Genomic DNA, 56,038 nt, shown 5'->3' on the forward strand with positions numbered 1-56,038 from the left:
TCGCTCGCGCAGCAGGCGGCCGGCGATCGGGCCATCGACCTGGATGTGGCGTTGGCCTGCGACGCTCGTCGCGGCGACCTTCCAGCCGAAGAGGGGGCCCGACGAGCGCGCTTCGATGGCCGACTGCACCCGGTAGCCCCGGCACGCGTCAGGGGACGGCATTCCTGCGGCAGGGATTCGATCACCGCCCGCTGCTGCCATGTGCCCCAAAGGATCTCCGCGGCCTGGGCCAGCGCCTGCGGGCGATCCATCACAGTTCCAGCACCAGCTTGCCGAAGTGCTCACTGCGCCGCAACGTCTCCAGGGCCCGCACGGCGTCGTCGAAAGCGAACCGGCCGGCAATCGGCACGCGAGGACCGCCCTCGGTCAGCATCTGGCGAAGGTCTGCGAACATCAGCGAATTGAGGGTCCGCACCTGTTCCACGCTGCGCGTGCGAAACGTCACCCCGATGTACTCGAGCCGGCGAAGTGCGTGCAAGTTGAAGTCGAATGCCGCTGTCGCGCCGCCGAGGCGGCCGACGTTGACAAGACGCCCCTCGAGCGCGGCCGCGGCCATGCACTGGTTGAACGCGGCGCCCGAGACATTGTCGATGACGATGTCCGCGCCGTTGCCGTTCGTGGCATCCAGTACTTTTCGCGACCAGTCGTCCTGGCTGCTGTCGATGGAGACGTCGCAGCCGAAGTCCCTGAGCTTGCTGCGTCGTTCCGCATGTCCGGACGTCCCGAGAACGAGGCCTGCGCCGAGCGCCTTGGCGATCTGCATGCCGATCAGCCCCATCACCGAAGCAGCACCCTGCATGAGGACGGCTTGGCCAGGACGCAGCCTCCCGCGCGTGACCAGGGCGTCGTGCATCGTCTGCAGCCCGAGCATGGACGACGCCGCTGCTGCCCAATCGATGTCGGCCTTGGGGATCGGCGCGGCCCGGCCGTAGTCCGTGACCACGTACTCGGCGTACGCAGCAGGCCCGGTGCCCATCACGCGGTCGCCGACGCTGAACCCCCGGCACTCCGCCCCCACTTCCACCACTTCGCCGGACCATTCCATTCCGATGATCTGGTCCGCCGGGGCGGTGAGTGAGTGCAAGTCGATGCGATTGACACCGATGGCACGCGTTCGCACGAGGATTTCATTCGGATTTGGAGCGGGACGGGGTCTGTCCACGAGCCGGAGCCCGTCAGAGGTTGCAATGAAGGCCTTCATGAATGTCTGAGGTTCGTTTGGGAGTCGGGGTGATTCGATGCGGCGAGTTGCCGTTGCAACTCAATCGAGCCGGATGTTCAATTCCTTGATCAGCGGATGCCAGCGCGCGATCTCCTGCTTGAGGAAGGTGTCGAACTGCTCCGGCGTCGTCGCGAACGGCTCCATGCCCAGGCCTGTGAATTTCTTGGAGATCTCGGGGCTCATGAGCACTTCGCGCAGGTCGGAGTTCAGGCGGGCGATAACGTTGGCGGGCGTTCCCCGCGGAGCCGAAAGGCCAATCCAGGGATAGACCTCCACCCCTTCGACCCCCGCCTCCGCGGCCGTGGGCACATTGGGCAGTTGCGCAATGCGGCTCGGTGCGAGCACCGCCAGCGCCTTCAGCTTGCCGGTGGTCACGTGCGGCAGCGCGACGATCGTATCGATCGGCCCGACCGGCACCTGTCCGCTGAGGATGTCCTGTATGGCGGCGCCGGCACCCTTGTACTGGATGGGCGTAACCGGAAACCCCGCTCGCTTCCTGAGCAGTTCCATCCCCAACTGGTGGACAGTGCCGTTGCCCGGCGACGCGTACGACACGCCGCCGGGCTGGCGCTTGGCGTAGTCAATGAGTCCGCGCAAGTCGGAAAAGGGGGCTTGCGGATGCGCGACGATCAGGAGGGGCGCGCGGATGATCAGCGAGATGGGAGCAAAGTCCGCGACCGGGTCATAGGGCAGCTTGGAGAACAGAGCTCCGTTCAATGCGAGTGTTGCGCCATCGCCGGGTAACAGCGTATGACCGTCCGCCGGGGCCTTGGCGACGTAGCTCGCCGCAAGCATGCCGCTGGCACCGGGGCGATTCTCGATGACCACAGGCTGGCCGAGGCGCTGCGACAGGCCCGGGGCCAGGTTGCGCATCACCACGTCGATGCCACCGCCAGCCGCAAAGCCGACGACGATGGTAATGGGCTTCGAAGGAAAGGTCTGGGCCCAGGCTGGCGCGATGGCCGCTGCTGCGGCGCCAATGCTGAACTGCCGGCGTGTGATCTGCATGATGTCTCCTCGGTTTGGATGGAAGGTGTAAGCGGGCTGTTGGGTTTACCAGGTCACCATCAGCCGGCGCAGGGCGCGGAACGATGTGTTGGGCGTGTACGGAAAGGACTGGTCTGGCACGATTGCCAGGTTCGGCATGCGCGCGGCAACGCGTTTCAGCATGACCTCCAGCTCGATGCGTGCGAGCGGCGCACCCAGGCAGAAGTGCGTCCCTGCGCCGAACGCCACCTGCTGCAGCACGTTGCGGCGCCCGGGAGTGAAGGCGTCGGGCTCCGGGAACTGCTGGGGGTCGTGGTTGGCCGCGGCGAACTCCAGCAGGATGCGGCCCCCCGCCGGGATCGTGACGCCATCGAGTACGACATCTTCCTTGGCTTGCCGGCGCCAGGCTTGGACGGGGGGATCGATACGGAGCGATTCCTCGATCACGGGGGCGAGAGCCTGCTCGCCCGCGCAGATCGCCTGCCACAGCTTGCGGTCTGCCAGCACGGCCTTGAACATGTTGGCTGCGGCGCTGGAAGTCGTCTCGTGTCCGGCGAACAGCAGGTTGAAAGCGGTGGCGCCGATCTCGTGCATCGTCATCTTGCTGTCGTCGCCATTGCGCGCACGCAGCAGGTCGCTGATGTAGTCGTCTTGAAGGGACTCGGCCTTCTTGCGCACGAGGTCGAGCGCGTAGTGGTAGTAGACGACAGCCCCGGTGGAGAGCTCCACCTGTTCGGCTTCGGTGGGACGGCCCCAGGTCAGCACCACGCGGCTTGAAGCCCATTCTTTGACGCGCGCGACATCCTCGGCGGGCACACCCAGCAACTGGAACAGGACCAGCGCGGGCACATCCCAGGTGAGGCCGGCCACCAGATCGGCGGGTTGCGAGCCAGCCAGCATGCGGTCGATGTAGGTGTCGACGGTGCTTTCCGTGAACGGCTTCAGCGCCTGCAGCCGCTCACGCGTCAGCGGGGCGCCGAAGAACGCGCGGTATTTCGTGTGCGACGGCGGGTCGTTGTTGACCAGCATCGGCGGCACGTCGAACCCGGACTCGGCGATGATGTTCCGAGCGTGCGGACACAGGGGCTTCAGCGGATCGGAGGCGATCATGGCCGAAAACCGTTGCGTGTCGCGCAGCACCGCCTTCACGGTTTCGAAGCGCGTGACCACCCAGGAACCGATCTCGGGCGAGAAGAACACGGGTTCGCTCTCCCGCAGTGCGTTCAGCGTCGGATAAGGATCGCGGACGAAGGCGGGATCGAACGGGTCGAATCGCTCGCTGGCGGGTGTGATCGGACCTTGTGCCTGCGAGGATGCTTCGGTGGAAAGTGGCCGCATCGGGACTCCTTGCCCGGCTTGCGAGCCGGGGACAGGGACAGACTAGGCCGCATCGCCCGGCCGGTCAGTCCCCCTCTGGCGGGACGGCGGGCCGCCCACCAAGGATGCGACGCAGCAGCGCGCGGTGCCCTGCGGCCGTCTGCGCGGCCTGCGCCCTGCGCTGGTCAGTCAATGCCGCGTACAGGTCGTGCCAGTCCGCTTCGGACAGGTAGTCCTGCGCGACGGGCAGCACGTAGTTTTCCTCGACTTCCATGTGCCCGAGATAGCCTTCCACGAAGGCGCGCAGGGGCAGCTCGAATGCCTCGCGCCGCTCGTCGCCCATGAGCTCCCAGGCCGTCAACGCGTGTTCGAGGTCCTGCACGGTGGTTTCGCCACGCCCATGTTCCGCCTCCAGTCGGTCGAGCACTGGCCGCAGCGCCGGACAACGCTCGCGGATCTTGGGAAAAAGCGCCTGCTCTTCTGCCGCGTGGTGCAGTCGCGCGGGGATCTCGTCCATGTAGAACAGCATGGCGCGCAGGTGCTCGAAGTCAGGCCGGACATCGGGCTTGCGCGAGTTCGCCACTGTCTCGCGCAGTGCGTGGAGCACGCAGGCGAGGGCCCGGTGTTCATCGAGAATCAGCTTCAGCGCGGCGTGCTGCATGACGGCCTTGGGAGCATGATTCCATTGTCGCTCGCCCACGCGCCTTTGGCAGTCCCCTTGGAGGGGAATCAGTGCACCGCGCGGGACGAGGCGAGTTCGAAACGGTGCCCGCGCCAGCGGCTCCAGCGCGCGAGGTACCAGATGAGCAACTCGCGCTCGCTGCCGATCGCCAGGCGCTGGTAAGCGCGCTTGCGATAGGTTTTCACGGTTTCTTCGCTGACCGACAGATCCAGCGCAATGCCCACCGACAACAAGCCGTAGAGGATGCGCGCCGTGACCTCGGCCTCGCGTCGGGGCAGGGCGCTGGTGGCCACGATGCAGGTCTCGATTTCCTCGAGAGTGGTGATTGCCTGCGCGACATTCGGGCGCGTCTGGCGCAGGTCGGCATGCTTGCCCAGCATCGCCATCAACAACTGCGCCGATTGGGCGACCTTCTCGATCGCCTCACCCGCGAAGGGTGCATGGGGATCGGATCGCACGATGCTCAAGCCGAAGTCTGCGTTCGGCCCGTGCCCGCAAACCAGCAGGCGGTCGCGCACGTCCCGGTAGATATTCGAGCGCATGGCCGCATAGCCGCCGTCGCTGAAGTCCACGCGGATGATGCTCGGCTGCACGCCGCCGAGGCAGCGCTGGGCCTCGGTCATCGCGGGATCCCGCTTCCACCAGCCCTGACTCACGTAGGTTTCGACCCGGTCGCGAGCGGTGCGCTCGGGTTCCACGCAGCAGGCCGCCACTTCGCGCAGTTCATCCTTGGCAAGACGGAAAGCCGCGAAGTGGTCGGCCCCGCAGAGCTCATTCAGGAAGCGGGCGAGCGCGGGACCGAACCGGTCCTCACCGATAGCATCCACCAGCGTGGCGAGTGCCGCGTCCTGCGGCGTGGTTCGCGCGGCATTCTCGCGGACCGTCATGATGCTCATAGCTTGTCTCCTGGGAGCCAGGGCCCGGCGCACCAAGGGCCGTTGCCGATGATTCCATTTGCCGTAATTATATTACGCATCTCGTAATCTTCCAAGCCCGTCAGGAACGAGCTCAGCCGCTAGCCAGGATCACTTCACGGCGCCCCCATTCGCTGCGAGACCTGCCGAGCCTTCGCTCGCAACGCGCCCGCGATAGGACCGTCGAGTTCCACATCGATCACGCCGGCCGGCCGCATCACGCTGATCACGCCCGCGATCGCACCCGCATGGTCGAACACCGGGGCGGACAGACAGGCCATGCAGCCCCGGGTTCAGGTCTCCGCGCACCTGTGCGAGGCCATGCTCGCGTACACGCTCGAAGAGCGCCTCCATCTCTTCTTTCGTGATCCGCGGCAAGCTGGAAGGGCTGGCGCCGGGATGCCGCTTTCCTGCGAGTTCCTTTCGAAGGAAGGGATCGGTGATGCTGCGCGGCATGTAAGCCCCGAACACGCGGCCGGTGGACGACGAGAGGAGCGGCATGACCGAGCCAGGGCGGCCGCTGACGATCAACGCATCGTTGGTTTCCTCGAAGCGCACGAAGGTCGGTCCCGCTGCGACCCAGATCGCAAGGCCGGCTGTGTAACCCACCTCGTAGCGCAACTCGGCGAGCGCCTGCGCGCCCACGTTGACCACGTGCAGATGGCGCAGCGCCGCGAGTCCCAGCCGCACGGCCAGCGGGCCCAGCCGGTATCCGCCGGAGGAGGGATCGCGCTCGGCGAGTCCGCCTCGGCAGAAACTCACCAGGTAGCGATGGGCCTTGGGCGGCGGCATCTCGGCGCGCTCGGCGACGGTCTTCAACATGAGCGGGGGGCCCATCTCGACGAGTGCGGAGAGAACCCGCAACGCCGTATCGACGGACTGGACGCCCCCACCGTTTTTCTCGTCGATGCCTTCTCCGGCCGTCTTCTTCTCACCCATGGGGGACTCCGCCACTGCTGCAATCCAGGATGGAGGGGAGACTAGCATGCGGCCTGCTGCAGCGTGAAGCCCGGGCGCGTCAGGGGTTCGCAAGCGTCTTCAGGAAAAAAGCGGGGTGAAGGGCCTGGTCCGGCGTAAGCGGGGTGCGCTTGCCCAACAGCTTGCGGGCGATCATGTGATCGGCGGGGCGGTTGACGGACTCAACGGCACACAGCTCCCCGTCGGCAACGCACAGCACGGAAAAGCTCCGGGCGTCGCCGATCAGAACATGCTCGGCGTGCTCGGGGCGCAGCCCGGCGATCTGCAGCTTGAACGCCCCCTGGTCACTCCAGAACCACGGTACCGCCGCGTAGGGCGGGACAACCCGACCCGCGAGCCGGGATGCGACCGCGCGCGCCTGGTCGGTCGCGTTCTGCACCGATTCGAGCCGGATCGGCTTGCCCGTGCGCGCGTGCGGGAACTGCGCAATGTCGCCGATGGCCGAGATGCACGGGTCCGAGGTCACGTGCGATGCATCGACGACGACACCGTTGTCGACTGCCAGGCCGCACTGCCGCGCCAACTCGCAATTCGGCACCGCACCCACGCCTACCACGATGAGATCGGCGGGAAGCCGGCGGCCATCCGCGGTCAGCACCGCCGTGGCCCTGCCTTCGGTTCTCTCGAAGGCTTCCACCTGGGTCTGCATGAGCAACTGCGTGCCCTCGCTTCGGTGATAGTCAGCGAAAAGCTCCGATGCCTGTCGAGACAGCACGCGCGCCATCGGACGGTCCGCGACATCCACGACGCTGACCTCGCTGCCGAAGCTGCGGGCCGACGATGCGAACTCCAGCCCGATGAACCCAGCGCCTATGACGACAGTGTGGGTGGACGTCCTGAGCGCGTCGCGGAGCCTGTCGGCGTCGTCGAGGGTCTGTAGCGCGATCACATGATCGAGCTCTGCCCCGGGCAGCGCCAGGCTGCGCGGACGCGAGCCCGTGGCCAGCACGAGATGGTCATAGCCAACCGTTTCGCCGGAGGGCAGGTGCACGCGTTGCGCCGTACGGTCGATGCCCTCGACACTGCCGGTAAGCCGGCGTATGCGATGCGTGTCGAAGAAGTCCGCGGCACGGAATGCCAGGTCGTCCTTTCGCACATTGCCCAGCAGGTACCCTTTCGAAAGCGGCGGCCGCTGGTAGGGCAGGTGGCCTTCGTCCCCGATCAGGGTCACATCACCTTCGAACGCCTGCTGGCGCAGGGCGGCCGCGCACTGGAACCCAGCGTGACCGGCGCCGATGATGACCACGGAGCTCATTGCGGCCTCATTTCCTCGCTGTCGTGTTCGTAGCGCTTTCGCACTTGCACGCAAAGCTCGGTGAGCGCTTCCACGACGTTGCGACCCTCCTTTATCGCCTTGTTCTTGGTCTCGACCCACAACTCGAGGTCGGCCTTCGCCTTGGCGTCGTGGCGGTTCCAGTTCTTGTCAAGCGGCGTCGTGATCTCCATGCGAAGGCCCGCCGGGTCGGTGAAGTAGATGCTGAGGATCAGGCCCTTGTGGTCCGTGGGTCCCTGGACGTCCAGGCCGTTGGACTTCAGCCATTCGTACCACCTCATGACTTCATCGCGATCCGCGGCCTGCAACGCGACGTGGGTGAAAACGTCGTAGGCGATGTGCGAGGACTTCGCGGGCGGCGGCACGCCCGGGGCTTCGAAGAATGCCAGCGTCGAACCGTCCGCCATCCGGAAGAACAGGTGGAAGTAGGGAATCTTCAGGCCCGTGGACGGACTCGTGTCCTCGATCACCGTGCTGACCAGGTCCATCCCCATGATCCGCGTGTAGAACTCCGCCGTCGCCGCGGCGTCCGGGGTCACCCACGCAGCGTGATTGAGCATCATCGGTGTGAGGCCGGGGTTCGGGCGTCCGGGCTGGCTCAGGGACAGGGTGGGTCGCTTTGGCAGTGCGTCGGTCATGTCGGTCATGTCAGCTCCGGGGACAAGCCTTCACTTCGTGGGGCGGTGGTTTGCATGGAATGCTTCTCCGGTTGAAGGGTGCCGCGAGGGCATGGCTTCAATGTCCTGCACGTGCGCGATGGTGTCAGTCCCCTCGCTGGGGACGTTGGCGGCGTAGGCGCTGCAGTGCGGAACGCACGCATGATCACCACCCCAGTTCCGTCTAAAAGGGATCGGGGGCCTTTCATCGCCAAGTCGTCGATGTGGGTAGACGGAGTGAGTGCACCACCAGATCAATGCCTCGTCCGACAATCCCCGGGAATCAAGCGGCGCACAAGTCCGAACACCTCGTGCGAGGCCTCAAATGGCGCAGCCAGGGCTGGCGGCGGCCTGCTCTTGAACTTCTTGGTACGCCTTGCCTGCCGCCACTGCGGTCGGCGCTGGCAGCGCGACGCCATTCTTGGCGGCCACGATTTCGGCCATGATCGACAGCGCGATCTCTGCTGGCGTCTTGCTGCCGATGTACAGGCCCGCAGGCCCGTGCAAGCCATCCAGGGTCTCGTCGGCGAGGTCGAAATGCGTGCGCAGCCGCGTGCGCCGCTGCTCGCTGTTGCGACGCGAGCCGATGGCGCCGACGTAGAAGGCCTTCGAGTGCAGCGCGTCGATCAGCGCCAGGTCGTCGAGCTTGGGGTCGTGCGTCAGCGCCACCACGGCGGTTCGCGCATCCGGCCGCAGCAACAATATGAGGTCGTCCGGCATCTCGCGGCTGACCGCCACGCCGGCAAGGTTCCACGTCGCGCGGTGCTCCTCCCGCGGGTCGCACACGATCACCTCGAATCCCAGGCTCAGCGCCATCTCGCAGAGATAGCGAGACAGGTCGCCGGCTCCGATCACGATCAGGCGTATTTGCGGGCCGAAGTAGGTCGTAAGGTGGGTGCCGTCGAGGCGTGGCACGCCGTCGCGTCGGCCCTCGTTCAGCGCCACGGCTCCAGTGTGCATATCCAGCACCCGTTCGGTACTGCGCCGCAGCTGGCACGCGGCCAACAGTTCGGGCAACCGGCTCTCTGTTGACACCGGCTCGAGCACGAGTTCGACGGTCCCCCCGCATGGCAGGCCGAACCGATGAGCTTGGTCGGCCGTGATGCCGTAGCGCTGAACCGTCGGCCTGGATGCACTGCAGGCCGCCTGCACTCCACCATCACGGATGCGCCGGATGAGGTCGTCCTCGATGCAGCCGCCGGATACCGAGCCAACCGTCTCGCCTCGTTCGTTAATCGCCATCAGCGAGCCCGGCGGCCGGGGCGACGAGCCCCAAGTCCGCGCCACGGTGACCAGCACGACCGGCAGGCCACAGCTGTGCCAAGTGTGTGCCTGCTCCAGCACAAGGGTGTCGAGATCCTTCATCGGGTCGGCGTGGTAGGTGTTTGGACTGATACAGGCTCACCTTGTGATCCTGCGCTCGCCGATCAAGCCTTCGCCGCCTTGTTCAGGCGGATCGGCAGCGAGCGGATGCGTTCACCAGTCAGCGCGAAGAGCGCATTCGCGACCGCCGGCGCCGTCGGCGGCACGCCGGGCTCGCCGACGCCGGACGGATTTTCGCGAGAAGCGACGATGTGCACGTCGATCTTTGGCATCTCATTGATGCGCAGTATCGGGTAGTCGTGGAAATTGCCTTGCTCGACGCGGCCGTCCTTCAGCGTGATCTCTTCGTGCAGCGCGGCCGACAGCGCGAAGCCGATGCCGCCTTGCATCTGCGCGCGAATCACGTCGGGGTTGACCGCCACGCCGCAATCGACGGCGCACACCACACGCTCGACGCGGAAGCCACCGTCCGGCCGCATCGCGACCTCAGCGACTTGAGCGACGTAGGTATGAGTGTACTCGTGCACCGCGATGCCGCGCGCCATGCCTTTGGGCAGCGGCTTGCCCCAGCCCGACTTTTCAGCGGCGAGGTTGAGCACGCCGAGGTACCGCGGATGTTTCGCCAGCATCTCGCGCCGAAACTCGACCGGGTCTTTGCCGGCTGCGGCCGCCAGCTCGTCAATGAACGTCTCGGTCGAGAACGCGGTATGCGTCGAGCCGACCGCACGCCACCATTGCACCGGCACGCCGATCTTCGGCGAGGCCAGTTCGACCTGCATGTTGACGATGTCGTAGGGCAGGCTGGAGGCGCCTTCGACCGACGACGCGTCGATGCCGTTCTTGATGGCAAAGGCGCCGAATACCGTGCCATCGAAGATCGACTGCCCGACGATGCGGTGCTGCCACGCCACCAGCTTGCCGCCCGCATCGAGCCCGGCGCGCATCACGTGGTGGTACATCGGGCGGAAGTAGTCGGCGCGCATGTCGTCTTCGCGCGTCCATATCAGCTTGACGGGCGCGCGGCCGTTGATCGCCTTTGCGATGAGCGCGGCTTCGACCAGATAGTCCGAATGCGGGGCCGCGCGCCGGCCGAAGCTGCCGCCGGCAAACAGCATGTGGAGCTTCACCTGCTCGGGCTTCAGGCCGAGCGCTTTGGCGACATTGATTTGATCGTTCGACTGGAACTGAGCGCCATTCCATATTTCGCAACCGTCCGCGTCGAGCTTCACCACGCCGTTCATCGGCTCCATCGCTGCGTGCGCGAGAAACGGAAAGTCGAAGCTCGCCTCGAGTTTTTTCGCCGACGAGGCGAAGGCACCTTCGGCGTCACCGACCTTGTGCGCCGGCAGGCCCGGCTTTGTCGCGAGCTCCTTGTACTGCGCAAGGATTTCGGCGCTGCCCGTCTTCATCGCGCCGCTGTCGTCCCATTGCACCGACAGCGCATCGCGCCCGCGCTTCGCCGTCCAGAAATCCTTCGCGAGCACCGCCACGCCTTGCGGAATTTGCACGACGTCGGTCACGCCCTTGATCGCTTTCGCCTTGGCCGCGTCGAACGACCTCACTTTCGCGCCGTACTGCGGCGGATGCGCGACCACGGCCGTCAGCATGCCGGGCAGCTTCACGTCGATCGTGAAGACCGCGCTGCCGTTCGTCTTGGCCTTCGAGTCCTTGCGCGGAACGTCCTTGCCGATCAGCTTGAAGTCCTTCGGGTCCTTCAATTTCACGTCGGCCGGCACCGGCATCGCGGCCGCCTTCTGCGCGAGCTGCCCGAAGCTCACCTTGCGATCGCCGTGCGCGACGACGCCGCGCTCGACCGTGATCGCATCCACCGGCACCTTCCATTCCTGTGCCGCGGCCGCCACCAGCATAGAGCGCGCTGCCGCGCCCGCCTTGCGCAGCTGCTCATAAGAATTGTAGATCGACGAACTGCCGCCCGTGCCCTGCAATTCGCCAATATGAAAGTTGTTGTAGAGCTTCGCGTTCGCAGGCGCGCCCTGCACGACGACGCGCGACCAATCGGCATCGAGTTCCTCGGCGAGAATCGTCGCGAGGCCGGTAAACGCGCCTTGACCCATCTCGAGGTGCTTGGAGATTACGGTCACGGTGCCGTCGGTGCCGATGCGAACGAAGGCATTCGGCGCGAACGTCGCGCCCGAAACATTGCTCACTGCCTTGGCTGGCCCGCCTGTCCGGGCGAAGACGCCGGGCAGATGGAAGCCGAGCGTCAATCCCGCGCTCGCTGCAGCGCCGGCCTTGATGAATTCACGTCGATCGAGTCGGGTGTTCGTGGTGCTGATCGTGCTCATGATGGCTCCTGCGCAATCAAGCAAGGTTCTTCGCCGCTTCGTGGATCGCGGCGCGGATGCGCGCATACGTCGCGCAGCGGCAGACATTGCCGGCCATCGCCGCGTCGATGTCGGCATCGGTGGGCGCCGGCTTGTCGCGCAGCAGCGCGACGGCCGACATGATCTGGCCCGACTGGCAGTAGCCGCACTGCACCACGTCGAGCCTTTCCCACGCCGCCTGCACCGCGCGGCCGTTGCGCGTGGTGCCGACGTTCTCGATCGTCGTGATGCGTTTTCCTGCCGCCGCCGACAGCGGCACGCTGCACGAGCGCACCGCGTTGCCGTCGATGTGCACGGTGCACGCACCGCACTGCGCGATGCCGCAGCCGTATTTCGTGCCGGTCAGCCCGATGCCGTCGCGGATCGCCCAGAGCAGCGGCGTGTCGGGCGGCATGTCGACGTTGTGGGTCTTGCCATTCACGTTCAGTGTTTTTGCCATTGCGGTTCCTTCTGCTTGATCATTGCGGGCATCGCGCGCGGAGCGTCGCCCGCGCGTTGACGATGCGCGGCATGGCCTCAATGTCCTCATGGTGTTCGGTCGTGTCAGTCCCCTTGGAGGGGACGTCGGCGGCGCAGGCGCTGCAGTGCGGAACGCACGAGGCAGGCGAAGCCCTGCGGCATCAGGAACATGCCGGCCAGCCGCCACAGTTTCTGGTAGGCGGGAAAGCCCATGCCGAGCCCCGGATGGCGCGACAGCGCACCCCAGCCATTGCGGTGCGCATGGATCGTCAGCTCGCTGGACTCGCGCAGGTGCTGCACGGCCGGGAAGCCCACCCAGTTGATGCTCACCATCACGCAGGTGCCGCCGGCGCCTGCGGGTCGATGCGGGTCACGCGGGCGCGGGCGCGCTGCTTGAGCTCGCTGGTCTCGCCCGGCAGCTCCAGAAAGGTGCCGGACGACTGCTCGCCGGCGATGATATCCGGCACCTTCGGCAGCGGGTCCGGGCTCTCCACGAAATAGCGTGCCGTGAATTCCGCGCGCTGGCCGCCGTTGTTGCCTGGCATCACGACAGTCATCCCGATCAGGCAGCCTGGCAGACCACAGGGCAGTCGGTTGGCGTGGATGCATCACCCAATCTAGGTGCGCACCGCGGCAGCGTCTGTCCCCCTCGCGGGGGCGCTGTCACTCTGCATGGGGACAGACACCGCGCGCGGGCCTGGTTGTACTTGCACAACGTACCCCGCATCCCATCCAGGAGACATCATGCGCGCATCCCTCGTTACCCTCATGGCCGCCACGGCCCTCGCGGTGGTTGTGCCGGCTCAGGCCCAGAAGAATTACGGTCCCGGCGTGAGCGACACCGAGATCAAGCTCGGCCAGACCGTCGCCTACAGCGGTCCCGGCTCCGCCTACTCGATGGTGGGGCGCATGTCGGTCGCCTATTTCAGGATGTTGAACGAGACGAAGGGCGGTATCAACGGTCGCAAGATCAACTTGCTGTCGGTCGACGATGCCTACAGCCCGCCCAAGACGGTCGAGGTGACCCGCAAGCTGGTGGAGTCCGACCAGGTGCTGGCGATGGTCAACTCCATGGGAACGCCGTCCCAAAGCGCCGTGCAGAAATACCTGAATGCGAAGCAGGTCCCGCAATTGCTGTTCTACGCTTCCAGCCCCACGCTGCACGACTCCAAGTCCACGCCTTGGACCGTGCCGTTCGCTTTTGCTTACGAGATCGACGGTTCGATCTACGGCAAGTACCTGGCCCAAGCCAGGCCGAACGCCAGGATCGGCCTGCTGTACCAGAACGACGACGTCGGCAAGTCCTACGTCCGCGGCTTCCGCGCCGCGCTCGGCGCCAAGACCGCCAACATCGTCAAGGAAGTCAGCCAGGAAATGTCGGACCCGACCGTGGATACGCAGATCCTGCAACTGCAGGCTGCGGGTGCCGACACGCTGGTGGCGTTTGTTTCGAACAAGGCACAGGCGCAGGCCATCAAGAAGGTGGCGGCGATCGGCTGGAAGCCGTTCTACATCGTGCCGTACATCTCCAGCTCGATCACCAGCGTGCTGGAGCCTGCCGGCTTGGCCAACTCGGTGGGCCTGGTGTCCAGCTACTGGTTCAAGGCGCCGTCGGATCCCACCTGGGCCAACGACAAGGCGATGCAGGATTACCTGGCCTTCTTCAGGAAGTACCTGCCGAACGACCAACCCGGCGACACGACCTCGGTCTACACGTTCATGGGCGCGCAGCTCGTGGCCCTGGCGCTGGAGCGTTGCGGCGACAACCTGACGCGCGAGAACCTGCTGAAGCAGGTGCAGGGCTTCAAGGACGTGGAACTCGGCATGTTGCTGCCGGGCATGACAATCAACTTCCGGCAGGACGACTACTACCCGATCCGGCAGGCCCGCCTCGCCTCCTTCGACGGAAAAGCGTGGAAGCCCATGACGGACCTGATCACGATCGAACGCTGAGCATGCCCCGGGTATTGAGCGGCATGAACGCGAATACTTCTGCCATGCCCGCATCGCCAGACGTCCTGCTTCGAGTGGAGGAGGTCTCCGTGCGATTCGGCGGCATCGTTGCGCTGGACCGCATCTCCTTCGACGTGCATCGCGGACAGATCTGCGGCGTCATCGGCCCGAATGGTGCGGGCAAGACCACCCTCTTCAACTGCCTGAGCCGGCTGTACACGCCGCATGCCGGCTCGATCAGCTTCGACGGCGCCGACCTGCTGGCGCGGCCGCAGCACGCGATCGCCCAAGCCGGGATCGGCCGCACGTTCCAGAACGTGGCGCTGTTCCCCGACATGACCGTGCGGGAGAACGTGAAGGTGGGGCGCCATTGCCGCACCGGCACCGGTTACATCGCCAACGCGCTGCGGCTACCCGCGGTCCGCCGCGAGGAGCGCGAAGTGACCGAGCACACCGAACGCTTGCTGGCGCTGCTGGATCTGGGCGCGGTCTCCGAGGTTCCGGTGAAGCACCTGTCTTTCGGCACGCGCAAGCGCGTCGAGATGGCCCGGGCGCTGGTTGCCAACCCGAAACTGCTGCTGCTCGACGAGCCGGCGGCGGGCCTGAATCATGAAGAGGTGGACGGCCTGCGCGAGCTGATCCTGGACGTGCGCCGCCGCTTCCAAGTCACCGTGTTGCTGGTGGAGCATCACCTGAACCTCGTGATGCGCGTGTCCGACCAAGTGGTGGCGATGAACTTCGGCCGCAAGATCGCCGACGGGCCGCCCGCGCAGGTGCAGGCGGATCCCGACGTGGTGAGCGCCTACCTCGGCACGGAGACCGTGTGATGGCAGCCCTGCTCGAAGCAAAGAAGATCGAGGCGTTCTACGGCGGCACGCGCGTGCTCAAGGGGATCGACTTCGAGGTCGCCGAGGGCGGCATCACGACCATCCTAGGCGCCAACGGCGCGGGAAAGACCACCACCTTGCGGGCGCTGAGCGGCATGGTGCGCACCAAGGGCGAGATCCACTTCGCCGGCAAGCGGATCGACGGCCTCGCCACCGAGAAGATCGCCGCCCTGGGCATCGCCCACGTCCCGGACGGCCGTGGCACGCTCGTGAACATGAGCGTGGAAGAGAACCTGCGCGTGGGCGCCTACCTGCGCCGCAATGCGAAGGAAGTGGAAGCCGACATGCAGCGCATGTTCGGCTACTTCCCGCGGCTGCGCGAGCGGCGCGCGCAGCAGGCCGGCACACTCTCCGGCGGCGAGCAGCAGATGCTGGCGATCAGCCGCGCCCTGATGCAGCGGCCCAGGCTGCTCCTGATGGATGAGCCTTCATTTGGCCTGGCGCCCCTCGTGATCCGGGAGATCTTCGAGATCATGCGAGTGATCAACCGGCAGGAGGGCGTGAGCCTCCTGCTCGTTGAACAGAACGTGGCGCGCGCGCTGGACCTTGCCGACCACGCCTGGCTGCTGGAAACCGGCAGCACCGTGATGTCGGGCACGGCCCAGGAACTTCGCGACGACGAGCAGATTCGCCGCTCCTATCTCGGTTTCTAAAGGACCACCCATGTTCAGCCTGCTGCAACAGATCGCCTCCGGCGTCGCCATGGGGGGCATCTATGCCTGCCTGGCGCTGGCGCTGGTGATGATCTACCAGTCCACCCATCACATCAATTTTGCGCAGGGCGAAATGGCGATGTTCTCCACCTTCATCGCGTTCCTGCTGCTCAAGGCGGGACTCCCGTATTGGCTCGCGGCTCTCGCAACGCTTGCCTTTGGTTTCGTTGCCGGCATGCTCATCGAGCGGCTGATTTTGAGGCCCCTGGGCGAGGTACCCGAGTTGTCGGTGATCGTCGTCTTCATCGGGCTCTTCATCGGCGTCAACTCGCTGGCCGGCTGGATCTTCAACCACCAAATCGAGCCGTTCCCCAGCCCGTTCCCTGCGAAAGTGTTCGGCACGACGCTGCTCTCCGGTCATGAGCTGGGCACCATCGCCGTGGTCCTCTTGGTCATGGGGATCCTCTACTGCTTCCTGCGCTTCACCAAGGTCGGCCTGGCGATGCGCGCTTCGGCGGAGAACCCGGTGTCCTCGCGCCTCGCGGGCATTCCGGTTTCCATGATGCTGGCGCTGGGTTGGGGCCTCTCCTCGCTGATCGGCGCCGTCGCCGGGCTGATGGTGGCGCCGGTGGTGTTCCTGGAGCCGAACATGATGGGGGGCGTCCTGATCTACGCATTTGCAGCGGCGCTGCTGGGCGGTATCGACAATCCCTGGGGGGCGGTCGCGGGCGGCCTGATCGTCGGCATCGTCGAAAACCTGGCCGGCACTTACCTCGTCGGCACGGAACTCAAGCTGAGCGTGGCCCTGGTGGTCATCGTGGGCGTGCTGCTGGTGCGTCCCTCCGGCATCTTCGGGCGCAAGCTGGTGGTGCGGGTATGAGCGATTCGTCGACCTTGTCCATCTCCGCCGACGACGCAGCGCTCGCCCCGGCCGTGCCCACGCTGCGCGCGCGCACGCCCTGGCGCGTGGTCGCCATCGCCATCCTGGCCGCCGCAGCCATTGCCGTGCCGTTCGTGATGAGCGACTACAGGATCTTCCTCGTCACCAGCACGCTGATCACCGCCATCGCGGTGCTCGGTCTCAACATGCTCGTCGGATACAACGGCCAGCTCTCGCTGGGCCATGGGGCGCTCTATGCGATGGGCGCGTACGTCACCGCCATTCTGATGGAGCACGCGCAATTCGCGTGGTGGGCGACTTTGCCGATCTCCGCCCTGATCTGCTTCGTGTTCGGCTTCCTGTTCGGCTGGCCTGCCCTGCGCCTGAAGGGCCACTACCTTGCCCTGGCCACTTTCGCGCTGGCGCTGGCCACGCCGCAGCTTCTGAAGCACAAGGCGCTCGAGCCGTGGACGGGGGGCGTGCAGGGCATCACGCTTTTGAAACCGGAAGCGCCCTTCGGCTGGAAGATTTCCACGGACCAGTGGCTGTACCTGGTGGTGCTTGCGATCACGGCCGTCCTGTTCGCGGCGGCGTGGAACATCCTGCGTGGCCGGCTCGGGCGGGCCACGGTCGCCATCCGCGAGCAACCGATCGCGGCCTCGGCCATGGGCATCAACGTGCCCTATGTGAAGGCCATGACCTTCGGCATCAGCGCCCTCTACACGGGCGTCGCCGGCTCGTTGGGCTCCGTCGCCACGGCGTTCGTCGCGCCCGACAGCTTCAACACGTTCGTCTCGGTCTTCTTCCTGGTCGGCGCCGTGGTCGGCGGGCTGGGGACGATCTCGGGTGCGCTCGTCGGTGCGGCCTTCATCCAGTTCGTTCCGAACCTGGCCGACCAGATTTCGAAGGCCGCGCCTTCCGCGATCTTCGCGGGCTTCCTGATCCTGTGCATGTTCCTGATGCCGCAGGGTTTCGTCGGCCTCGTGCGTTCCGCACTGCAGCGCCTGCGCCGCCAACGTCCCCGCCGAGGGGACTGACACCGCCGCACCCCTGAACGACATTGAAGCCATGCCCCGCGTCATCTACATCCATTCCAGCGGCGAGCGCAATGAGGTCGAAGTGCCCATTGGGCAGAACCTCATGATGGCCGCAACCGGCCACGGCATCGAAGGCATCGCCGGCGACTGCGGCGGTGCGATGAGCTGCGCCACCTGCCACGTCGTGGTGGAGGAGTCGTTCGCCGCGCTGCTGCCTGCGCCGGACGACTCCGAAAACCAGATGTTGGACTACACGGCCGCGCCGCGCCAGGCGAACAGCCGCCTGTGCTGCCAGATCGTGATGAGCGACGCGATCGACGGGATCGCGGTGCGCATCGCCGACCCGCAAGTCTGAACCGCCTTCAACCGGAGAACGATCCCATGCAAACCACCGCCCCCGAAGTCACTGCCGCAAAGCCAGAGGCGGCTTTGACGCCCAACCCCGGCCTGACGCCGATGATGCTGAACCACGCCGCATGGGTCACGCCCGATGCCGCCGCGACGACCGATTTCTACACGCGCATCATGGGGATGGAGCTGGCGAGCACGGTGCTGGACGACAGCATCCCGTCCACCGGCGACGACATTCCGTACTTCCATATCTTCTTCCGCATGCAAGACGGCTCAACGCTGGCATTCTTCGAAGCGCCCGGGGTGCCGCCCCCGGCCAAGGCCAGCCATCCCGCTTACGACCTCTTCAACCACATCGCGCTGGAAGCCAAGGACCGCGCCGAGGTGCTGCGCTGGTATGAGTGGTTGAAATCGCAGGGGGTGGACGTGATCGGCCCGACCGACCATAAGGGTCTGATCCTGTCGATCTACTTCCACGACCCGGCTGGCGTCCGACTGGAGATCACGACCCCGCTCGACACGCAGTGGAATCGCCACACCGAGAAGGGCTACGCCGACCTCAAGCTGTGGGAAGACTGCAAGGCCAAGGCCAAGGCCGAGGGACGCGACGTGCCCCAGGCGCTGATCGAGATGATCAGGGACGTCCGCAAGCGCTACGAGAAGAAGGCATGACGCCAATCGAGCTGCGACCGCTGTTCACGATCAAGGCCGATGTCGACGCGCCCCCGCAGCAGGTAGGCGCCGTCCCGCACGGCTACACGCGGCGCGTGATGTGCGTGAATGGCGGCCGCTTCGATGGCGAGCGCCTGCGCGGGCGAGTGTTGCCGGGCGGCGCTGACGTGGTGCTGGAGCGCCCCGATGGCGGGTTGCACCTCGACGTGCGCCTGATGCTCGAAACCAATGCCGGCGAGCTGATCTACATGACCTACAGCGGCCGCCGCAACGGACCGACGCCGGACATCATGAGAAAGATCATCAATCGCGAGCCCATCCCGCGTGGCGCCGACTACTTCCGCATCGCCGTTCAGTTCGAGACCGCGTCGAAGAAGCTCGCCTGGCTGAACGACAAGATCGCCATCGGCACCGGCACCCGAGAACCGAACGGGCCGATCTACGACATCTGGGAAGTGGCATGAACCGCTTCGCCGGCGGTTCGACACTGCTTCAGCTCATTCTTGACCGAGGACAAATTCGCGTTCCGGAGTCAAGTACCTGGAGCCGAGTGGGATGACGTACGGGATGAGCTTCGATCGCAACAACGATCTGCTCATGGTCCATGCTGAACATGGCGGCACAAGGAAGATTACGCGGACCAACTTGATTTCCGGAGTTCAGACGGTTGTGGCAGACAACTATCTCGGCAATCCGTTCGTGTCGCCGAATGAGCTCACGGTTGACGCTGCCGGACGCATCTACTTTACTGATGCTCGCTATATCGGCGCGGGCCCGCTGCAACTTCCAAATGAGGTGTATCGCGTTGACGTGGACGGCAGCGGTCACGCGAATAGTGCCTGACATCTACCCTCCCAACGGCATAGAAGTGTCACCTGACGCGAGGAAGTTGTACGTTGCCGCGTACAACTTCTCTATCCAGGCTGCAGGCCGGATCCCTCGAAAATATAGAGGTGCGACCGCGCCGAGTCGAACCGATAGCCAATGATGGCCTGGTAGTCTTCCGAGTGGTAGAACTCCTCGGCGCGCTGCAAAGAATCGAATTCCAGCAGCACGACGCGCTTCACGTCCCTGCCACCTTCCTTGACGACCGGAGCGTCGCTCCCAGCCAGGAAGATGGCACCATATTGTTCAAGGACGGGGTATACGCGCGGCATGTATTCATTGTAGAAATGCGCGGCGTCGACCACGTCGAGTTCTGCGAACAGGTAACCCTTTTTTGCCGTCATCAAACGCTCCTTCTGTTCCAAAAAACTATTCGCCGAAGCTCACCGACACCGCGCCGAGCTCGCCGAAATCGGCGAGCACCTGGTCTCCTGCTTCCACTTCAAGGGGAACAGTGCAGGCGCCCGTGGTCACCACTTGATCGCGACGCAGCGTGATTCCCAGTGAGGACAGCTCGTTGACCAACCAGGCGAGCGCGGTGAGCGGGTTGCCGAGCACGGCAGCGCCGCTGCCATCACGGGCATAGCTGCGTGTCAGGCCGGAAACCTGGCCATGAACCCGGTGCGCCGAAAGGTCGGTGGTGCGCCAATTCTGCGGCGCGGCATCGCCAAGAACGAACTCATGCGCGCAGGCGTTGTCGGCGATGATCTGCGCCTCGCCGGCCAACGTGAAATCGGCAAAGCGCGAGTCGGGGACTTCGATGGCAGGATGCAGGCTGGCTGTCGCCGCCACCACCTCGGCCACCGAATAAGCCTGCCGCCTCGGAAGGATGTCGCGACCCATGCGGAAGGCGAACTCAGGCTCGGCCACGGCCATGCGGTTTCGGGCGAGCGACAGCTGTGATCCTGAAGGGTGCGCACGCTCGCGCAGAAGCCGGCCTGCGATCGGACCATCCACCTTGATGTGGCGTTGACCTGCGAGACTCGTCGCAGCGATCTTCCAGCCAAAGAGCGGGCCTCGCGAACGCGCCTCGATGGCCGACTGCACTTGATACCCTTCGGCACGCGTAAGAGGGCGGCATTCCTGGGGCAAGGATTCGATCACCGTTCCTTGCTGCCATGCGCCCCACAGGATCTCTCCCGCCCGGGCAAGCGCCTGCGAGCGACCCATCAAAGCTCCAGCACCAGCTTGCCAAAGTGCTCGCTGCGTCGGAGCGTATCCAAAGCCTGCGCAGCGTCGTCGAAAGCAAAGCGGCCCGCGATCGGGACTTTAGGACCACCGTCGGAAAGCATCTGGCCAAGGTCTGCCAGCATCCGGGAGTTGATGGACCGCACCTGTTCCACGCTGCGCGTGCGAAACGTCACCCCGATGAACTCGAGCCGGCGAAGCGCGTGCAGGTTGAAGTCGAATGCCGCGGTGGCACCGCCCAGTCGGCCGACGTTGACAAGGCGCCCTTCGAGCGCGGCTGCGGCCATGCACTGATTGAAGGCGGCTCCGCAAACGTTGTCGATGACGATTTCCGCGCCATTGCCGTTCGTGGCGTCCAATACCTGGCGGGACCAGTCATCCTGGCTGCTGTCGATGGCGACGTCGCAACCGAAGTCCTTGAGTTTGCTGCGGCGTTCCGCATTTCCGGATGTTCCGAGAACGAGGCCTGCGCCCAGCATCTTGGCGATCTGCATCCCGATCAGGCCCATCACCGAGGCGGCCCCCTGCATCAGGACGGCGTCACCAGGGCGGAGTCTGCCGCGCGTGACGAGAGCATCGTGCATGGTCTGCAGCCCGAGCGTGGCCGACGCTGCTGCGGCCCAATCCACTTCACGCTTGAGGATGGGTACGGCACGGCCATAGTCCGTCACCACATACTCTGCGTAGGCGGCTGGGCCGGTGCCCATTACGCGATCGCCAACACTGAGCCCATGGCACTGTGCGCCCACTTCGACCACCTCGCCGGACCATTCCATCCCGATGATCTGGTCAGCCGGAGCGGCGAGCGCGTGGAGATCGATGCGATTGACACCGATGGCGCGCGTGCGGACGAGAATTTCGCTTGGCTTTGGATCGGGTCGGGGTCTGTCCACGATCCGAAGCCCGTCTGTGGTGGCAATGATGGCTTTCATGGGTGTCTTGAGATTCGTTGGTGGTCGGCGGGAGCTCAATCGAGTTGGATGTTCAGTTCCTTGATCAGCGGATGCCAGCGCGCGATCTCCTGCTTGATGAAAGCGCCGAATTGCTCCGGCGTGGTCGCGAACGGCTCCATGCCAAGGCCAGTGAACTTCTTCGAGACCTCCGGGCTCATGACGACTTCGCGGACGTCGGAACTCAGACGCGAGACGATGTTGGCCGGCGTTGCCCGCGGAGCGGCGACGCCCACCCAAGGGAAGACCTCCACCCCTTCGACACCCGATTCCGCCGCAGTGGGGACATTGGGCAGTTGCGCAATCCGTTTCGGAGCCAGCACGGCCAGCGCTTTCAACTTGCCCGCGGCCACTTGCGGCAGCGCGACGATCGAATCGAGCGGCGCGACCGGCACCTGACCGGCCATCACATCCTGTGCGGCAGGCCCCGCCCCCCTGTAATGGATGGCCCTGGCCTCAAACCGGGCCCGCCGCCTGAGCAGTTCCATGGACAGCTGGTGGTAGGTACCGGCACCCGCCGAGGCGTACGCGATACCGCCCTGTTCGCGCTTGGCATGCTCGATCAGTCCGCGCAGGTCGGAAAAGGGAGCTTGCGGATGCGCGACGATCAGGATTGGCGCGCGGATGACCAGCGAGACGGGAGAGAAATCCGCGACAGGGTCATAAGGGAGCTTCGAGAACAGGGCCCCGTTGAGGGCGAGCGCCGCGCCGTCGGTGCCGAACAAGGTGTAGCCGTCCGCAGTGGCTTTGGCGACATAGCTGGCGGCAAGCATGCCGCTTGCGCCGGGGCGGTTGTCGACGATGACCGGCTGGCCCAGGCGTTGCGTCAGGCCCGGGGCCATGTTTCGCATCACCGCGTCGACGCCGCCGCCAGCCGCATAGCCAAGGACGAGCGTGACCGGCTTGGAAGGATAGGTCTGAGCCCAAGCGGGCGCGAGGGCCGCTCCCGCGGCGCCAATGGCGAACTGCCGGCGTGTGATTTGCATATTGTCTCCTTTGGATGGATGGGGCTGCGAGCGCCCGGCGAGCAGGCCGCGCGAGCTACTTTCCGCCTGTCTGCGACGCGCTGGTGGGGAACCGATGCACGATGGCCAGGCTCTTCTGGATTGCAATGCTCAGGTCGCAATCCGGGCATATCTACGGTTGCGTGGGCATCAGGAGCACGGAACCGACGTTGCGCCCGCGCTCCGCCTCTTCGTGGGCCAGAGCCGCGTCTTTCAGGGGCCACCTGCTGCCGATTTCCACACGCAGTGCGCCCTGGCGCACCAGTTCGAACAGCTCGTCGCAGGCAGCCTGCCGCGCTGGTCCGGTGTTCGCGTAGAAACCAAAGCCGGGCCTGTGCAGGGCGATGCACCCCTTTTGCGCCAGCAGCATGAGATTGAAAGGCGGCACGTTGCCGGAAGCGTTGCCGTAGTTGACCGCCGCGCCGAAGGGGCGCAGCAGGTCGAACGATGGGATGAAAGTGTCTTTGCCAACGCCGTCGAGCACCGCGGCGACACCCTCCGGCGCCAGCTTCTTCACGGCGGCGACGAAGTCTTCCTCCCGGTACAGGATCGTATGGCTGCAGCCGTGCTCGCGGGCGAATGCCGCCTTCGCCCGCGACCCGACCGTCCCGATGACCGTCGCGCCGAGATGCGCACACCATTGCGCCAACAGGCTTCCCACCCCGCTCGCCGCCGCATGAATGAGGATCTTGTCGCCCGGCTTCGGCGTGTAGCAATGGTGGATGACGACCGCGGCCGTCAAACCCTTGAGCAACAGGGCGGCAGCCGTTTCTTCGCTGATGTCATCCGGTAGTTTCACCAAGCAGTCCGCGGGCATGTTGCGCTGCTCGGCATAGGCGCCGGTGTTCACAAAGAACAGCCCTCCGCTGCCCGCGTAGGCGACCCGGTCTCCCGGGGCGAAATCCCTGACACCGACGCCCACTGCTTCCACCACACCTGCGGCCTCGTTGCCGAGGATGACCGGAAAGTTGGGCCCGTCCCCGAGATAAAAGCCGCCGTTGCGGACGTTGATGTCCGAGTAGTTGAGGCCTATGGCAGTGTGCCGGACCCGGACCTCGCGTTCGGCTGGAGGCGGCAGTTCCACGTCGATGGCCTCCAGAACTTCGGGCCCCCCGTGGCGGCGAATGGCAATGGCTTTCATGGCTTGCAGGAACGTTTTGCGCGAGGCAGTAGAGTTGTTGCCAAGTATCCGGCTTACCGTTTGCGCTCGCCGTCCCCTCCCAAGGGGACCGCTCGAGCATCGGCACCACTGGGAAGCGCGGCGGGTCCAGCCGCAGCGATTCTTCGATCACCGGGCCGAGCGGCTGTTCGCCCTGGCAGATCGCTTGCCATAGCTTGTGGCCTGCCAGTACCGCCTTGAACATGTTGGCGGCGGCGCTGGAGGTCGCTTCATGGCCCGCGAACAGCGGGTTGAAGGCAGTTGCGCCGATCTCGTGCATCGTCGCCTGGCTGTCGTCGCCATTTCGCGCACGCAGCAAGTCGCTGAGGTAGTCGTCCCGGGCTGCCTCGGCCTTCTTGCGCAGCACCACGCGGCTCGAGGCCCAATCCTTGACCCGGGCGATGTCTTCGGCAGGGACGACCAGCAACTGGAACAGCACGAGCGCGGGCACGTCCCAGGTGAGGCCGGCCACCAGGTCGGCGGGTTGCGCGCCGGCCAAGGCGCGTCAAAGAGGAAGTCACCCTCGATGGGGTCACGATCCCGGCCGGAAGCCGCCTGCTGATGATGTTCGCGTCCGGCAATCACGATCCGCAGCAGTTCCAGAATCCGGATGGTTTCTGCCCGTCCAGGCGCAATGTCCTGCAGCATGTGGCGTTCGGCGCGGTCTCGCCGGGCAGGATCAACTGGAGTCCCGCGTAGAGGGTGTCGATGATCTGTGATTTGCTCGGCAACCCGGGGTTCTCCAGGACCAGCACCCTGCGTTCGGCCTCCTCGGCAGAGATTAGCCCGCCGGCCCGCAGCAGTTGGGGATACATGTCGTCCCAGGCCCACTTGCATGGCTTGGCCGCGGGCACGGGCTGGGCGGGGATGAGGCCTTTCAGCATGCTCCACAGCGGCGCGAGGTTCAGCGGGCGAATCTCGTCGTAGTACAGCTCGCGCGCAGCGCTGTCGGCTTGCGCCATTCCGATGTCATTCGTCTGCATTCCCCCAGTCGACGCGCCGCTTCATGCGGCCTCCCGCCACGCTTCGTACCCCGCCACGAACCGCGGCGACATGGCGCGCAGGCGCTCGGTGTCGACCCGACCCGAGCGGCCGATGTAGTGCATGGCGAACTCCCAGGCAGGCAGCTTCAGGTGTTCCGCGAAGTTGTCGTACCAGGTCGCGCTGCGCGTGGCCGCCCCCGCGAGCTTGTCGACGACGGGGCGTCGCTGCGCCTCGAACTGTGCGAGTGCATCCTGGACGCTGCGCGGATGGTTGGCCAGCGCGTGCGCCAGCGCCTGCACGTCTTCGAGCGCGAGTCGCGTTCCCGAGCCGATCGAAAAGTGTGCGGTGCGCAGCGCATCGCCGACCAGCACCCGATTGCGCACGGACCACCGCCTGTTGCGGATCACCGGGAACCGGCGCCACAGCGACTTGTTGGTCACCAGCCTGGCGCCTTCGAGCTCCTCCGCAAAGACGTCCTCACAGTACGCCCGGGACTGGTCTTCCGTCATCCGCTCGAAGCCCACTCGCTCGAAGGTGCGGGCATCCACCTCCACCAGGAAGGTGCTCATCGTGGGCGTATAGCGGTAGTGGTGCGCATTGAAGCTCCCCTGTGCGAGCTGCTTGAACGTCTGCGTCAGGTAATCGAAGGGGCGCGTTGCGCCGAACCACGCGAACCGGTTGTTCAGGAGCGTGATTTCCGTGCCGAACTCCGCTTCGTGGGTCTTGCGCACCAGGGAGTTCACCCCGTCGGCGCCGATCACCAGGTCGGCGTCGTCCAGTTCCGCGAGGTCGCGCACCACGTGGCTGTCGATCAGCTTCGCCCCTGCGGACAACGCGCGCTGGCGCAGGATCTCGAGCAGGCGCAAGCGGGCGATGGCGGTGAACCCGACCCCATCGATCCGGATGCGTTGCCCCTGCAGGCGCAGCTCGATGTCGCTCCACCGCTCGAGGCCCGCGGTGATGAGCGGCAGGGTTTCCGAATCTCCCGCTCCGAGGAACTCGAGCGCCTGGTCGGAAAACACCACGCCGAAGCCGAACGTCGTGTGCGCGTCGTTCTGCTCGTAGACCGTCACGTCGGCATCGGGCAGTTGGCGCCTGATGCAGTAGGCGGCGTAGAGGCCGGCCGGGCCTCCACCCAGGATCTTGATCATCATCTCTGGTTTCCCTTCATCATTCGGTTTGTTCCTTGTGCCGAGGCTCTCAGGCGGCATCCTCGAGAAGCGCTCGAACGTTGTCGGGAACTTGCCGGGTGCGCAGCGCGCGCGGGTTGTCGAGAGGATGCTCGGCCCACACACGCGTCTCTTCGGCCTCCATCAGCAACTGGTCGCCGCGGAGGAATCGATGCCGGAACGTCATCGACTTCCCGCCCACCTTGATCACGGTGATCTGGTGCGTGACGGTGTCATGCAACACGGGTGCGCTGACGAACTTCATCGACAGGCCGAGCACGGGGAGGCCGCCCAAGGCGTTGTCGCCCCTCGGCCCGGTCGGGTCGACGCCGAAGCCGAGGAACATCTCGTTCAAGCCGTCGACCATCCAGCGGGCGTAGTGCGGAAAGAAGATGATGCCGCCCGGGTCGCATTCGCTCCAGTTCAAGCGGCGGTCATAGGTGTAGTGACGCATGAACGGCTCAGCTCCTCTGCATCTCGGCCGCGAGCTTCTCGGCAATCGCCTGGCGCATCTGCTGCCTGTCTAGCTTGCCCACACGCGTTACGGGGAAGACATACGCGGTTCTCTGCGGACGCTCGCGAGCCACTTGCCGCAGCGCGTTCCCGATCGTGGTGGGCCGCCAGGCGCCTTCCCGAAGGTATCGCTCGGCCTGTGTGCGAGGGGCGTTGACGACGCCGGGGAGAGGCAGTCGCGGGCTGGTTTCGATTCCGCTCATTTCATGATTCCCGGCAGCCAGGTGGCTAGCGGTGGGAAGAAGAACATGGCGGCGAGCAGCAGCACGCTCATCGCCACATAGGGCACGACCGCGCGGAAGATGTGCGCCATGCTCACGCTCGGCGGAGACACGCCCTTCATCGTCATCAATAGCAAGCCGTGCGGCGGCAGAAGCAGGCCCATCTGCATGCACATGAGGAACATGATTCCGAACCAGACCGGGTCGACTCCGAGCTTCTGGACGATCGGCATGAAGATGGGAATGGTGATGAGCATCATGCTCACCTGGTCGACGAAGATGCCGAGGAAGATCAGGATCAGCATCATTCCCGCGACGATCGCCATGGGCCCGAGGCCCGTGTCGGTGATCGCCTCGACGATGCCACTGGAGGCGCCTGAGAAGGTGAGGATCTGCGCGAATGTGGTTGCGCCCATGATGATCAGCAGGATCATCCCCGAGATGCCAATGGTTCCCTTCAGCGACTTCATCAACGCGGCGAGCGACAGTGCTCGATAAGCGAGAGCAATCACCAGCGTGGCCACCACACCCAGCGCTGCGCTCTCGGTCGGCGTGGCCCAACCCGCCACCATGGCGCCGACGACGACGCCGAAAATCGAGAGCAGCGGCAGCACGTACTGAAGGAACGGCCTGAACCTTTCCCACCCGTGGAAATGCTCGAATTCGCTCGCCGGTGCCAGCGACGGGTTCATTGCGGAGCGCAGCACGATCCAGGCGACGAATCCGATCGAAAGCAGGACACCCGGGACGATCCCGCCGATCAGCAAGCCTGAAATCGAGATGTTGGCCAGGCTGCCCAGCAGCACCGACAACGCGCTGGGGGGGATCAGCATGTCCACCGCCCCGATCGCCATGATCGGCCCCGTGGCCATGGTCGGGTGGTATCCCCGCTGCAACATGACGGGCACCATGAGGGAGCCGAGCATCGCTGTCGTCGCAATGGTCGACCCGGAGATCGCGGAGAACACGGTTCCGGCGACGACAGCGACAACGGCCAGCCGGCCAGGCACTCTCGTGATCAGCCGCTCGACACCTTCGATGACCTTCACGGCCAGTCCGGTGTGAAACAGGATCTCGCCCATGAGAATGAACAGCGGGATCGGAGTCAATGAGAAGCTGGTCACCGCAACGACGCTGTTGCGCACGAGCTGTCCCAGTCCCGCCTCTCCGCCCAGATAGATCCAGGCGCCGACGAGGTTGGTCACCAGGAAGGCGAACGCCACTGGAAGGCCGACGAAGAGAAGCAGCGTGGACCCGCCGAGGAGCAGCCACGCAGGGAGGATCCATGCGCTCATGCTGCAGACACCGCGTCGGAACGCGGTTCCTTCGGACCATGTGCAAGCCGCCACATGCGGAATGCAAACTCGATGGCGAGCAGCGCAAACGCGATGGGCAGCGGCGCCATCAACCACCACTCCGGAATGACGATGCTCTTGATCTGGATCGCGCCGCTGGCGTAGCTCTTGAAGGTCATGACGATCCCCATCCATGCGAGCGCCACGCACCCTGCGAAGGCCATCACGTCCGACAGCCACTCACAACCGTAGGCAAGCCTGGCTGGAATGGCGCGCAGCACGATGTCCACGCGGATGTGCTGGCCGGCCCGCAGCAGCCAGGGCGCGCCCAGCAAGGTGCAGAGGTACAAGGCGTACTCGGAGATGTCGTTGGAAGCGGGAAAGCCGCGCGGAAAGCCGGGGATCTCCACATTCCGCAACAGGACATCGAGGGTGATCGAGCCGACCATCACGAGCAGCAGCAGGCAGGCCAGCACCATCATGAGGTCGTAGAGGCGCCCGAAGGCCGCCTGCGCGGTTTCCATGCGGCGGCCTGCAGCGGGCGCGACGAAGGCCTGTGGGTGTGCCGCGCTGCTCATGACTTCCTCGACAGCAATGCGCGCAGCTTCGGCCCATGGACCGGGCTGGTCTTGATGAGGTCGGCCCAGCCCGCGTCGTACACGGCATCCAGGTATTTCGCGGTCTCCGCCGGGCCGAAGGTCAGCGGCTGGATGCCCGATGCATTCTGCTTCTTCTTCTCGTCCTCGCCTTCCTTGCGCCAGTACGCAGAATTGGCCTCCACTTCCATGGCCATCCTCTGGATGAAATCGCGCTGCTGCGGCGTCATGGCCTTCCACTTGTCCAGGTTCATGATCAACGACACGTCAGCGTCATAGAAGCCGGGGTCGATACGGAATTTCGTATGGCTCGCGAGGTTCAGATCGAAGATGCCGCCGATCGACCAGCCGTAGCCGTCGATCACATTGCGTTCGAGCGCGGTGTAGATCTCGCCCGGCGGGATGTTGATCACGTTTCCGTTCAGCGTCTGCACCGCCGGCCGAATGGCGGGCGATACGCGGATCTTCTTGGCGGTGAGATCCAGCTTGTCGACCTTCTTTGACAAGAAGATGTGGAACGGGTAACCCTCGACCATCCGGGCGAGATACTGCATGTTGCCCTTCTCGTTCCAGACCCTGTTGATGTACTCGACGGCGCCGTTCTTGCGCTGCTCGGCCACCGGGATCTGCGCCATCTTGAGCATGTCGGCCTCGGGAAACACGTTCGTGTAGAAGGCGCCGGGGCTGAGGGCCATGTCGATGACGCCGCTCTTGACCGCATTGCCGATCTCGAAGGTCGGCACCGCGCGCGGGCCGCCGATGAAGTTGATCTTGACCAGGCCCTTGCCCTGCGCGTTCACCCGCTCGCTCCACTTCACCAGCTCCTGCGACCACGCCATGTTTTCAGGGAATGCCGTGACCAGCCGGATCTGCATTTCCTGTGCAGCCGCCGAGAATGCCAAGACGCCGAGGGCGGCCGTGACCGCCAGGCGCTTGAAGGTGTTGACCATGATGTGTCTCCTTTTGTGGTTGATCGAACAAGGAACTTGGCCTCAGGCTGCAAGTGCGACCGGCTTAATCTCGATCGTGCGAGGCCGCTTCAACTCAGACAGCAGGCGCTGCGCCTGTGCCTTTGCTTGCGTCGCGGCCGCAGACTTCACTGACTCGTAGCCGCGGATGGTTTGGGGCAGCCGCATGAGCTCGGCGACTTGGGCGGCGTTGCACGCGTCGAGCAGCCCAAGGCCTTGTGCCAACACAGCCTCGTACCAGGCGAGCAGCGCCCGCTCCTCCCGTCGGGACGCCAGAGCGCCGAACGGATCCAGGGCCGTCCCACGCAGGAACTTCAGCGCAGCGAGGGCTTTCAGCGCCGGATGCATCCAACGGCCGACGCGCATCTTTCCCTTCAGGCCCAGCGTGCGTGCGAGAGGCGGCTGCAGGTTGTATTTCAGGCGGACGCTCCCGGAGAACATGTCGGCCACCCGTTTCTCGAAGCCGGATTGGGTGAGCAGGCGTGCCACCTCGTACTCGTCCTTGTATGCCATCATCTTGTGCAGGCCGTCGGCGACCGCCGCGGTCACCTCATAGGCGTGCTGCTCTCCGCGGGCAGCTACCTCGATCTGCAGTGAGGACGTCACCCGCTCCAGATAGCGGACCGCATACGCCATGTTCTGGTAGTCCGCCAGATCCACGGAACGCAGCAGCACACGGTCACGAAGCTGCGCAGGCAGCTTTGCCAGCTGCGGCTCGAAGGCGGCCAGTTCGCCGAATTTGCCCTCGCTGCGCAGGGCGCGCAGCCGCTGCGTACGATCCGCAAGCGGTTGGAGCTTGAGCGTGCCCAGCGCCTGGATCTGCTCCGGCGCGTGCACCCACAGCCGCCCGGCACGGAAGGCCATCGTGTTCGCCTCCACCTGGGTGCCGTTCAAAGCGATCGCGGCCTCGATCCACTCCGCGCGGATCGGCAGCCAACCCGCCTGGTAGGCAGCACCGATGGCCACCATGTTCGTCATCATGAAGTCACCGAACAGCGCCTCGGCGATGCGCTGCGCATCCAGCGTCAAGGCGCTGCCTTCCCGCACCGCGGCGGCGACGGTGCCGCACAACTCCTGCGTCGGAAGCGTCTTGCGGGAGTCACGGATGACCTCTCCGTTCGGGAACACGCCGGCGTTGATGACAGCCCGTGTGCGTTCGGCATCGCAGCACTTCAGGTTGCTCGCGTCCACCGCCGCCAGGAGATCGAGCGCGAGGTAGAGATCCGCTTTGCCGATGCCGACCTTGTTCGTGTGCGGCGGCCGCTCCGCGGGAGCCAGAATGAGGCTGGAGAGCACGGCGCCCCACTTTTGCGACGCTCCGGTCTGGTCGTAGGTCTTGACCTGCAGACCCTGCATGGCGGCCGCCTGTGCGAGGATGGCGCTGGCCGTGAGGACGCCGGATCCCCCGAGGCCCGGCATGTACACGTGGTAGGGCACCTGCAAGGCCTCCGGCTCGATCTCCGGGATGCCGGCTGCGTCGATGGAGGGCAGGCCCGGCCTGCGAAGCCCCTTGCCAGGCTCCACTTCCACCGTGACGAAGGAAGGGCATTCCCCCTGGATGCAGGCCTGGTCCTGGTTGCAGGTCGACTGGTGGATCTGTGTCTTGGCACCGAACTCGGTCGGCACCTTCTGCAGCGACATGCAATTCGCCTTGGCGCCGCAGTCGCCGCAGTTCTCGCACACCTCTTCGTTCACGAACGTGAACACGGCGGGCGCGGGCAGCAGCCCCCGCTTCTGGCGACGGCGCCGCTCGTTCGCGCACGCCCCGTCGTAGATCAGGATGGTGACGCCCTTGATCTCCGAGAGCTCCTTCATCGTTTGTTCGAGCTCGTCCGGTGAGCGGCGCACCAGGCCGGCGGGAAGCTGCACCCTTGCATACAGGCCGGCCTCTTTCGTCACGAGGACCACACGGGATGCGCCGTCCTGCAACAGGCGGGCGGACAGATCCGCGATCGCGCTGGCGCCCACCGCTTCCTGCCCGCCGGTGTTCGCGAGAACACCGTTGATCAGGAGCTTGAACGTCATGTTCGCGCCCGTCGTGATCGCAAACCGGATGTTCTGGTAGCTCGAGTGGAACAAGGCGCCGTCGCCGACGTTCTGAACAATGTGGGGGCGGCTCGTGTACGGGGCGAGACCCAGCCAGGGCAGCCCCTCGCCACCCAATTGCGTCGTGGCTTCGACGCGCTTCTGCGGGTTGTCCATGAGGGAGGCGAACAGGTGACAGCCTGGCGCACCCCATGCCATCTGGCCGGGCGCAAGCAGGGTCGAGACGTTGTGGGGGCAGCCCGAGCAGTAGTTCGGTGCACGCCCGGGCAGCGCGGGGCTGCGCTGCACGGTCTTCTGCTGCAGGTATCGCACGCGCTCGCGGCCGCGCTCTGGCAAGGTGATGCTGCGCGCCAGCACGCGCGCCAGGCGTTCGGCCACCATGTCGCTGGTCATGCCGCCTTCGACGGGGAACAGGCGGGCTCCGTCCGCGTCTTGTTTGCCCAGGAGTTCACGCACGCTCGTGCCGACGATTCCCGCAGCGACCTGCCTTTCCAGGAAGTCGCGCTTTTCTTCGACGACGATCACGCGTTCGAGACCCTCGGCGAATTCGCGGAAGAACGCGCTGTCGGATGGGCACAGCAGGCCGACCTTGGCCAGCCGGATGCCGTTGGCGTCGAGAGCTCGCGCGTCGAGCCCGAGATCCTCGAGGGCCTGTAGGGTGTCGGCCCAACTCTTTCCCGCGCTGATGATGCCGATCCGGTCCCCTGACGAGGATCGCATGACCCGGTTGAGCCCGTTCGCACGTGAGTAGGCCAGGACGGCTGCGTGGCGCTCGTCGTAGAGGCGCCGTTCCGTCTCCACGTTGGTGACCGGGAAGAAGCGGTGGTTGGCGAGCTTGGCGAAAGGCTTGCCCGCGATCTGCAGGTCCGGGGTTCGGGTCGTGATCCCCGCGGGGTGCAGCTGCACCACCTCTCCGCCGTCGCACAGCGTGCCGACGAGCTTGAGCGCCACCCAGCAGCCGGAAAAACGCGACAGCGCCGCGGCATGCAGGCCGTAGTCCAGGATCTCCTGCACGCACGAGGGATACAGCACCGGCATGCCGTGGTGCTCGAACGAGAAATCCTGCTGGTACGGCACCGTGGAGCTCTTGGCCTCATGGTCCTCACCGCTGAGGATGACGACGGCCCCATGGCGGCTCGTTCCCGCAAAGTTCGCATGCTTGAGAGCGTCGCCCGAACGGTCCAGCCCGGGTCCCTTGCCGTACCAGTAGCCCACCACGCCGTCCACTTCCGGGTGTGGGTGCTCGTCAAGCATCTGGGTGCCGCTCAGCATCGAGACGGCGAACTCCTCGTTCTGCGCGGGCTGGTGCGTGATGCCATGCGCGTCGAGCGTTCGCCGCGCCTGGCGCAATGCGATGTCGATGCTTCCCAAGGGGGAGCCGGGATAGCCCGTGACGAAGGCCTTGGTGCGCAAGCCGGCTGCAGCGTCGGAGCGCATCTGCTCCACCAGCATCCGGATCAGCGCGTGGTTCCCGTTCAGGAATGCGCTCGGCGTATCGGGTTCGAAGCGAGCATCCAGACGCCGGGTCATCGGCTCACCCTGTCGCTGAGGTCTGCGTGCGAGTCGGCGACGCCGCCGGCAATCTCCAGAATCTTCATGTGTTGTCTCCGCTGGCGGGCGGGTGATGCCCGCGCTAGCACTGTTAAGGACCGCAATGATTGACCAGGGTCAAAATTTAGGCAATAAACGAAGACTTAAATCAATTATTTAATCCGCAAATGTCAGAGCGCTTCGATCTCAACCTGTTGCGCGTCCTGGTTGCGCTTCATCACTGGCGGAGCGTCTCAAAAGCTTCGGCGGAACTGGGGCTCAGCCAGCCGGCGACGAGCCTTGCGCTCGGCCGGCTTCGCAAGAGCCTGGGAGACCCTCTGTTCGTGCGATCCCCTTCGGGGATGCTGCCTACGCCCAGGTGCACGGAGGTCGTTGAATGTGCGGTCGAGGCGCTTTCGGACATCGACGAAACAGTTCTTCACCGCAAGGCGTTTGACCCAGCCAGTTCCAGGCGCGACTTCGTCGTCACCATGGCGGACGTGGGCGAGCAGTACTTTGCGCCGCCCCTCATGGCCCACCTCGAGCGCGAGGCACCTCTTTGCAACCTGAGATGCGAAACCTTCGCGAGGCAGGACATCGAAGCGGCTCTGGAGGAAGGACGCTGCGACCTTGCCCTCGGTTTTTTTCCGAATCTCGAACGGCCGGCGCTCCATGTGCAAACGGTGTTCATGCACACGCTGGTTTGTCTGGTGCGCGCCAACCATCCCGTCGTGAAGTCGTCACGCGTCAGCATGAGTCAGTTCCTGCAGATGTCGCACGCCGTTGTGTTGCCCATGGGGCGCGGCGGCGAATTATTCGAAAGCATGCTCAAGGAGAGAGGACTCCAGCGTCGCGTGCAATTCACGACCGTGCACTTCCTCACGGTGCCTGCGATCATTGCGGCGACTGACATGATCGTCACGGTACCTCGATCGATCGCGGACTACTACGCTCGCGTGGAGAATCTCCGGATCGTTGAACCGCCCATCAACATCAAACCGTACGCGCTCAAGCAGTTCTGGCATCCCAGATTCAATACGGATCCCGCCATCCGATGGCTGCGTGAATCCGTCATCCGTCTTTTCGGAACCCAAAGCGACGCCGTCCGGGCCGCGAAGTAGGCTACGTCATCCGCCGGCGGCGGAGCCTTCAAGCAAGGCGGAGCGAGGACGTCGTGTGCGAGGCGATAGGCTGCGCTGCTCCGGCTCAAATGGTTGGTGACACATCCACTTTGGCAAGTTGGTATACGGAAAGATTCCTGGCAGCTTCCGATAGCGGAAGAATTCGAAGTCCTTTGTTCAAGTGCATCTAGTGTCATGAGTTGAAGGGGGAGCGCTGGATGCGGTCGCGGAAGGCTGCGCGCTCCACTCTCGCGTTGTATGTGTCAGGCTCCACGGCATGAACCGTGCGCGCGGCCGTGCGTCGGGCGTGTCTAGTGCAGCGCGCCGGAAGAGGCGGCTTCGAAACGATGCCCGCGCCAGCAGCTCCAGCGCGCCAGGTACCAGGTGAGCAATTCGCGCTCGCTGCCGATGGCGAGGCGCTGGTACGCGCGCTTGCGATAGGTCTTCACAGTCTCTTCGCTGACCGACAGGTCGAGCGCGATGCCTACGGACGACAAGCCGTACAGGATGCGCGCGCTGACCTCGGCTTCGCGCCGGGGCAGGGCACTGGTGGCGACGATGCAATTCTCGATTTCTTCGAGCGCCGTGAGCGCTTGCGCGACATTCGGGCGCGTCTGGCGGATGTCGGCATGCTTGCCCAGCACGGCCATCAGCAGCTCGGCCGAGTGGGCGACCTTCTCGATCGCCTCGCCCGCGAAGGGCGCATGCGGGTCCGCGCGCACGATGCTGAGGCCGAAGTCGGCATTGGGGCCGTGGCCGCACAGCAGCAGACGGTCGCGCACGTGCGGATAGATGGTGGGGCGCATCGCGGTATAGCCGTCGTCGCTGAAATCGACGTGGATGATGCTGGGCCGCACGGCGCCCAGGCAGCGCTGCGCCTCGGTCATCGCGGGGTCGCGCTTCCACCAGCCTTGATTGACATAGCTTGCAACGCGGTCGTGCGCCGTGCGCTCGGGTTCGACGCAGCAGGCCGCGACTTCGCGCAGTTCGTCCTTGCCAAAACGGAATGCCGCGAAGTGATCGGCGCCACAGAGTTCATTGAGGAAGCGGGCCAGGGCGGGACCGAAGCGGTCTTCGCCGACGGCATCCACAAGCATGGCGAGTGCGGCGTCCCGCGGGGTGGTGCGAGCGGCGTTCTCGCGAACGGTCATGATCGTCATGGCTTGTCTCCTGGGATGGATCTCAGGGCTCGGAGCACCCTCTGAGGGGCGCTGTCGATTCTCTATCACGTAATCATGTTACGCTTCCCGTAATTTGCCGACGCTAGGGAAAACCCTTGAAAACGAGTTCGGCCGTTAACTGTTACCCTGCGGCCGAGCTTCTTTCAGGGCGCGCCCATTCGCTGCGAAACCTGCCGTGCCCTCGTCCGCAAAGCCTTCGCGATGGGTCCGTCAAGTTCGACATCGATCACGCCCGCCGGCCCCATCACCGTGATCACGCCCGCGATGGCACCCGCATGGTCGAACACCGGCGCGGACAGGCCATGCAGGCCAGGGTTGAGGTCTCCTCGCACCTGTGCCAGGCCATGCTCGCGCACATACTGGAAGAGAGCTTCCATCTGCTCCTTCGTGATCCGCGGTGTGCTGGACGGGCTGGCGCCCGGATGGGGCTTTCCTGCCAGTTCCTTGCGAAGGAACGGATCGGTGATGCTGCGCGGCATGTACGCACCGAACACCCTGCCGGTCGACGATGACAGGATTGGCATGACCGAGCCCGGGCGGCCGCTGATGATCAACGCATCGTTGGTTTCCTCGAAGCGGACGAAGGTCGGCCCGGCGGCGCCCCACACCGCGAGGCCGACGGTGTAGCCGACCTCGTCGCGCAGCTCGCCGAGCGTTTGTGCGCCCACGTTGACCACATGCAAGTGGCGCAGCGCTGCCAGGCCCAGCCGCACGGCCAGCGGTCCGAGCCGGTATCCACCGGAGGCCGGATCGCGCTCGGCCAAGCCGCCCCGGCAGAAACTCACGAGGTAGCGATGCGCTTTGGGTGGCGGCATCTCGGCGCGCTCGGCCACCGTCTTGAGCATGAGCGGTTGGCCCATCTCCACCAGTGCGGAGAGGACGCGCAGCGCAGTGTCGACGGACTGGACGCCGCGGCCACTTTCCTCGTCAGCGCCATCTTCGACCACCTTCTCGTCCATTGGGGACTCCGTCGCTGCTGCAGTTCTGGGGACGCGAGCCTACCATGCCGCATTCTCTCCAATGCGGACCCGGTAGCGGGCAAAGAGCGCGAACGGTTCAGACCTTCCCTAGCGGCGTGCCGCCGCAAGCAGACCCGCGAACTTGGCCACCCGCGCGCCCTGGTACCGCGCGGCAGCGAGTTTCTCAGGCGGCATGGGCTGCCCTCGCGGGTCGCTGTAGCTCACCCCATAGGGATTGCCACCCGCCGTGTACAACAGTTTGTCCGTGTAGCCCATCGGCACGATGATCGAGCCCCAGTGGTAGAACGCGTTGTGCAGCGCGAGCAGGGTGGCTTCCTGCCCGCCATGCATATTGCCGGCGCCGGTGAACGCGGCTGCGGCCTTATCCTGCAGCTTGCCTTGGGCCCACAGCGGGCCCAGCGTGTCCATGAACTGCTTCAACTGGGCCGACGGAAGCCCGAAGCGCGTCGGTGTTCCGAATACGAACCCATCGGCCCAGTCGAGGTCATCCAGCGTCGCTTCCGGTATGTCCTTCACCGCTTCGAGGTGCGCGCCCCAGGCCGGCTTGGCTGCAACGGCCTCGGGGCCGGCGAGCTCACGTACCTTGCGCAAACGTGTCTTCGCGCCCGCCTCGCGCGCGCCTTGCTCCACCGCATTGGCGATGGCCCAGGTGTTGCCGGTGCTGCTATAGCAGACGATCGTGATGTTCGGCATCCGTGATTTTCCTTTCCTGCTGTTTGGTTGTGCTCACGCGGCCAACAGACTTTCTCCTCGACCTGGAGCCAGGAAGGCGTGGAAGTCATGTGATGGGTCCTCGGCTTACTGACTGTCCCGCGAGGACCGCGGCGTGTCTGTCCCCTCCGGGGGGACTGCCGAGACCAGCGCTCACTCGTAGAGTGGGCACATGACCCAAGCATTCGACATCGAAACCGAGTGGTTGCACCTCCAGTACGAGGAACGCGCCACCTTCACCGAGACCTATGGATTCTCCGGCAGCCAGGGGGCAGTGAACCTGGAGGGCATCCGTTTCCGGCCGCAAGGCCACGCCTCGGACACGCTGATGGTGTTCATGCACCCGGCATCCACGCTGCAGCTGTTGCCCGTGCCGCGTGCGATGGCCGCAACGGGCGCGCACGTGCTGTGCGCGGGCAGTCGCTACCAGCGCAACGACACCGCCCTCATCATGGAAAAGGTGTTCCTGGATCTGGGCGCTTACATCCGGCATGCCAAGGAGGTGTGGGGCTACAAGTACGTGGTGCTGGTCGGCTGGAGCGGCGGCGGTTCGCTGGCCGTGAGTTACCAGGCCGAAGCCGAAAACCCCAGCATCACGCACACGCCCGCGGGCGATCCCGTGAACTTGAAGGGCGCCGGCCTCATCCCGGCGGACGCCGTCATCTACCAGGCAGCGCATCTGTCACGGGCGCATCTGCTGGCGGAGGCGATCGATCCGTCCGTACGCGACGAGGCGAACCCGGATGACCGCGAGGTCGAACTCGACATCTACGACCCGCGCAATCCCAACCAGCCGCCGTACTCGCAGGAGTACATAGCCCGCTACCGCGCGGCCCAGCTCGCCCGCATGCGCCGCATCACATCCTGGGCCAAGGCCAAGTTGCAGGAACTGAAGGCACGCGGCACGGGCGAGATGGAGCGGCCGTTCATCGTCCACCGCACGCTGGCTGACCCGCGCTTCCTCGATCCCTCGCTCGATCCCAACGACCGCAAGCCGCGGTGGTGCTACATGGGCAATCCGGAGACGGTGAATACCGGTCCGGTGGGGCTGGCGCGCTTCACCACCTTGCGTTCCTGGCTGTCGCAATGGTCGCTCGACGACTCCTGCGGCAACGGACTCGAGAACGCGAGGCGCATGCGCGCGCCGCTGTTGGTGATCGAGAACAGCGCCGATGACGCCGTACCGCAGACGCATCCGAAGATGCTGTTCCAGGCCGCCGCGTCGCCCGACAAGACGTACCGGATCATCAAGGGCGCGACACACTACTACGCGGGTCAGCCCGAGCTGATGAAGGAGGCGACGGCTTTGATCCGCGGCTGGCTGGTCGAGCGCGAGTTGCTGGAGGCCTGAAGCCCGCTGGCACCCTGATTTCGTTTACCTTCTTTGCAGAGGATAGCCATGAGCAGCTCATACATCATTGGTTGGGGCCATACGCCCTTCGGCAAACTCGACAAGCTGGACCTGGAGCAGATGATCCGGGACGCGGTGCAGCCCGCACTGGATAGCGCCGGCCTCGAGCCCAAGGACATCGACGGCATCTTTGTTGGTCACTTCAATGCCGGCTTTGTCGGCCAGGACTTCACTGCATCGCTGCCGGCGGTCGCGATGCCCGAGTTCCGGCACACGCCTGCCGTGCGCACCGAGAATGCCTGCGCCACGGGGTCCGCGGCCATCTGGGCAGCCCTGGATGCCATGGCGGCGGGGCGCATGAAGCGCACCCTGGTGATCGGCATGGAGAAGATGAACGAGCTCACCACCCCGCAGGTGGCGGCCACGCTGATCAAGTGCTCCTACGTCAAGGAGGAGGGCACGGACCCGGCCGGCTTCGCAGGCATCTTCGGCGGCATCGCGACCAGGTACTTCGAGCGCTTCGGCGACCAGTCCGACGCGCTGGCCGCGATCTCGGCCAAGAACCACAGCAACGGCATGCACAACCCTTATGCCCACATGCGGCGCGACTTCGGCTTCGATTTCTGCCGCACGGCCTCGGACAAGAACCCCTTCGTGTCCGGCCCGTTGAAGCGCTCCGACTGTTCGCTCGTTTCCGATGGGGCAGCGGCTTTGGTGCTTTCGACGGAGCCTTTGCGCGGCGCGAAGGTTGCGCCGGTCCGCTGGCGCTCGCGCACGCAGGTCAATGATTTCCTGCCGATGTCGCGGCGCGACCCCACGCGTTTCGAAGGCGCAGCGCTCGCGTGGCAGAAGGGACTGGCATCCGCCGAAGCGAGGCTCGAAGACCTGTCGTTCGTGGAGACGCATGACTGCTTCACGATCGCGGAGATGCTCGAGTACGAGGCGATGGGGCTTGCGCCTCACGGGCAAGGCGCGCGCGTCATCCTCGATGGCGTGACGCGAATGGACGGCAAGCTGCCGGTCAACCCGTCCGGCGGCCTCAAGTCCAAGGGGCATCCCATTGGCGCCACCGGCGTCTCGCAGCACGTCATGGCGGCGATGCAGCTGTCGGGCACGGCAGGGGGCATGCAAGTGCAGGACGCGCGCGTCGGTGCCGTGTTCAACATGGGCGGCTCCGCCGTCGCCAGCTACCTGAGCATCCTGGAGTCGGCGTGAACCCTGCGCAGGTCATGAACCTCGGGCAGCTGCTCACGCAGACCGCCCGGTTGTTTCCGGACCGCCCTGCATTGTTCCGAGGCGAACAGACCTGGACCTGGGCCGAGCTCGAGCAGCGCGTGGCTGCCATGGTCGCCGCGTTGCGCGGGCTCGGCATTCGCAAGGGCGATCGCATTCTCGTGCAGTCGCGCAACAACGTGCAGATGTTCGAGAGCTGCTGGATCGCGTTTCGCCTCGGCTGTGTCTGGGTGCCCACCAATTTCCGGCTGACGCCGCCGGAGGTGGCCTACCTGGGGGCGTCCAGCGGGGCGACCACGATGATCGTGGAAGACGCGTTCGCGGCCCATGCCGACGCGGTGCGTGCCGCGGCCCCAGGGCTGAAGCACATCATCACGATCGGCGAGCCCCGAACGGGTGAGCACAGCTATGAGCAGCTCGTCCGCAGCTACCTGGGGGCGAAAGCCGAGCACGAAACTGTCGCCCATGACGACCCGCTTTGGTTCTTTTACACCTCCGGCACAACCGGCCGCCCCAAAGCCGGCGTGCTGACGCATGGGCAGATGGCTTTCGTGGTGACCAACCACCTGGCCGACCTGATCCCCGGCACGACTGAGCGAGACTGCTCCATTGCGGTGGCGCCGTTGTCGCACGGCGCGGGAATCCATGCATTGGTGAACGTGGCGCGGGGTGCAGCCACGGTGCTCCTGCCGGGAGAAAAGCTGGACCCCGAGGCGTTCTGGCAGGCGGTGGAGAAGCATCGCGTGACCAACCTGTTCACGGTGCCGACCATCGTCAAGATGCTGGTGGAGCATCCGACCGTGGACCGCTACGACCACTCCAGCCTGCGCTACATGATCTATGCCGGGGCGCCGATGTACCGCGCCGACCAGAAGCTCGCGCTGCAGAAACTGGGCAAGGTGCTGGTGCAGTACTTCGGTCTCGGTGAAGTCACGGGCAACATCACGGTGCTGCCGCCAGACATGCATTCGGCCGGCGACGACGATCCGAACGCGAATGTCGGATCGTGTGGTCGTCCGCGCACCGGCATGGAGGTGGCGATTCTCGATGCCGAGCTCAAGCCGGTCGGCGTAGGCCAGGTGGGCGAGATTTGCGTGCGCGGACCGGCGGTGTTTTCGGGCTATCACGACAATCCGGAAGCGACTGCACATGCGCTGCGCGGCGGATGGTTCCATACTGGCGACCTCGGCAAGATGGACGAACGTGGATTGCTGTACATCACCGGTCGCGAGTCGGACATGTACATCTCCGGCGGCTCGAACGTCTACCCGCGTGAAGTGGAAGAGGTCTTGTTGACGCATCCGGCGGTGGCCGAAGTCGCGGTGCTCGGCGTACCCGACCCCAAGTGGGGCGAAGTCGGCGTGGCAGTGGTAGTCCGGCGTGAGGGCGCACAGCTTGATGGCGACGCGCTGCTCGCCCATCTTGAAGGCCGCTGTGCGCGCTATCGCTGGCCGCACCATGTGGTCTTCTGGGACAACCTGCCGAAATCGGGCTACGGGAAGATCGCCAAGAAGGACATTCGGCAGCAGCTCTTCGAGCGCGGAGACTTGCGGGCGTGAACGCGCCACGCCGTAGGCACTTCAATTGGTCGCTGGCTTCCGCTTTTCAGGCGAAGAACTCTGTGCCTGGCGCCTGCTTGTCGGTGACCCGCGACCCACACGGCGCACCGCGCCGACGTTGTCGAACATGCGCCACATCATCGCGACCAGGATCTCCTTCTCCTCCTTGGAAAAGCCTGCAAGCAACGCATCTTCCCGCGCCAAGGCCACCTTGCACACATCGTCGTGAAGCTTGTTTCCGGCCGGAGTGAGGCGGTACTCGACCTTACGCAGCCCCTGCGGGCGGGTCTCCAACCATCCTTGCTCAACCAGAAATGCCGCGGCGCGGCTGACAGCCGCCTTATCCAAACCCATCAGCTCGCACGCCTGAGACGCTGTCGACCACGGATAAAGCTTGAAGAATGACAGCAAGCGCCAGTCGGTGACCGAAACGCCAAAACGCTCGCGATAGACGTTCGAGGCGCTGCTGGATATGTTGTTGGACAACCGGAGAAGCAGTCCCGGAACATAGTTGTCGAGATCTAGTTTCATAGAGTCAGTGGGTTCGAGAAATCCCCGGATGGGGCAGACAGGCGCTGTCGATCTCACGCGTTGCGGATCGCTGCCGTTATTTTCTCAAATGCGGACCGGGCGGACGGTGCAAAGTTGATCATCGCCAGAAAGCCATGCACCAACCCTTCGCATCGGACGACCTCGCATGCATTGCCCGCGGCGGCGAGAAGGCGCCCATACTGCTCGCCCTCGTCACGCAACGGATCACATTCCGCCGTCAGGACAAGAACCTTGCCCAAGCCGGCAAGGTCGGCAGCGGCGCTGGGGCTGGCGTCCGCATGCGTGCGCAGTTCGTTGCGCGGGCAATACTGGTCCCAAAACCAGCGCATGTCCTGCTCACCGAGGAGAAATCCTTTTCTGTAGTCGCGGTAGCTTTGGGTGTCGAACCCGGCCGCGGCGACAGGATAGACCAGCACCTGCAGATCCACGGCGCGCTTGCCGGGATCACCGCGGTGATGGCGCGTCGCGACCGTGGCGAGTGTCGCCCCGGCGCTGTCACCCATGGCGACAAGCTTTTGCAGCGGCTCTCCCAACAGCCGCGACCCATGCTCCGCCGCGAACGTAAGCGCCGCACGCGCGTCGTGCACGGGGGTCGGATAAGGATGCTCAGGTGCGAGTCGATAGTCGACCGAGAGCACGGCGAACCCGCTTTCCGCCGCCAGGGTCGCCGTGAATGGATCGTAGTCGTCCACCGACCCCAGCACCCAGCCGCCGCCGTGGAAGAAGACGATGAGTCCGGCGGCGCCGCCGGCCGGTTTGTAGAGCCGGGCTGGAACGGCAAAGCCGTCGGATGACGGGATGGTCAGGTCACGGTTGCGCGTGCCGGCCGGCGCCGACCCGAACAGGCTCTTCATCATCGTTGGAAACGCGCGGGCCTCTTGCGGCGTGCATTGCGAGAAGGGCTTGCGGCCGGCTTGCTGAACGCGCTCGAGAAGGTCTTGGATCTGCTGGTCCATCTTTTTTGGTTTGTACAAAGAGGGGGTGGAGCTCACCCGTTGATGCGTGAAATCCTTTGAGGCGCGCAGCTCCCCGTGCCGCGCGCGGAGAGCCATTCAAACGCACCTAGGTTGATATATCAACCTAGTACAAACCAGTAGACCATGAGGTTGATGTGTCAACCTAACAGAATTAGAATTCATGCAAACGCTACTCGTGGCGCAGGCTGCGCAGGATGGCATTTGATCCACGCCTGCCATTGAAAAGGAATCGAATGGGCATTCAGGGTAAATACGACATGCTGATCGTCGGCGCTGGCTTCGCCGGGCTGTACCAGCTTTACCGCGCAAGGGAGATGGGGCTGCGCACGCGCGTTCTCGAAGCGGGCGACGGCGTCGGCGGCACGTGGTTCTGGAACCGCTACCCTGGCGCACGATGCGACGTCGAGAGTCTCGATTATTCCTACTCATTCAGCCCGGAGCTGGAGCAGGAGTGGAGCTGGTCCGAGCGATACGCGCCGCAGGAGGAGATCCTGCGCTACATCAACCATGTGGCCGACCGATTCTCGCTGCGTCCGGACATCCAGCTGAACACGCGCGTGACCGCGGCCAGTTTCGAGGATGAAGAGGGGCAATGGGAAGTGACGACCGAGGCGGGCGAACGCTTTGCCGCCACGTACCTGGTGATGGCCACCGGCGCCCTGTCGCTGCCGCAGCGTCCCAAGCTGGACGGCTTGGGCAGCTTCGCCGGCGCGGTCTATCACAGCGCGCAGTGGCCCAAGGAGGGCGTCGACTTCACCGGAAAGCGCGTCGCAGTCATCGGCACCGGTTCCAGTGGCGTGCAGATGACTCCCGTCATCGCCGAGCAGGCTGCGCAGCTCACCGTCTTCCAGCGCACGGCGAACTTCAGCGTGCCGGCGCACAACGTCGCCTTCACGCCGGAAGCGCTGCGGGCCGCCAAGGCACGGTACCCAGAGCGCCGCATCTTGGGCCGCGAGGCGATCACGGGCCAGTTCCTGAACGCGAACACTAAGACGGCCGCCGAAATGACCGACGAGGAAAAACTCGCGGAACTGGAATATCGCTGGAAGGGCGCGGGAGGAGGGTTCCGGATGCTGCGTACCTTCGCCGACCAGATGAGCAACGAACAGACGAACAGGATGGTCGCCGAGTTCGTCCGCGCCAAGATCCGCGCCAAGATCAAGGACCCGCGGAAGGCGGAACTGCTGTGCCCGAGGGACAACCTCCCCTTCGGCGCCAAGCGGCTGAGCGTCGACTCGCATTACTACGAGACCTTCAACCGGGACAACGTCGACATTGTTGACGTCCAGGCCACGCCGATCGTCGCGGCCACGCCGCACGGCCTGCGCACCACCGAGCGTGAGTACGATTTCGACGCGGTCATCTTCGCAACCGGCTTCGACGCGATGACCGGTGCACTGCTCGCGATCGACATCCGTGGATCCGGCGGAGTGCCGCTACGCGAGCGCTGGAAGGATGGGCCCGTGGCCTACCTGGGCCTGGGCATTGCCGGCTATCCGAACATGTTCGTCATCGCCGGCCCGGGCAGCCCCTCGGTGCTGAGCAACGTGGTGCACTCCATTGAAACTCACGTCGATTGGATCATGCGGCTCATCAGAAGGATGTACGCCGACGGATTGAAGCGCGTCGAGGCGACGAGAGAGGCCGAGGCGGGTTGGGTCCAGCTCTGTGCGGACGAGGCTGACAAGACCCTGTATACCCGTGCGAATTCCTGGTATGTCGGCGCGAACATCCCCGGCAAGCCCCGAGTGTTCATGGCGTTCGTCTCCGGGGTGCCTACGTACAGGCGAATCATCGAGCGCGTCGAAGCCAACGACTATGAAGGCTTCAAGTTTGCATCGGACGCGCAGTCCGGCGAACTGGTCCGCTCATCCACTGCCTGCGCGAATACCCGCTCAGGCAATCACCACGCGAGGAGACAGTGATGTTGAAGAAGAGGCAGTTCCTGCGACTCGGCGCCGCAGCCGTGCTCGGTGCTCCGTTTGCAGCAAGCCATGGCGCGCCGCTCGTGACCCTGAAGTTCCAGAGCTTCGTTCCCGCGAGCGCCAACATCTGGGCGCGTGTGATCACGCCCTGGATGCAGAAGGTTGAGAGGGAGTCCGGTGGCCGCATCAAGTTCGAGGGCTACACGTCGATGCAGCTGGGCGGAACGGCACCGCAGTTGCTGGATCAGGCGCGCGACGGGGTGGTCGACCTCGTGTGGACGCTGACTGGCTACACGGCCGGGCGGTTCCTGGCTTCGGAAGTATTCGAACTTCCTTTCATGACCTACGACGCCGAAGGCTCGTCCAAAGCTGCGTGGGAGTTCATGCACACGCATGCTGCCGGAGAACTCAAGGACGTCAAATACCTTGCCATCCACACGCATGGGTTGAATGTGCTGCACACCCGGCGCAAATCAGTGAGAACGGCAGCGGACCTGCGGGGAATGAAGGTGCGTGGGCCCAGCCGGCGGGCGACGCAGATGCTGAGCGCGCTGGGGGCGATCCCGGTCGGCATGCCCTTGCCCCAGATTCCGGACGCTCTGTCCAAGGGCACCATCGAGGCGGCCATGATTCCCTGGGATACCGCTCCCGCCGCGAAGCTGGATGAGCTCACCACGAACCACACCGAGTTTCCCAAGGGCATGCCAGGCCTGAACAATTCGATCCAGATCTTGGTGATGAATGCCAACAGCTATGCGGCACTGCCTGCGGACCTCAAGAAGGTGATCGATGACAACTCCGGCCTGGAGGTCTCCGGCTGGTTCGGACGGCAGGTCTCTGCCTATGACCCGGTCGTACGTAAAGCGGTCATCGACCGCGGCAACACCGTGCATGTGGTCGACAAGGCGGACGCGCAAGTCTTCATGCAGCGCACCGAGTCCGTCGTACAGGACTGGGTCAAGGACATGAACGAGCGCGGCGCCGACGGCACCAAGCTGCTTGCCAGCGCCCGTGCGCTGATCGCCAAGTACAAGCCAGTTGTCTGACCCGGGGGGCACAGAAGCGGCGCCCTCGCCGGGGGCGCACACCCTCATCTCCGAAATCGCGGGCGCTGTGCCCAGCCTGTACGCGATCCAAACAGAACCACACGTGAAAACACTTGAACTTTTAGCCAGGCTCTGCGCGGTCCTGGCGGGCTTGCTGTTGATCGCAGTCGCCTTGGTGATCTGCGTCAGCGTTGCAGGCCGGAACACCACTGGGTGGACGATCGCGGGCGACTACGAGCTCACCGGAGTCGTTGCCGGCGCCGCCATCGCGCTGTTCATGCCATGGGGGCAATTCAGACGCGCGAACATCATCGTTGATTTTTTCACCTCCACCCTGCAGCCCACCACCAATGAGCGCTTGGACCGCGTCGGTGCCGCGCTCCTGGCGGTTGGTCTGGGGGTGTGCGCGTGGCGCGCGGGAGTTGGAGGCTGGCACTCGTGGAGTTCTGGTTCTCGGACCATGATGCTCGGGTTCCCTGAGTGGGCAGTATATGCAGTCATTGCTCCCTCGCTGGTGCTGACGGCAATGATCGCCTTGGTGCAGGCCTTCACCGGCCTGAGAGAGGAGCTTCCATGAGCTCGATCTCCCTGGCCTTGCTGATACTCGGGCTGATGCTGGCGCTAATGGCTGTGCGCGTGCCGATCGCGGGGGCCATGTTCTTTGCCGGCGCGGTTGGATATGCATTGCAGGCCGGATGGGCGCCGCTCGCCAGTTTTCTCAACACGCAGGCCTATGCGCGCTTCGCGAGCTACGATCTATCCGTCATCCCGCTGTTCATTCTGATGGGGAACTTTGCCACGCAAGGTGGAATTTCCAAGGCGCTGTTCGAGTTCGCCAGCGCCGTCACCGGCCGCTTCCGCGGCGGCTTGGCCATGGGAGCGGTCCTCGCGAGCGCAGGCTTCGGTGCCATCTGCGGCTCCTCGGTAGCGACGGCGGCAACGATCACCTCGGTAGCGCTTCCCGAGCTGAAGCGGCAGGGGTACTCCAACGGTTTCTCGACGGGGACGCTCGCCGCGGGTGGCACGCTCGGGATTCTGATCCCGCCGTCCGTGCCCCTCGTTATCTATGCAATCCTGGCCGAACAGAACATTTCCAAGCTGTTTGCCGCAGCCTTCTTGCCTGGCCTCATCGCGATGTGCGGCTACCTCGTCGCCATTGCGGTTTATGTCCGGCTGCGGCCGGAACACGCACCCGCGCGCAGCAGCGCTTTCACGGGTGTCAGCGCCGGACTATTGGTCGGCATCGCGCCGATCGCCATCGTGTTTGTCGTGGTATTCGGCGGCATTTATGGCGGCCTGTTCACGCCCACCGAGGGCGCCGCTGTCGGCGCGGCATCTACCTTCATCGCCGCCTTGCTGAGGGGGGAGCTCACGCGGCAGAAGCTGCGGCACTGCTTCTATTCCACCGCTGAAGCAACCGCCATGATCTTCTTGATCTTTTTGGGAGCGGATTTGATGAACGGTGCGCTCGCGCTAACCCAGGTTCCGGTCCAGCTTGCCGCAGTGGTGTCGACCTGGGGACTTGGCCCGTTCTGGGTGGTGGCCGCCATCCTGCTGTTCTACGTCTTGCTCGGCGCGGTCATGGACGAGCTTTCAATGCTTCTTCTGACCATTCCCATCTTCTTCCCAATGATTATGGCAATGGACTTCGGAATGCCCAAGGAGAGCGTTGCCATCTGGTTCGGCATCATGGTGCTGATGACGGTGAGCTTCGGACTGCTGGCGCCTCCGGTGGGGCTGAACGTCTATGTCGTGAACGGCATGGCCAAGGGCGTCCCAATCCAGGACAGCTATAGAGGCGTCATGCCCTTCTTGGTCACTGACACGGTCAGGATGCTGGTGCTGCTCGTCTTTCCGGGTATTTCTCTTTGGCTGGTAAGTTTCATGGGCTGAACGGGCGAGGCCCCGCGTCGCGCGGGCCAGTTTGTCAATGGCCCGCAAAAGTCCATTCGGGTCGCTCGTCTCGCTGGCTGGCGACCGACGGCTCGCGGCCCTTCAATAAGTCGGCCGCCTTTTCTCCGACCATGATGGACGGCACGTTCGTGTTGCCGCTCGGCACCTCGGGGAAGACCGAGGCGTCGGCCACGCGCAGGCCCTCGATGCCGTGCACGCGCAGCTTCGCATCCACCACCGCCAGGTCGTCCAGCCCCATCCGGCAGGTGCCGACCGGATGCGAGCGGTGGGTGGCGTTGCGGCGGATCAGCTCGGCGAGTTCGGCGTCGCCCTGCACGGCGCTGCCGGGGAAGAACTCGCCGCCGACCAGCTCTTTCTGCGGGTGGGTCCCGTAGATGCGGCGGCAGGCCCGCACGCCGGCGGTCATCGTCGCCATGTCTTCCGGCGCCTGCAGCAGGTTGAAGAGGATGCGCGGCGGCTCGCCCGGGTCGGCCGAGCGCAGCGAGACCGCGCCTCGCGACAGCGGGTGCAACGCCCCCACTCGTGCCGAGAAGCCGAACAGCGGCGGCGGCGTCAGGCCCGGGAACCACATCGTGGCGGTGTTGTTGACCGACATGCAGATCATCTGCATGTCCGGTCGGTCCAGCCCCACGCGCGTGCGAATGAAGATGTTCGCCGCGGCACTGTTGGTCGCGAACACGCCGTCATGGCGCAGGAACCACCGGGCTGCCGCGGCGGCCGTGCGGTCGTAGCGCAGCCACTTCGTCAGGCCGACGCGCTTCTTCGCGCCGAACACCATGATCAGGTTCGGATGCTCGGAGAGGTTCTGTCCCACGCCCGGCAGGTCGAGCACGCAGTCGATGCCGAGCGCTTCGAGTTGCCGGCGCGGGCCGATACTCGAGAGCATCAGGATCTGCGGCGAGTTGTAGGTGCCCGAGGACAGCACGACCTCGCCGCTCGCGAAGACCTGGTGCAGGCCGCCTGCATCGCGGTATTCGACGCCGACGGCGCGCCGGCCTTCGAGGATCAGCCGCTGCGTCTGGGCCTCGACGCGAATGGTGAGGTTGGGCCGCGTGGCCGCTTCGGTCAGGTAGGCGCGCGACGAGCTCGATCGCCGGCCGCCGCCGATGGTCGCTTCCATGCGGCTGATGCCGTCCTGCACAGCGCCGTTCGGGTCATCGGTCTCGCCGAGCCCGCGTTGACCGCCGCCTGGCGCAGCGGCTCGTACAGCATGTCCGCATGCGTCATCGGCGTGACCTGCACCGGCCCGCTGCCGCCGTGAAAGTGCCCGGCGCCGCGCCAGCTGGTCTCCAGGCGCCTGAAGTAGGGCAGCACACTGTCGTAGCCCCAGCCTTCGAGGCCACTCTCTGCGAGGCGGTCGTAGTCGCGCCGATGGCCGCGGATGCAGATCAGCGCGTTGATTGACGAGGTGCCGCCGAGCGTCTTGCCGCGCGGGATCTCCAGCCTGCGGCCGTGCAAGGCGGGCTCGGGTTCCGAGCGGTAGTTCCAGCTGTAGGACGGGTGCCCGAAGATCTTGCGGAAGGCGAGCGGCATGGCCAGGAACGGATGCTTGTCCGGCCCGCCGGCCTCCAGCAGCAAGACCCTCGTATTCGGATCTTCACTCAGGCGCGCGGCCAGCGCGGCGCCCGCGGACCCGGCGCCGACCACGATAAAATCGTAGGTGCCGTTCATCCCAAGTGCGCGATCAGCCAGCTAGATCGTTCACCAGAACGATCTTCCCGAACTGCTCGCCACGGTCGACGATTCCGTAGGCCTCGTTGGCACGCGACATCGGCAACGTGCGGTCGACGATGGGCTGGATCGCGCTGGATTCCACCAGGCGCACCATGGCCGCGAAGTCCCGCGGGGACCCCATCTTCGTGCCGAGGATGCTCAGTTGCTTGCGGTAGATGGGCCTCACATCCATCTGCACGTCACCCCCGGCCGTGAAGCCGAGGAAGGCGATGCGTCCTCCTGGGGCCGCCAGCTCAACCAAATTCTGGAATCCGGGGCCCATCGCACTGTCGATGATGACATCGAAACCCTGCGGCACCTGTTCGCGAAGGCGTGCCGGCCAGTTGGGATCGCGGTAGTTCGCCGTGCCGGATACGCCGAGCGCGCGCACACGGGCAGCTTTTTCATCCGAACCGCTCGTGGCGTACACCTGCGCGCCCAGTGCCAGTGCGAACTGCATCGCGAACAGCGCAACGCCTCCGCCCACACCGGTGATCAGCACCCGCTCGCCCGCCCTGAGCCCGGCGCGTGACCGGACCGCCCGGAAAGCCGTGACGCCCGACAGCGGCAGGGCCGCGGCATGCGTCCAGTCGAGGTGTGCTGGCTTTGGGGCCAGCTGCACCGCGGGAACATTGATGCGCTCGGCGAACGTGCCGTCGCGCGGGGAGCCGAGGGGGTAGAAGTCCGCAGCCGCCATGTCCTCCCGCTCGCCCCAGGAGAGTCCCGGGTTGAGGATGACTTCATGCCCGATGAGCGATGCGTCCACGCCCTCGCCAACATCCGTCACGATGCCGGCACCATCCGCACCGGGGACTACCGGGTACTTCAGGACATGGTAGTCGCCCTTCTGGATCCACACGTCACGGTGGTTCAGCGCGGCACAGCGAATCGACACGGTCGCTTCGCCCGGAGCTGGCGGCAGGTCGGGGCGGTCGACGCACACGAGAGGCTGACCGGGCCCCCGCAGGAGCATTGCCTTCATCGGATTCCCCTTGTGCTGGTTGTGCTGGTTGTGGCGGTTGGCCACGGGTTGCCGATAAAAGCAAGTACCAGACATGGGGCGGGCAGCAATATTCTCAATTCAATTTCTCCTTGTGAACGCACCGCTTCAGCGGCCGTAATGTCGATCCAACTCGTCGAACAGGTCCTTGCGGACAAGTGCCTGGCGCTCGGCGAAAGTGGCGACGAGTGCCGGGTCCTCTTCGAGCATCCCAAGCCGCTGCAAGTGGCTCAGCGCATTCGTCATGCCCCGCACCGCGCCTTGCAGCGCAGCGTTTGCATAGAGCACCATGCCGAACCTCATGCGGGCAAATTCGGACGCAGCAAGCGCAGGGGTCTTGCCGCCGATCACGACGTTCACCACCTGCGGCAGGGGCAGCTGCGCGATGCGCTCAAGCTCGCCGATGCTGGTCGGCGCTTCGACGAAGGTCACGTCGGCGCCGGCTTCCGCATAACGTTGCGCGCGCTCCAGCGCGTCCTCCAGGCCGTGCACGGCGCGCGCGTCCGTTCTCGCGATCAGCAGGAAGTCCTCCGAGCTGCGAACATCCACCGCCGCCCGGATTTTGCCGACCATCTCGGCCGCATCGACCACGCCCTTGCCAGCGAAATGCCCGCATTTTTTGGGCATGACCTGGTCTTCCAGCTGGATGGCGTTGGCGCCGGCCCGTTCCAGTGCGCGCACCGTCTGCCGCACGTTGAGCGCATTTCCGAAACCGGTGTCGGCGTCCACGATCAGGGGCAGCTGCACGGCGTCGCGAACCGCCGCGGTGTGCTGGACGACGTCGCCTAGGTGGATGAAGCCGAGGTCGGGAATGCCGTAGAAGCTGTTCGTCACGCCGGCGCCACTGAGGTAAACGGCCTCGAAGCCGAGCGTCTCGATGACACGGGCAGCAAGTGCGTTCCCGCAGCCTGGCACAAGCAAGCCACGGCGCTCGTTGAGTTTGGCGCGCAAGAGCGCGCCGGGTGATGGGTTCATTGCAGTATCCAATCAGGGCGCGCGCGGGCCCGTTTCCATGGCGGCCTTGCGAAAGTAGGCATGCAGCTTATCCAGGTGACCGGCCATCAGTGCCACCGCTTCGTCGGCCGAGCGGCGGCGCAGGCAGCGCACGATCTTGCGGTGCGTCTGCGTCGTGGTGGGTCGCGGCCCCACGTCGTACTGAGCCATCAGCTTGAAGACGAGATCGGTCAGGGCGGACACCAGGATCACGAGCACTTCGTTGCGCGTGGCTTCGCCCAGCAAGCGGTAGAAGTCCAGCAACTGGATGCGCCGGCCCTCGAAGTCTCCCGACTTGGCGAGCTGTTCGGTAAGCGTGATGCTTTCGTCGAGCCGGTCGAACTCGGCGTCGGTGCCGCGCTCGCAGGCGAGGCGGGTCACCGCCGTCATCACGATGGTCCGGCTTTCGGTGAGGCTGGCGATCGAAACGGCGCCCAGGCTGATGACGTCGTTGAGCGACTGGGTTACGAGAGCCGGATCGGCACCCCTGATGAAGGTTCCACCCTTGGGACCCTTGCGCAGTTCAATCACCCCGCCGCGCTCCAGACTGCGGAGTGCCTCCCGCACGGCTGAACGTGAGACGCCGTAATGTTCCGCTAGGTCGCGCTCCGAACTCAGCTTTTGTCCGGGCTTCAGTTCACCGCGGACGACCCGAGAACGGATGTCATCCGAAATGCTGTCGAAGAGACGAGCCTCGCTGGTAACCATGTTCACTCCGCGACCACGCCCGCGGCTTTGATCATTGCCGCCGTAATCTCCACCTCCTTGGCGATCGCCTCGCGCAGCTGCTTGCCGTCACCGGCAATCACGGTCAGACCCTTGCTGGTAACCTGCTGCTCGGCGAACTGGGGATCGGAGAGCACCTCGCGCACTGCGGAGCGGATCTGGTTGACGATCGCGGGCGGGGTGCTGGCGGGCGCGAACAGACCGTACCAGATCGACACCTTCGCATAGGGGTAGCCCTGCTGCGTCGTCGTCGTGACATTTGGAAACTTCGGGCTGGGCTCGTCGCCGGCGATCGCGATCGGCTTGATCTTGCCCGCTTGCACCAGCGGCATGATCACGCCCGCGCTGGCCGAGCCGAGCTGCACGTCTCCGGCGGCGATGGCGGTGAGATTGGGGGCGATCCCGTTGTATGGGATGTGCGTGATGTCGATGTTCTCGCGATCCTTCAGCGCGGAAAACAGCAGGTGCGGCTGACTGCCATTGCCGTAGGAGCCGTAGTTGATGGTGCCCGGCTTCCTCCTCGCCAGCTCCACCACCTCTTTCAGCGTGTTAACCGGCAGCTGCGCGTTGGCGACGATCAGCTGGTCGGCCTTCACCATCATGGTGATCGGCTCGAAGCTCTTGTCCGGGTCGTACGCCAGCTTCTTGTAGAGGAACCGATTGCCGACCATCGTCTGGTTCACGGTGGCGAGCAGGGTGTAGCCGTCCGCCGCGGCCTTGGCAACCTGCGCTGTACCGACCGCCGACCCGGCGCCGGCCTTGTTCTCGAATACCACGGGCTGCTTCCAGCGCTCGGAGAGCTTCGCGCCGACGGTCCGGGTCAGCACGTCCACTCCGCCGCCCGCGGGGAAGGGAACGACGATGGTGATCGGCTTGCTCGGATAGCCCTGGGCGTGGGTGGAGAGTGCGGCCCCGGCCAGGAGGCAGAAGGCGGTAATGCGCGGGAGGTTCATGATCGGTGCTCCTGAGAGTGGGTTACGCGTAGACATGCCCGTCGAACAGGCGGCGTGTGGTGCGATAGAAAGAGCCGTGGGCGGCGTGCCAGCCTTCGCGGGCCTGGCCAACTTCCGCTGCCACGGTGAGGACGCCGGACGGCATCGCGATGCGCAGTGCCGAGGGATCCCGGCCCGCTCGCGCGAGCCGCGCCGCAACGCTGCCCTCGATCTGCATCGCGACCGCGGTGCAGAGGGAACCGGTAAGGGGCAGGGCGCGGTGCGGCTGCCCGTTCGAGAGCATGCGCACCACGAGGTCGGCGTCGCCGGCCTCGATCACCTCTCCGCCGAGCGTGGTCGTGCGTTGGGGTGCGCTGACGATCGCGATCAGGGGGATCATCCGGATCGAGGCCGCGGCCTCGATGTCGGGTGCGATGCCCATCGCCACCGAGCCCTGCAGGCGCAGTTGGGCCAGAGCGTTCATGGCCGCCGCGTTCGACTCCAGTTCTTCGGGTGATTCGCTGCCCGTCAATCCGAGATCCGCCGCGGCGACGAAGACGCAGGCATTGGCGGCGTCCACCAGCGACGCAGTCACCCGCCCCACGCCAGGAAGTTCGAACTCCTGCGCCGCCTTGGCCGACGGCAGCAGCTTGCCGGTAGAGGCGCCGCCGGGCGAGAGGAAGTCCAGCCGCACCGGCGCACCGGTGCCGTCCACGCCCGGGATGGCGAGGCTGCCCATCTCGACGCTCTGGCCGTCCCGCACCTCGAAGCGCGATACGATGATCTTGCGCGTGTTGGTGTTGTGGATGCGGACGCAGGCTTCGCCGCTGTGCGGCGCGTCCACCAGTCGTTCATCTACCGCGAACGGCCCGATCGCCGAAGACATGTTCCCGCAGTTGCCGCTGTAGTCCACGGCGGCCTCCCGCACCTGTACCTGGGCAAAGGTGTAGTCCACGTCGGCACCGGGCACCGACGGCGGGCCGACCACGCACACCTTCGAGAGCGAGGAGATGCCGCCGCCCATGCCATTGAGCTGCCGCCCGTAGCGGTCGGGCGTTCCCATCGCCTTCAGGAAGATCTCGTCCCATTCGGCGCGATCGGCGGGCAGGTCGCGGGCATGGAACACCAGCGCCTTGCTGGTGCCCCCCCGGATGAACGCTGCTGGATAGCGGCGGCGCATGCGGTCCATCTCAATACGGCCGCGGCGCGCGCTGCTCGCACTCGCGCACCGGCAGCGTCATGCCACCGACGCGCTCGATCTCGATGCGCACCTCGTCGCCGGCAACCAAGGGGCCCACGCCTTCCGGCGTTCCGGTGGCGATCACGTCACCGGGCTCCAGCGTCAGCACCGACGAGACCAGCTCGATCAGCTCCGCGATTCCCACGATCATCTCGCTCGTGTTGGCGTCCTGCTTCAGTTCACCGTTGACCCACAGCTGGTTCTTCAGCGAACCGGGGTCCGCGACTTCGTCGGCCGTCACGATCCACGGGCCGAGGGGGGTGAACGTCTCGAACGACTTGCGCATCGAACGCTCTTCCTCGGCAACGCCCTTTTCGATGCGCAGGGTGGCATCGATCAGGCACGAATAGCCGAAGACGTACTCCATCGCCTGCGCCCGTGGCACGTTACGCGCTCTTCTTCCGATAATCACCGCGAGCTCCGACTCGTGGTCGAAGCGGCGTTGGGAGCCCTTGGGCAGCAGCAGGGAACCGCCGGCGCCGACGAGGGAGCCGGGTGCCTTGAGGAAGAAACCCTGTTCGCGCGCGGAGCGTCCGCCTTTCGTGACTGTGCGCTCGCCGAGTTCACCGATGTGCTTGCGGTAGTTGGCGGGCGCCGCGAAGACGTGCTGGGGGGCGGGATTCGCAGGCAGCAGTTTCACGGAAGACAGCGGCAGCGCCCACCCCGAGATCCGGAAGTCGGCGAACTTGGGGCGCAGCTCGGCCCAGTGGCTCACGAGCCAGTTTACGCGCTGGCAGGGCAGTTGCGACAGGAACTCGGGCAACGCCGAGGTCATGTCGTGGACGGTGTCGCCGTCGACGACGCCGATGCGGTAATCGTCGAAAGATGCAATCTTCATCGTGGGAGGCTCAAAGGAGTTGTTGATGTCCGCCGTTGTCGGCGAGGGCTTCTTCGAAGTAGTACCCGAGCGCCGACATGGCAGGGAAGTCGTTCACCTGGAACAGCTGCGCGTCCTCGGTCGAGCGATTCAGGTGCTCGTGCCAGGCCCAGGGCTTGATGGCGAGGAAGTCGCCGGCATTCCAGTCGTAGGCCTGGCCGTCCACAATGCTGGTGCCGCGCCCGCGCATCACGTAGTAGAGCTTGCTGCCGGTATGGCGGCGCGCCTGCGTGTGCACGCCGGGCCGCAGCCTCTGCAGGCGCATGCCCATCGCGCTCATGAGCGGTCCGCCGTTGGTCGGATTGCGGTACTCCAGCACCACGTCATCGAACGGATCCGCCGGCACCCCGGCCGCCTGCTCCAGCGCCGCCTCCGCGACGGCGCGCGGATAGGCGAGCAGCGGATTCGCCGATCCGCTCGGCCGAGCGCCAGGCGGGCTCATCAGGCCGCTGCCGTAGCGCCGCCAGGAGCTGTCCGGCACGGGATTGACTTTCTGCTGCAGTTCCTGTGATGGCTCGAAGAAGGTCGCGTGCATCGCCCGCACCAGCGAGATGTCCAGCACGTCCAGCCAGACCATCGGCGTATCGCCGTGATACTCGTGATCGTGCCACATCATGCTGGGGGTGAGCACGAGGTCGCCCTCGTTCATCGGGTAGCGCTCGCCGTTGACCGTGGTCGTGGCGCCGCTGCCCTTCATGATGAAGCGGAAGGCGTTCGCGGTATGGCGATGGTTGCTGGCGATTTCGCCGGGCAGGATCACCTGGATCGAGGCCCAGAAGGTGTGCGTCGTGCCGTACGGAAGGCCCGGGTTGTGCAGCCGCAGCGTGCGCCGCGTGCCTCCCGGCTCCAGCGCAAGCTGCTTGCCGAGCCGATCGAGCAGCGGCTCGAGGTCGGTCCACTTCCAGTGCAC

Annotated in this window: 56 protein-coding genes and 1 pseudogene (2 of these 57 cut by a window edge); 17 read left to right on the plus strand and 40 right to left on the minus strand. The window is 65.2% G+C overall.

Annotation, left to right across the window (positions count from 1 at the left end; genetic code table 11):
• The 14 genes and pseudogenes from FFS10_RS00580 to FFS10_RS23285 all read right to left on the minus strand — a co-directional run.
• Positions 1–129 carry the 5' end (the start) of a 2-keto-4-pentenoate hydratase gene (locus FFS10_RS00580; protein WP_249931104.1) on the minus strand. The gene continues 549 nt to the left of window position 1, outside the view, so 129 of the gene's 678 nt are visible here — the first part of the coding sequence; its start codon is at positions 127–129; its stop codon lies off the left edge, out of view.
• 121 nt (positions 130–250) lie between these two features.
• On the minus strand, positions 251–1,201 hold the full coding sequence (locus tag FFS10_RS00585) for a quinone oxidoreductase family protein (RefSeq protein ID WP_137890405.1): 951 nt from the start codon (positions 1,199–1,201) through the stop codon (positions 251–253).
• 60 nt (positions 1,202–1,261) lie between these two features.
• Entirely contained in the window at positions 1,262–2,230 is a 969-nt protein-coding gene (locus FFS10_RS00590) for a Bug family tripartite tricarboxylate transporter substrate binding protein (protein WP_137890407.1), read from the minus strand.
• A gap of 45 nt (positions 2,231–2,275) precedes the next feature.
• Positions 2,276–3,547, minus strand: coding sequence for a cytochrome P450 (locus tag FFS10_RS00595; protein ID WP_137890409.1), 1,272 nt, complete (start codon positions 3,545–3,547; stop codon positions 2,276–2,278).
• A gap of 64 nt (positions 3,548–3,611) precedes the next feature.
• Positions 3,612–4,187 (minus strand): hemerythrin domain-containing protein, encoded by a 576-nt coding sequence (locus FFS10_RS00600; protein WP_137890411.1) that lies wholly within the window; start codon positions 4,185–4,187, stop codon positions 3,612–3,614.
• A 68-nt stretch (positions 4,188–4,255) separates the two neighbouring features.
• Positions 4,256–5,104: a helix-turn-helix transcriptional regulator gene (locus tag FFS10_RS00605; RefSeq protein WP_137890413.1), complete on the minus strand. Its 849-nt coding sequence runs from the start codon at positions 5,102–5,104 to the stop codon at positions 4,256–4,258.
• 129 nt (positions 5,105–5,233) lie between these two features.
• Positions 5,234–6,061 carry an IclR family transcriptional regulator gene (locus FFS10_RS00610; RefSeq protein ID WP_171015968.1) on the minus strand — a complete coding sequence of 276 codons (828 nt, stop codon included), beginning with the start codon at positions 6,059–6,061 and terminating at the stop codon, positions 5,234–5,236.
• Positions 6,062–6,140: 79 nt separating this feature from the next.
• Complete coding sequence (locus FFS10_RS00615; RefSeq protein ID WP_137890418.1) at positions 6,141–7,355, minus strand: NAD(P)/FAD-dependent oxidoreductase; 1,215 nt, start codon at positions 7,353–7,355, stop codon at positions 6,141–6,143.
• Entirely contained in the window at positions 7,352–8,020 is a 669-nt protein-coding gene (locus tag FFS10_RS00620; protein ID WP_249931105.1) for a VOC family protein, read from the minus strand. The genes FFS10_RS00615 and FFS10_RS00620 overlap by 4 nt, the downstream gene beginning before the upstream one ends.
• Positions 8,021–8,350: 330 nt before the next feature.
• Complete coding sequence (locus tag FFS10_RS00625) at positions 8,351–9,394, minus strand: XdhC family protein (protein WP_137890420.1); 1,044 nt, start codon at positions 9,392–9,394, stop codon at positions 8,351–8,353.
• Between the two features lie 62 nt (positions 9,395–9,456).
• Positions 9,457–11,658: a xanthine dehydrogenase family protein molybdopterin-binding subunit gene (locus FFS10_RS00630; RefSeq protein ID WP_171015969.1), complete on the minus strand. Its 2,202-nt coding sequence runs from the start codon at positions 11,656–11,658 to the stop codon at positions 9,457–9,459.
• A 16-nt stretch (positions 11,659–11,674) separates the two neighbouring features.
• Positions 11,675–12,136, minus strand: coding sequence for a (2Fe-2S)-binding protein (locus tag FFS10_RS00635; protein ID WP_137890422.1), 462 nt, complete (start codon positions 12,134–12,136; stop codon positions 11,675–11,677).
• A 188-nt stretch (positions 12,137–12,324) separates the two neighbouring features.
• Positions 12,325–12,507, minus strand: a pseudogene (locus FFS10_RS23280) (RuBisCO large subunit C-terminal-like domain-containing protein); the annotation flags it as partial.
• Positions 12,489–12,701, minus strand: coding sequence for a hypothetical protein (locus FFS10_RS23285; protein ID WP_249931120.1), 213 nt, complete (start codon positions 12,699–12,701; stop codon positions 12,489–12,491). The gene FFS10_RS23285 and the pseudogene FFS10_RS23280, both read right to left, overlap by 19 nt.
• Positions 12,702–12,900: 199 nt before the next feature.
• Here FFS10_RS23285 and FFS10_RS00645 point away from each other — a divergent pair, with 199 nt between their 5' ends.
• From FFS10_RS00645 to FFS10_RS00685, 9 genes are all read left to right on the plus strand, one after another.
• A complete protein-coding gene (locus tag FFS10_RS00645; protein WP_137890424.1) occupies positions 12,901–14,109 on the plus strand; it encodes an ABC transporter substrate-binding protein in 1,209 nt (402 codons plus the stop codon).
• A gap of 44 nt (positions 14,110–14,153) precedes the next feature.
• Positions 14,154–14,936: an ABC transporter ATP-binding protein gene (locus FFS10_RS00650; RefSeq protein WP_137890426.1), complete on the plus strand. Its 783-nt coding sequence runs from the start codon at positions 14,154–14,156 to the stop codon at positions 14,934–14,936.
• Positions 14,936–15,649 (plus strand): ABC transporter ATP-binding protein, encoded by a 714-nt coding sequence (locus tag FFS10_RS00655; RefSeq protein WP_137890428.1) that lies wholly within the window; start codon positions 14,936–14,938, stop codon positions 15,647–15,649. Before FFS10_RS00650 ends, FFS10_RS00655 begins: the two co-directional genes overlap by 1 nt.
• A 10-nt stretch (positions 15,650–15,659) precedes the next feature.
• On the plus strand, positions 15,660–16,529 hold the full coding sequence (locus tag FFS10_RS00660; RefSeq protein WP_137890430.1) for a branched-chain amino acid ABC transporter permease: 870 nt from the start codon (positions 15,660–15,662) through the stop codon (positions 16,527–16,529).
• Positions 16,526–17,566, plus strand: coding sequence for a branched-chain amino acid ABC transporter permease (locus FFS10_RS00665; protein ID WP_137890432.1), 1,041 nt, complete (start codon positions 16,526–16,528; stop codon positions 17,564–17,566). Before FFS10_RS00660 ends, FFS10_RS00665 begins: the two co-directional genes overlap by 4 nt.
• A gap of 31 nt (positions 17,567–17,597) precedes the next feature.
• Positions 17,598–17,921 carry a 2Fe-2S iron-sulfur cluster-binding protein gene (locus FFS10_RS00670; RefSeq protein WP_137890434.1) on the plus strand — a complete coding sequence of 108 codons (324 nt, stop codon included), beginning with the start codon at positions 17,598–17,600 and terminating at the stop codon, positions 17,919–17,921.
• Positions 17,922–17,947: 26 nt separating this feature from the next.
• Positions 17,948–18,589, plus strand: a complete 642-nt coding sequence (locus tag FFS10_RS00675; protein ID WP_249931106.1) for a VOC family protein — start codon at positions 17,948–17,950, stop codon at positions 18,587–18,589.
• Positions 18,586–19,053: a DUF3237 domain-containing protein gene (locus tag FFS10_RS00680; protein WP_137890436.1), complete on the plus strand. Its 468-nt coding sequence runs from the start codon at positions 18,586–18,588 to the stop codon at positions 19,051–19,053. The genes FFS10_RS00675 and FFS10_RS00680 overlap by 4 nt, the downstream gene beginning before the upstream one ends.
• Positions 19,054–19,156: 103 nt before the next feature.
• Complete coding sequence (locus tag FFS10_RS00685; protein WP_171015970.1) at positions 19,157–19,432, plus strand: SMP-30/gluconolactonase/LRE family protein; 276 nt, start codon at positions 19,157–19,159, stop codon at positions 19,430–19,432.
• Between the two features lie 71 nt (positions 19,433–19,503).
• Here FFS10_RS00685 and FFS10_RS00690 read toward each other — a convergent pair whose 3' ends face one another.
• From FFS10_RS00690 to FFS10_RS00755, 12 genes are all read right to left on the minus strand, one after another.
• Positions 19,504–19,818 (minus strand): DUF1330 domain-containing protein, encoded by a 315-nt coding sequence (locus FFS10_RS00690; protein ID WP_137890441.1) that lies wholly within the window; start codon positions 19,816–19,818, stop codon positions 19,504–19,506.
• 25 nt (positions 19,819–19,843) lie between these two features.
• A complete protein-coding gene (locus FFS10_RS00695) occupies positions 19,844–20,644 on the minus strand; it encodes a 2-keto-4-pentenoate hydratase (RefSeq protein WP_137890443.1) in 801 nt (266 codons plus the stop codon).
• A complete protein-coding gene (locus tag FFS10_RS00700; RefSeq protein WP_137890445.1) occupies positions 20,644–21,594 on the minus strand; it encodes a quinone oxidoreductase family protein in 951 nt (316 codons plus the stop codon). The genes FFS10_RS00695 and FFS10_RS00700 overlap by 1 nt, the downstream gene beginning before the upstream one ends.
• 35 nt (positions 21,595–21,629) lie before the next feature.
• Positions 21,630–22,598: a Bug family tripartite tricarboxylate transporter substrate binding protein gene (locus FFS10_RS00705; RefSeq protein WP_137890447.1), complete on the minus strand. Its 969-nt coding sequence runs from the start codon at positions 22,596–22,598 to the stop codon at positions 21,630–21,632.
• A 151-nt stretch (positions 22,599–22,749) separates the two neighbouring features.
• Positions 22,750–23,757 carry a quinone oxidoreductase family protein gene (locus tag FFS10_RS00710; protein WP_137890449.1) on the minus strand — a complete coding sequence of 336 codons (1,008 nt, stop codon included), beginning with the start codon at positions 23,755–23,757 and terminating at the stop codon, positions 22,750–22,752.
• A 599-nt stretch (positions 23,758–24,356) separates the two neighbouring features.
• The gene (locus FFS10_RS23290; RefSeq protein WP_249931107.1) at positions 24,357–24,737 is read right to left on the minus strand and encodes a cupin domain-containing protein; all 381 of its coding nucleotides are present in this window, start codon (positions 24,735–24,737) and stop codon (positions 24,357–24,359) included.
• 42 nt (positions 24,738–24,779) lie between these two features.
• The gene (locus FFS10_RS00725; RefSeq protein WP_137890453.1) at positions 24,780–25,913 is read right to left on the minus strand and encodes an FAD-dependent monooxygenase; all 1,134 of its coding nucleotides are present in this window, start codon (positions 25,911–25,913) and stop codon (positions 24,780–24,782) included.
• 46 nt (positions 25,914–25,959) lie between these two features.
• The gene (locus FFS10_RS00730) at positions 25,960–26,382 is read right to left on the minus strand and encodes an acyl-CoA thioesterase (RefSeq protein WP_137890455.1); all 423 of its coding nucleotides are present in this window, start codon (positions 26,380–26,382) and stop codon (positions 25,960–25,962) included.
• A 258-nt stretch (positions 26,383–26,640) separates the two neighbouring features.
• Positions 26,641–27,957 carry a TRAP transporter large permease gene (locus tag FFS10_RS00740; RefSeq protein ID WP_137890459.1) on the minus strand — a complete coding sequence of 439 codons (1,317 nt, stop codon included), beginning with the start codon at positions 27,955–27,957 and terminating at the stop codon, positions 26,641–26,643.
• Complete coding sequence (locus FFS10_RS00745; protein ID WP_249931108.1) at positions 27,954–28,535, minus strand: TRAP transporter small permease; 582 nt, start codon at positions 28,533–28,535, stop codon at positions 27,954–27,956. Before FFS10_RS00745 ends, FFS10_RS00740 begins: the two co-directional genes overlap by 4 nt.
• Positions 28,532–29,503: a TRAP transporter substrate-binding protein DctP gene (dctP, locus tag FFS10_RS00750; RefSeq protein ID WP_137890461.1), complete on the minus strand. Its 972-nt coding sequence runs from the start codon at positions 29,501–29,503 to the stop codon at positions 28,532–28,534. Before dctP ends, FFS10_RS00745 begins: the two co-directional genes overlap by 4 nt.
• Before the next feature lie 42 nt (positions 29,504–29,545).
• Positions 29,546–33,097, minus strand: a complete 3,552-nt coding sequence (locus FFS10_RS00755) for an indolepyruvate ferredoxin oxidoreductase family protein (RefSeq protein ID WP_137890463.1) — start codon at positions 33,095–33,097, stop codon at positions 29,546–29,548.
• Positions 33,098–33,285: 188 nt separating this feature from the next.
• Between FFS10_RS00755 and FFS10_RS00760 the strand changes: the two genes are divergently transcribed.
• A complete protein-coding gene (locus FFS10_RS00760; RefSeq protein ID WP_137890465.1) occupies positions 33,286–34,218 on the plus strand; it encodes a LysR family transcriptional regulator in 933 nt (310 codons plus the stop codon).
• Positions 34,219–34,529: 311 nt separating this feature from the next.
• On the opposite strand, the gene FFS10_RS00765 is transcribed toward FFS10_RS00760, so the two are convergent.
• From FFS10_RS00765 to wrbA, 3 genes are all read right to left on the minus strand, one after another.
• Positions 34,530–35,378, minus strand: coding sequence for a helix-turn-helix transcriptional regulator (locus FFS10_RS00765; protein WP_137890467.1), 849 nt, complete (start codon positions 35,376–35,378; stop codon positions 34,530–34,532).
• Between the two features lie 164 nt (positions 35,379–35,542).
• Positions 35,543–36,358 (minus strand): IclR family transcriptional regulator, encoded by an 816-nt coding sequence (locus tag FFS10_RS00770; protein ID WP_137890469.1) that lies wholly within the window; start codon positions 36,356–36,358, stop codon positions 35,543–35,545.
• A gap of 108 nt (positions 36,359–36,466) precedes the next feature.
• On the minus strand, positions 36,467–37,072 hold the full coding sequence (gene wrbA / locus FFS10_RS00775) for an NAD(P)H:quinone oxidoreductase (protein ID WP_137890471.1): 606 nt from the start codon (positions 37,070–37,072) through the stop codon (positions 36,467–36,469).
• A 190-nt stretch (positions 37,073–37,262) separates the two neighbouring features.
• Here wrbA and FFS10_RS00780 point away from each other — a divergent pair, with 190 nt between their 5' ends.
• From FFS10_RS00780 to FFS10_RS00790, 3 genes are read left to right on the plus strand one after another with little or no spacing between them, the layout of a single operon-like run.
• A complete protein-coding gene (locus tag FFS10_RS00780) occupies positions 37,263–38,441 on the plus strand; it encodes an alpha/beta hydrolase family protein (RefSeq protein WP_137890473.1) in 1,179 nt (392 codons plus the stop codon).
• A gap of 48 nt (positions 38,442–38,489) precedes the next feature.
• On the plus strand, positions 38,490–39,656 hold the full coding sequence (locus FFS10_RS00785) for an acetyl-CoA acetyltransferase (protein WP_137890628.1): 1,167 nt from the start codon (positions 38,490–38,492) through the stop codon (positions 39,654–39,656).
• A complete protein-coding gene (locus tag FFS10_RS00790) occupies positions 39,653–41,233 on the plus strand; it encodes an acyl-CoA synthetase (protein WP_137890475.1) in 1,581 nt (526 codons plus the stop codon). Before FFS10_RS00785 ends, FFS10_RS00790 begins: the two co-directional genes overlap by 4 nt.
• 21 nt (positions 41,234–41,254) lie before the next feature.
• On the opposite strand, the gene FFS10_RS00795 is transcribed toward FFS10_RS00790, so the two are convergent.
• Together FFS10_RS00795 and FFS10_RS00800 are read right to left on the minus strand one after the other, a co-directional pair.
• Entirely contained in the window at positions 41,255–41,764 is a 510-nt protein-coding gene (locus FFS10_RS00795; RefSeq protein ID WP_137890477.1) for a MarR family winged helix-turn-helix transcriptional regulator, read from the minus strand.
• Between the two features lie 53 nt (positions 41,765–41,817).
• Complete coding sequence (locus tag FFS10_RS00800) at positions 41,818–42,741, minus strand: alpha/beta hydrolase (RefSeq protein ID WP_137890479.1); 924 nt, start codon at positions 42,739–42,741, stop codon at positions 41,818–41,820.
• A 278-nt stretch (positions 42,742–43,019) separates the two neighbouring features.
• Here FFS10_RS00800 and FFS10_RS00805 point away from each other — a divergent pair, with 278 nt between their 5' ends.
• The 4 genes from FFS10_RS00805 (at position 43,020) to FFS10_RS00820 (ending at position 47,626) form a co-directional block, all read left to right on the plus strand.
• Positions 43,020–44,687: a flavin-containing monooxygenase gene (locus FFS10_RS00805; RefSeq protein ID WP_283957563.1), complete on the plus strand. Its 1,668-nt coding sequence runs from the start codon at positions 43,020–43,022 to the stop codon at positions 44,685–44,687.
• Positions 44,687–45,733, plus strand: coding sequence for a TRAP transporter substrate-binding protein (locus FFS10_RS00810; protein WP_137890481.1), 1,047 nt, complete (start codon positions 44,687–44,689; stop codon positions 45,731–45,733). The genes FFS10_RS00805 and FFS10_RS00810 overlap by 1 nt, the downstream gene beginning before the upstream one ends.
• A 103-nt stretch (positions 45,734–45,836) precedes the next feature.
• On the plus strand, positions 45,837–46,310 hold the full coding sequence (locus FFS10_RS00815) for a TRAP transporter small permease (RefSeq protein ID WP_137890483.1): 474 nt from the start codon (positions 45,837–45,839) through the stop codon (positions 46,308–46,310).
• A complete protein-coding gene (locus FFS10_RS00820; protein WP_137890485.1) occupies positions 46,307–47,626 on the plus strand; it encodes a TRAP transporter large permease in 1,320 nt (439 codons plus the stop codon). The genes FFS10_RS00815 and FFS10_RS00820 overlap by 4 nt, the downstream gene beginning before the upstream one ends.
• Positions 47,627–47,660: 34 nt before the next feature.
• On the opposite strand, the gene FFS10_RS23295 is transcribed toward FFS10_RS00820, so the two are convergent.
• The 9 genes from FFS10_RS23295 to FFS10_RS00860 form a co-directional block, all read right to left on the minus strand.
• Positions 47,661–48,788 carry a GMC oxidoreductase gene (locus FFS10_RS23295; RefSeq protein ID WP_212744059.1) on the minus strand — a complete coding sequence of 376 codons (1,128 nt, stop codon included), beginning with the start codon at positions 48,786–48,788 and terminating at the stop codon, positions 47,661–47,663.
• On the minus strand, positions 48,713–49,318 hold the full coding sequence (locus tag FFS10_RS23110) for a GMC family oxidoreductase N-terminal domain-containing protein (RefSeq protein WP_212744060.1): 606 nt from the start codon (positions 49,316–49,318) through the stop codon (positions 48,713–48,715). The genes FFS10_RS23295 and FFS10_RS23110 overlap by 76 nt, the downstream gene beginning before the upstream one ends.
• 13 nt (positions 49,319–49,331) lie before the next feature.
• Positions 49,332–50,342: a zinc-binding dehydrogenase gene (locus FFS10_RS00830; protein ID WP_137890487.1), complete on the minus strand. Its 1,011-nt coding sequence runs from the start codon at positions 50,340–50,342 to the stop codon at positions 49,332–49,334.
• Between the two features lie 126 nt (positions 50,343–50,468).
• On the minus strand, positions 50,469–51,335 hold the full coding sequence (locus FFS10_RS00835; protein ID WP_137890489.1) for an isocitrate lyase/PEP mutase family protein: 867 nt from the start codon (positions 51,333–51,335) through the stop codon (positions 50,469–50,471).
• A gap of 12 nt (positions 51,336–51,347) precedes the next feature.
• Positions 51,348–52,061, minus strand: a complete 714-nt coding sequence (locus FFS10_RS00840; protein WP_137890491.1) for a FadR/GntR family transcriptional regulator — start codon at positions 52,059–52,061, stop codon at positions 51,348–51,350.
• Positions 52,062–52,063: 2 nt separating this feature from the next.
• The gene (locus FFS10_RS00845) at positions 52,064–53,032 is read right to left on the minus strand and encodes a Bug family tripartite tricarboxylate transporter substrate binding protein (RefSeq protein WP_171015971.1); all 969 of its coding nucleotides are present in this window, start codon (positions 53,030–53,032) and stop codon (positions 52,064–52,066) included.
• Positions 53,033–53,054: 22 nt separating this feature from the next.
• Entirely contained in the window at positions 53,055–54,191 is a 1,137-nt protein-coding gene (locus FFS10_RS00850) for a 2-methylaconitate cis-trans isomerase PrpF family protein (protein WP_137890632.1), read from the minus strand.
• A 10-nt stretch (positions 54,192–54,201) separates the two neighbouring features.
• On the minus strand, positions 54,202–55,089 hold the full coding sequence (locus tag FFS10_RS00855; RefSeq protein WP_137890495.1) for a fumarylacetoacetate hydrolase family protein: 888 nt from the start codon (positions 55,087–55,089) through the stop codon (positions 54,202–54,204).
• Between the two features lie 10 nt (positions 55,090–55,099).
• On the minus strand, positions 55,100–56,038 hold the 3' portion of the coding sequence (locus FFS10_RS00860) for a cupin domain-containing protein (protein ID WP_212744061.1). It continues 120 nt past the right edge of the window; the window shows 939 of its 1,059 coding nt (coding positions 121–1,059); its start codon lies off the right edge, out of view; the stop codon is at positions 55,100–55,102.

The sequence above is a fragment of the Ramlibacter sp. 2FC genome (assembly GCF_005503345.1).
Lineage (GTDB): Bacteria > Pseudomonadota > Gammaproteobacteria > Burkholderiales > Burkholderiaceae_C > SCMQ01.

Coding starts and splice junctions, on each gene's coding strand:
- FFS10_RS00710 (WP_137890449.1), bottom strand. CDS start 23,757: ATGAAAGCCATTGCCATTCGCCGCCACGGGGGGCCCGAAGTTCTGGAG.
- FFS10_RS00585 (WP_137890405.1), bottom strand. CDS start 1,201: ATGAAGGCCTTCATTGCAACCTCTGACGGGCTCCGGCTCGTGGACAGA.
- FFS10_RS00665 (WP_137890432.1), top strand. CDS start 16,526: ATGAGCGATTCGTCGACCTTGTCCATCTCCGCCGACGACGCAGCGCTC.
- FFS10_RS00700 (WP_137890445.1), bottom strand. CDS start 21,594: ATGAAAGCCATCATTGCCACCACAGACGGGCTTCGGATCGTGGACAGA.
- FFS10_RS00855 (WP_137890495.1), bottom strand. CDS start 55,089: ATGAAGATTGCATCTTTCGACGATTACCGCATCGGCGTCGTCGACGGC.
- FFS10_RS00605 (WP_137890413.1), bottom strand. CDS start 5,104: ATGAGCATCATGACGGTCCGCGAGAATGCCGCGCGAACCACGCCGCAG.
- FFS10_RS00660 (WP_137890430.1), top strand. CDS start 15,660: ATGTTCAGCCTGCTGCAACAGATCGCCTCCGGCGTCGCCATGGGGGGC.
- FFS10_RS00755 (WP_137890463.1), bottom strand. CDS start 33,097: ATGACCCGGCGTCTGGATGCTCGCTTCGAACCCGATACGCCGAGCGCA.
- FFS10_RS00795 (WP_137890477.1), bottom strand. CDS start 41,764: ATGAAACTAGATCTCGACAACTATGTTCCGGGACTGCTTCTCCGGTTG.
- FFS10_RS00810 (WP_137890481.1), top strand. CDS start 44,687: ATGTTGAAGAAGAGGCAGTTCCTGCGACTCGGCGCCGCAGCCGTGCTC.
- FFS10_RS00690 (WP_137890441.1), bottom strand. CDS start 19,818: ATGACGGCAAAAAAGGGTTACCTGTTCGCAGAACTCGACGTGGTCGAC.
- FFS10_RS00670 (WP_137890434.1), top strand. CDS start 17,598: ATGCCCCGCGTCATCTACATCCATTCCAGCGGCGAGCGCAATGAGGTC.
- FFS10_RS00705 (WP_137890447.1), bottom strand. CDS start 22,598: ATGCAAATCACACGCCGGCAGTTCGCCATTGGCGCCGCGGGAGCGGCC.
- FFS10_RS00695 (WP_137890443.1), bottom strand. CDS start 20,644: ATGGGTCGCTCGCAGGCGCTTGCCCGGGCGGGAGAGATCCTGTGGGGC.
- FFS10_RS00835 (WP_137890489.1), bottom strand. CDS start 51,335: ATGAACCCATCACCCGGCGCGCTCTTGCGCGCCAAACTCAACGAGCGC.
- FFS10_RS00630 (WP_171015969.1), bottom strand. CDS start 11,658: ATGAGCACGATCAGCACCACGAACACCCGACTCGATCGACGTGAATTC.
- FFS10_RS00635 (WP_137890422.1), bottom strand. CDS start 12,136: ATGGCAAAAACACTGAACGTGAATGGCAAGACCCACAACGTCGACATG.
- FFS10_RS00590 (WP_137890407.1), bottom strand. CDS start 2,230: ATGCAGATCACACGCCGGCAGTTCAGCATTGGCGCCGCAGCAGCGGCC.
- FFS10_RS00785 (WP_137890628.1), top strand. CDS start 38,490: ATGAGCAGCTCATACATCATTGGTTGGGGCCATACGCCCTTCGGCAAA.
- FFS10_RS00655 (WP_137890428.1), top strand. CDS start 14,936: ATGGCAGCCCTGCTCGAAGCAAAGAAGATCGAGGCGTTCTACGGCGGC.
- FFS10_RS00680 (WP_137890436.1), top strand. CDS start 18,586: ATGACGCCAATCGAGCTGCGACCGCTGTTCACGATCAAGGCCGATGTC.
- FFS10_RS00625 (WP_137890420.1), bottom strand. CDS start 9,394: ATGAAGGATCTCGACACCCTTGTGCTGGAGCAGGCACACACTTGGCAC.
- FFS10_RS00595 (WP_137890409.1), bottom strand. CDS start 3,547: ATGCGGCCACTTTCCACCGAAGCATCCTCGCAGGCACAAGGTCCGATC.
- FFS10_RS00645 (WP_137890424.1), top strand. CDS start 12,901: ATGCGCGCATCCCTCGTTACCCTCATGGCCGCCACGGCCCTCGCGGTG.
- FFS10_RS00745 (WP_249931108.1), bottom strand. CDS start 28,535: ATGAGCAGCGCGGCACACCCACAGGCCTTCGTCGCGCCCGCTGCAGGC.
- FFS10_RS00730 (WP_137890455.1), bottom strand. CDS start 26,382: ATGCGTCACTACACCTATGACCGCCGCTTGAACTGGAGCGAATGCGAC.
- FFS10_RS00685 (WP_171015970.1), top strand. CDS start 19,157: ATGAGCTTCGATCGCAACAACGATCTGCTCATGGTCCATGCTGAACAT.
- FFS10_RS23290 (WP_249931107.1), bottom strand. CDS start 24,737: ATGGCGCAAGCCGACAGCGCTGCGCGCGAGCTGTACTACGACGAGATT.
- FFS10_RS23110 (WP_212744060.1), bottom strand. CDS start 49,318: ATGAACGGCACCTACGATTTTATCGTGGTCGGCGCCGGGTCCGCGGGC.
- FFS10_RS00820 (WP_137890485.1), top strand. CDS start 46,307: ATGAGCTCGATCTCCCTGGCCTTGCTGATACTCGGGCTGATGCTGGCG.
- FFS10_RS00615 (WP_137890418.1), bottom strand. CDS start 7,355: ATGAGCTCCGTGGTCATCATCGGCGCCGGTCACGCTGGGTTCCAGTGC.
- FFS10_RS23285 (WP_249931120.1), bottom strand. CDS start 12,701: ATGCCAGGCAACAACGGCGGCCAGCGCGCGGAATTCACGGCACGCTAT.
- FFS10_RS00600 (WP_137890411.1), bottom strand. CDS start 4,187: ATGCAGCACGCCGCGCTGAAGCTGATTCTCGATGAACACCGGGCCCTC.
- FFS10_RS00760 (WP_137890465.1), top strand. CDS start 33,286: ATGTCAGAGCGCTTCGATCTCAACCTGTTGCGCGTCCTGGTTGCGCTT.
- FFS10_RS00805 (WP_283957563.1), top strand. CDS start 43,020: ATGCTGATCGTCGGCGCTGGCTTCGCCGGGCTGTACCAGCTTTACCGC.
- FFS10_RS00840 (WP_137890491.1), bottom strand. CDS start 52,061: ATGGTTACCAGCGAGGCTCGTCTCTTCGACAGCATTTCGGATGACATC.
- FFS10_RS00620 (WP_249931105.1), bottom strand. CDS start 8,020: ATGACCGACATGACCGACGCACTGCCAAAGCGACCCACCCTGTCCCTG.
- FFS10_RS00800 (WP_137890479.1), bottom strand. CDS start 42,741: ATGGACCAGCAGATCCAAGACCTTCTCGAGCGCGTTCAGCAAGCCGGC.
- dctP (WP_137890461.1), bottom strand. CDS start 29,503: ATGGTCAACACCTTCAAGCGCCTGGCGGTCACGGCCGCCCTCGGCGTC.
- FFS10_RS00830 (WP_137890487.1), bottom strand. CDS start 50,342: ATGAAGGCAATGCTCCTGCGGGGGCCCGGTCAGCCTCTCGTGTGCGTC.
- FFS10_RS00725 (WP_137890453.1), bottom strand. CDS start 25,913: ATGATGATCAAGATCCTGGGTGGAGGCCCGGCCGGCCTCTACGCCGCC.
- FFS10_RS00765 (WP_137890467.1), bottom strand. CDS start 35,378: ATGACGATCATGACCGTTCGCGAGAACGCCGCTCGCACCACCCCGCGG.
- FFS10_RS00770 (WP_137890469.1), bottom strand. CDS start 36,358: ATGGACGAGAAGGTGGTCGAAGATGGCGCTGACGAGGAAAGTGGCCGC.
- wrbA (WP_137890471.1), bottom strand. CDS start 37,072: ATGCCGAACATCACGATCGTCTGCTATAGCAGCACCGGCAACACCTGG.
- FFS10_RS00650 (WP_137890426.1), top strand. CDS start 14,154: ATGCCCGCATCGCCAGACGTCCTGCTTCGAGTGGAGGAGGTCTCCGTG.
- FFS10_RS00845 (WP_171015971.1), bottom strand. CDS start 53,032: ATGAACCTCCCGCGCATTACCGCCTTCTGCCTCCTGGCCGGGGCCGCA.
- FFS10_RS00780 (WP_137890473.1), top strand. CDS start 37,263: ATGACCCAAGCATTCGACATCGAAACCGAGTGGTTGCACCTCCAGTAC.
- FFS10_RS00740 (WP_137890459.1), bottom strand. CDS start 27,957: ATGAGCGCATGGATCCTCCCTGCGTGGCTGCTCCTCGGCGGGTCCACG.
- FFS10_RS00675 (WP_249931106.1), top strand. CDS start 17,948: ATGCAAACCACCGCCCCCGAAGTCACTGCCGCAAAGCCAGAGGCGGCT.
- FFS10_RS00850 (WP_137890632.1), bottom strand. CDS start 54,191: ATGCGCCGCCGCTATCCAGCAGCGTTCATCCGGGGGGGCACCAGCAAG.
- FFS10_RS00610 (WP_171015968.1), bottom strand. CDS start 6,061: ATGGGTGAGAAGAAGACGGCCGGAGAAGGCATCGACGAGAAAAACGGT.